The sequence below is a fragment of the Methanoregula sp. PtaB.Bin085 genome (assembly GCF_002067035.1).
Taxonomy (GTDB): Archaea; Halobacteriota; Methanomicrobia; order Methanomicrobiales; family Methanospirillaceae; genus Methanoregula.
Window position 1 is genome coordinate 1 of the sequence record NZ_MVQB01000014.1, and the last position, 57284, is coordinate 57284.

Here is a 57284-nt window from a genome sequence, read left to right on the forward strand (position 1 = left end):
GGGGGCACCTCCTCTGGAAAAATTGGTAGAATCAGATCAGGAACAACTGCCCAGTATCGCCATCAGGCGCGGGATACCCGGCACAATCCGGAGTCCCGTACGCACTCACGCCGATGATGCCGGGTTCAGGGCAATCCCTTTCCGGAGAACGCCGGCAATCGGCGATGCCGGGTCAGCGAGCTCTTCGGTTGTCAGGGTAATAATATCGAGCGGCACCCGGAATTTCCGGATCGTATTGAGCTCCGCGTCCCGGGTCAGGAGAGCCCGGTCAAAAATATCCCTGCCGGTAAAATCATCAGAAATGATCGCGATATCGATATCGCTGCCCGGCCGTGCGGTGCCGGTGCTCGAGGATCCGAACAGGATAAGGTTGTCGATACGGATCCCGCTCTCCCGTATCCTGCTGCTGAAATAATTTACCGTCTCGAGGACCTTTGCATCAACCATGTGAGGATCTCCCGCGTTTCCGCAAGCAGTTTCGTGGCCTTCTCCTTCGTATATTGTTCAAGAACCTTTTCAAGGTTGTGGGGGTAACGTCCCGTGACACCGATCCTGTTGATGATAAAAAGTGAATCCAGGAATGGTTGCGGCAGTTCAAGTTCCAGGAGTTCGACAAGATAGACAAGATTGTGTGTCTTATCCGGCTCGCTGTCAAATTTCTCTGCACAAAGTGCCTTGAGGGCTTTTTCCAATGCAAGGTGACAGAAAAAAACTGCCGGGGGATACCTGCCGGAGGCGACAAGCGATTCCGCAGTACCGAGATCGTACTGCGCCTGCCGGAACCATTCCCCGAAATCAACCGTCATGGGACAATCCACTTCTCCTTGTTTATCGTTTCCCATTGACACTGATGAAGATTGTTGTCGCTGGCGGAATCATTCTCACTCATTCCCGTCCCCCACCCCCCCTCCCGCACCCGGCCAGGGGGGTCACCCCCCTCCGGAAAAAATGCTGGTGGGGGGTCGGGGCGGTTTTGGAAAGACGAACGTGAAAGTTCGCAGGAGTTTCATGTGAGTCTGCTTAAAACCCTGAAAGGATTTTCTTGCCTTTTTCGGACGGGGGTTTGGTCGGAGACCCCCCATTCATCATCACCGATGCCGATCACCGCAAAAGGAAAACCGGTTGTATTACCCTTCATTCCGGAACGGGTTGAGAACTTTCAGCCCGGGAACCCGGTCGAAATCATTTTCATTCCGGGTCACGAGCGTGGCATCAAGCGAAAGAGCCGATGCTGCGATCACCGCATCGGGAAGGGAGATATTCATCGATGCCCGGAGTTCAATGGCTTTTCCGCAAGAGGGATGGTAAGCGGGAGACACCGGGCACAGTCAAGGAGCCGGCGAGCCTGGATCAGACCCTCCGGGGTGTGGCCTTTCCAGCCGAGGAGTTCGATCCTCGTGATGATGGAGATAGTAAACGAGCCTTCCAGAACCGGATCAATCACCTGTTTCTGCCGGGGATTGAACGCTCCTGCAAGATAATAGATCAGGATATTCGTATCTACAAGATACTCATTCATGCACGGTTCCACTCGTTCCGCAGGGACTCGGCAACACCTTTCGGATCCTTGATGAGATCCCGGTAAATCCCGAAATAGTCCTGCGGGTGGCAGGGGGCGGGATGCGTTTTTCCCGCCTGCAGCGTCTGCTCCCAGAGCTCGACCGGGATGATGACGCTCTTCTTGTTGCCGCTGGCGTCATACACATACTGGATCTCGTTCATTGGATATGCATTGATTTTAAGAATGAATATATTTTTTCGATGATTTGGATAAGGATCCGTACTGAAAAAAGTCCCGTATTCCGTTAGTAAAATTTTCATCTGTAGATAATCCCCCCACCGTCCCCCTCTCCACCGCCCGCCCCATCGCCCCCGCTCAGACAAAACTCCGCTGGCCCGCACTCACCGGCTCCTGCCCGGGCCGGCACCGGCGGATGCGAAGGGAAACGTGAGCGAGTCTGCCTCCATCGGCAATCTTTCCGCGTGCACCCGTCACGTTTCCGATCGCGGGTCCCTCACCATCGCAGTATGTATGATGGATGAGCCAGGAATCATCTGACGGTCGACAACGCGGAAACCGAAGTGCTCATACAAACCGACATTCTTTTCGTTCTGGGTGTTCAGGTAACAGGGAAACCCCCTTGCATCGAGCCGTTCCAGCATGGGCCGGATCAGCTTCCCTGCAAGCCCCTGTCCCTGGTTCACGGGGTCGACACCGATGAAGAAGAGATAGATGTGCGGTACAGACAGGTGTTGTGCATGGAGCGCGTCGACGCGGTCAGAGAACGACATCAGCCGGTTAAACCCCTCCGGCCCGAGCTGGTCCCGCAGTCGGAATCCGCCGGCCCGGAAGGCCCGCCACAACGTGATTGCGGACTTCTCTGATGGAAGCCAGACACAGACACCTTCGCACGCCGGGGACGTGGCATACACTTCCCCGTAAATGAGCCCGTACCGGATCTCGAACTCGAACAGGAACCGTGACCGGTCGGTTCGTGCGGCGATATCCGGTAACAGGTGTGTCATCTTCGGATCGGATTCGAATGCCCGGGCAAGCATCGCTGCCGCCAGCGGAATATCGTTCTTTTCCAGAAGAACGGGAGTTGCAGCAGGTATGGCCATGATCCTCACAGATTGAAATCGGACCCGGCTATGATAAAATAAACGGTTGTGAATATAATGTCCCTCATGGATTTTTTCCGGGTATGTGCTGCGCTGAAACAATAACCGGATTACCGCCGTGATTACTGGCCGGTGGTCGCTTGCCTTTCTTTCATGAAATCCGGCCTTGCTCCCTTCGCACCCGCCACCCCCGGCCACACCGGCCAGACACCGCCCGTTCAGAGATCCTTTCGCAGGTATATCATGTCCCTGCACAGGAAATCGCCGTCATAGATCGGTTCGGAATACGTTCTGGTGAAGAATCCCGGATCAGTCCTGAACCGGATAAAACCGGCCTGCTCGTAGAACGAGACCGCCGGTTCTGCCGTCCCCACGATGATCGACAAGTATTTTCCCCGGAAGTGTTCAGACAGGAAGCGTATCATGGCCGATGCAATGCCCCGGTGCCGGAACTCTTCGGCAGTTGCGAGGGCTTTCAGCTCGCACTGGTCAGCGGAAACGGGAATCACGACCGCCACACATGCAGGTACTTTACCGCAGTACGCCGCGACAAGCGTTCCCTGATCAAGATATTGTTCGACAACAGCCTCTTCCGGATCTGCGCAGAGGATCAGGGGGAGGAACGGCCGCTTGTCGCCGGTGATTATCCGGAATGAAAGGATGCAGGTCATGGGTGCCTCACCGGTGTACTGCTTCCGGCACCCGGGGGACATCCCCCCGGTCAAGAACCGGAGTCAGGGCATCAGTTCCTGCAAATGTGTGCATGCCGGTCACATAATATGCTGTGGTGAAAGGCTCCTGCCGGGCCAATACCGGCTGGCACCCGCGGGCTGCGGGAAAAAATATCAGGGATGGATGGCAACAACCCGGGCCGGCGCACCTGTCCCGCCCCGGATATCCATGGGGATGACGTTGAGCATTGCTCCCGACCGCGCGGGCTTGTCGGTGTCCGCGATGTTCTCCGGGACCGCCGGTCCGCACCGCAGATCACGCGGTGCATCGTCACGTCCTGCGGTGTCCCGGAATCCATGCCCGGCGTCTCGAGGACAATGCCGGTAACGTTCCGCTGCGTTGCCAGGAACCCGGCCGATTCGCGGGAAAAACCCGAAGAGCCGGATGGTCTTCTCGTGCTTCATTCCTGGCCGAAGACGTCTTCCATGACTCGACACCTGTCAGGGGCAATGTCCGTGACCAATGCAATCCCCCTCTTCCGGTCAATCAACCCCAGTACCCTGATGAGCGAACGGTTTGGTGCACACTGGCAGCCATTTTTCCGTCACCACTGTGCATTGGATCCTCCGGTTTTCCTGCCATATCTCTGTTCACGTTCCCTTGACGTTCGTCTTCGTATGACCATGAGATGACCGGGGCAGAAGATTATCTCCTTGAGAATCGCACGGCAGAATCGGCAAATTTTCCGGCAAACTTTGGTGTGAAATATGCATGGGTATAACAGCCAACAGTATTGTGACAGACCATACCGTCCCTGCCGGCAACGATTCCCTTTCCGCGGGAAAGGCAGACAGCATAGCGTGCATCGCGGTCCGGATCCAGCCTCGAATAATGGAATTCGTGGCCGGTTATTACCGATGACCGGGGAATGCAGGAGACATCTCCCGTCCCGGTTCCCCTGACATATCCCAGTGCCTGGATCGTCCGGGTCATTTCGGCAGTTGCGGGAAGAATGCCGCACATACGATATGTGGTATCAGCATTGATCTCATCGGTCAGATACATGAGTCCCCCGCATTCAGCGTAGATGGGCATGCCAGCATCTGCAGCTCGGCGCAGATCACCGGTGCATTCTGACGATTCAAGGGCAGCCAGATGAAGTTCCGGGTATCCTCCCCCGAGGTATACTGCATCAACGTCCGGTAACCGGTCGCGGAGCGGACTGAAAAAAACCAGTTCTGCACCGTACCGGCTGAGAAGGTCAAGGTTATCCTGATAATAGAAACAGAACGCAGGGTCAAACGCGATACCCACTGAATATCCGCATTTTCTCTCTACAGTATCATCAGGGGTCGGGTTATCGAGCGGGGGTGCCTGACATGCGGCGGCGACAAGCGCGTCCAGATGAACGTATTCTTCGATCATCTTTCCGGCATTACCGAGATTTCCGGATTCGTGAGCCATCTTGAGACCGAGATGCCGGCTTCCGATGACAATATCCTCATTCCGCGGGACATACCCAAACGCCGGGACGGTAAGCCCGGATTCAATCATCGTCCGATGCCGGGGGCTGCCGGTCCTGTTGATAATTACTCCGGGGATAATGAGTGTCGGATCGTATCCGCAATATCCCTGGATCAGGGCGTGGACACTGCGTGACATCCCCCTGGCATCGATCACGAGTACGACCGGAGCCCTGAGAATACGGGCGACATGGGCGGTACTTGCGATATCTGAGCCATCGATACCATCAAACAATCCCATAACGCCTTCAATAACCGCGATATCTGCATCTGCAGTTGCCCGGGAAAATGTGTCGATACACCCGTCCTCGCCCATCATGAACGGGTCGAGATTGCGCGAGATGCGACCGCATATTTTTGTGTGGTGCGAGGGATCGATAAAATCCGGCCCGACCTTGAACGGCTGAACGTTCATTCCCCGTGCGGTCAGGGCTGCCATGATGCCGCTCGCTATCGTTGTCTTTCCGCAACCGCTGTGCGTGCCGGCAATAACGATGCGGGGAGCTGGATTCATGAGGGGCCGTCCGTGTTTTCATCTGCATCGTTCTTTTCCGAAACAAAGGGAAGAACAGGGATGTGTACGCCGCTCTCGGTTCCATAATTATTGACCCGCTGGTATACCCGCGCAACCATGCTGCCGGTTGTCAGGATCATGGTGTCCTTGCCGAGAAGCGCTTTAAGGATACATTTATCGATCACACCATACGTGAAATCAAGGCGAACCCCGGATTTTTCTGCATATTGTTTTGCACGGGTTCCCATCGCGCCGATCGCTGTTGATCCGCGGGATGATCGCCAGCCAGGCAATGTATCGAGATCATCCCCATCAACATTAACAACGGTTATTCTTCCCGGTCCCTTTCGGCCGGATGGCTTTTGTACTAACTGTTCGATGCAGTGCATCACGTCCAGGATTGTCCGTGGTTTTTTCTCCTGGACCGGGAACCCCCGCTCCTGCAGTTCCCTGTGCAGTTCCAGAAGTATGGGAAGGGAGAGGTGAGCACTCCGGACGGATTCATAGTTGCCGAATGCAACTTCAGGAATATCTTCCTGAAGGATACGCCCGCTTTTCATCAGGATTGCACGGTCGGCCCATGGATATGCCAGTTCAACATCATGGGTTGAGATGATAATGGTTTTTCCCTCGTGGTTCAGTTCATCAAGAAGCTCAATAATATCCTCAGAACCGGAAGGATCCAGGCCGCTTGTTGGTTCATCAAGAACGAGAACATCGGGATCCATGGCAAGAACACCGGCGATTGCCACCCGTTTTTTCTCCCCGCCGGAGAGCTGGTGAGGAGGACGGCGTTCAAAACCTTCGAGTCCCACATGACGGAGCGCACGTGTTACAGCCTCCCGGACTTCTGTCTCGTTATTGCCGAGGTTTGTCGGGCCGAAAGCAACGTCCTGATACACGGTTGGGGCAATGATCTGCCGGTCAGGATTCTGGAGAACAAAACCAACCCGTTTCCGCAGGATACGTAACGACGCCGGATCGTACAGTACCGGCTGGTTGTCGAAGAGCATCATACCGGTGTCCGGACGAACCATGCCATTCAGCATCATCAGGAGCGTGGATTTTCCTGCACCATTCGGACCGACGAGCGCTATCTTCTCTTTTTTCCTGATATGGAAACTGATACCACGGATCGCTTCCATTCCCCGCGGATAACGGTATCGTATATCCCTGGCTTCGAGAATAATACTGCTCATATATCTCCTAGATAAGGGTAACGGAACCGGATATGATCACAACTGCAGACGAGAGGGCAAGGAAAGAAACCACAACGAATACCTGGACGGGTTCAGCCGGCCGACTCTCACCAAAGGCAGCGAATTTTCCCGAATAACACCGCGCATCCATGGCACGCACCAGATCATCTCCGGCATCCCAGCTGGCAATGAATGCCGCCCCGCAAAGCAGGGCAAAGGATCGTATGGATTCACGATATCTGGAATACCCAAGGCGCATGACCTGGGCATGGTAGATCTGGATTACCTGGTCCATCAGAATAAAAATCGTACGGTATATTATCATCATCAGGTCGATTACCTCATCAGGTATCCTGAATTGTCGGAATGCATTAAAAATGTCGGTCATCGGAGTGGTCAGGGATAGAAAACATAATGCAGAGATCCCCCCGAGAACCCGGCAGAAGACCAGAAAGCCCTCATTGATACTTTCCCTGGTGATTGATACTGCGAATCCTTCAATACCTTCCCATTGCCAGAAAATCTCGGTTCCTCCCCTGATCAGGATGATTCCGGCAATGCTCATGAACGCAAACATGAGTGGCAGAATAAAAAGTTCCGCATAGGTTTTCATATCCACCCGTGCCAGGTAAATGACAGCCCCTCCGAGCAGGATAGCAATAAAAAGCGGAGGAATAAAACTGCCGGAGATCAGGCAGAGAATAATGGCACCGATGCCCGCGATAAGTTTCAGGTTGGTATTCACTTCACGAAGTCCGTTCTTCTGGGCGATGTCTTCCAGAAGTTCCTCAAGCATAAGGGTTCACCATCCTTCATGTAGTAACCGGTTTTAATAAAATTTACTTTACTTAACTCAATTTTTTTGTACTTTAAAGGTTATTCGTTCCCCATTAATATAACGTGCATACGCATCATGTCATTTCCGGAAATCCTGATGCAGATGCAATTCTAATCCTGGCAAATCCGGTAAAACGATCAAACGTTGCGGAGGATTCAATGCGTTTTTCCGGCAAACGTGAGAGTCATATCGTGAAGAAAAACAGACCCCCGAATGAAATCCTTAATAATGATTACACGCTTTATCTTCTTTAATGAAAGAAAGATTCCTCTGCCGGGTATATTTCCTGATGGTCATTCTCTTGCTTGCAGGTTCAGGTTGTGTTGCACCTCCTACGGAAAATGCTTCAACTCCTATTGATCTGTACAATCCCAACCAGTTTGCAACAAATACAACCAATCCTTCATCCGCATCAGCATTCGTCACCGAAATCCCTCTCGAATTTACTGCACAAACAACAAAGCCTTCCGGATATTCGACATTTCTCCCGACAACGCAAATCCCCTCGGATATCACCTGCCGCATTTACAGCCTGAATATGACCGGAGTCAACGGGTCGGCATTTCTGTTCAACCTGAAGAACGCGCCCATGTATATCAGTTACACGGTTGTCCCGACGAATGTGACCGTGACAAAAGTATATACAGAGAACGTTCTCGATAAAAAAGAGACAAAGACCTATATATTTTCAGATTACAGCCCGCAATCGTGGTTTGAGATCACGGTCCGGAACAATGCTACCAAAGAGGTCATCCTTCAGGACGGATTCGGTGAATTAAAAGGATACCCGACATACCTGACAAGAACCATAAAAGTCATGAAAAATGAAGACCTGCAGGTTGAGTTCAGGAACAATAATATCAAATCTGAAATTTCTATCTGGGTAAAACCAATCGGGAATTTTGATGAATCACGGTTCTCTGAATTCACGGACTGCGCATACCTGGATCCCAACCGGGCATCTCTTACGACTTTGAAACAGACAACACTGCCAGGTGTAATTTATACGTGGACGCCAGAGAATATCGCCACACCGGAACAGGCAAAAGTTCAGAATCAGGGAACTGAGGTTCCGCGGAATATCTCCGACATTGCGTGGAATTAATAATTTTTTTCTTTTTTTAACCACAACAAATTAAAAAAAACGCCCCGGCCGGGACTTGAACCCGGGTCAAAAGCTCCGCAGGCTTCTAGGATGTCCACTACCCCACCGGGACGCGTTTTACTGCCTGCCTTACTAAAATCACTGTTATCGCATAAATACCTCACTCTTCGCACGAGACTTCGGGAAGAATCAGATTCAGACACCCGGGTATTTTCCGGGTGCACAATCGTAACACATGGTTTTCAACACAGTATCAGGTCCGGGAAATCGCCAGAGGGAAACCGAAAGGGCCGTGTCATGGTACTACAGCCGGATATTCGTACACGCTTTTCTCTATAATCCAAAAGGGAAAACGATTATTGTATTAAACCAGGTGAGCCAAGAGAAGGATGATAAAACCACATCCGGCAACAGAGAGTATGCCCATCACAACAAAATCCCGGCCTGCAAATTTCCGTTCACGGATGTGTGTCTTCCTGCCGATCCGGTATCCCCGCATATCGATGGTAAGCCCGAGAACATTGGCCCTCAGCAGCGCGTTGGAGACGAGAGGAACGACAATGGGGGCAACACTCCGTATCTTTCCGATAAATCCGCTTCCGGGGTTGAACCCGCGAGCAAGCTGGGCTTCGTGAATGCGCTGGCCTTCGATCTGGAGCGTGGGGATAAAACGGAGTGCGATGATGAACATCAGGATGTAATCGATCGGGAGCCCGACCTTTTCCATTGCGTGGACGAGATCCCTCGGCTGTGTTGAGATCAGGAAGAGCTGGAACGCAAAGATCAGGATCATAAACCGGAGTGTAAGGACAAGCCCGATAAGCAGCCCGCCATCGGTAACAGGGATAAGTCCCCCGGCAAACGGAATTCCCTGGGGAATCAGGTACCCGAGGGTATCACCATTCGGCATGGTAATGATGGTGATGAGGATAAAAATCAAGCTCATGACCAGGATCAGCTTGAGCTGCTGGAGCGACTCGGTAAGAAGCCTCCCGTATGCAGCGAACGCAAGCATTGCAAGAACCATGAACGTGAGAAATCCGATATCTGTTGCGATGATGCACATGATACTGACAACGATGATGAATGCGATTTTCGTATACGGGTGGAGCCGGTGGAGGAATCCGTCCTTATGCACATACTGGAGGATCTCAGCCATTGTCATGCACCCCCGGTATCTGATATAATCTTCCCGTTTTCCATCGTGATTATCCGGTCTGCACAATTTCCGGCAATATCGCGGTTGTGAGTGATGATAACAATGGTATGTCCCTTCTCCTGCAGTTTTTTCAGGATACTGATGACAAGGATCGCTTCGTAACCGTCCAGCCCTGTCGTTGGTTCGTCAAGGACGATTACCCCGGGCTGCATGGCAACAACACACGCAATCCCAAGGCGCTGCCGTTCTCCCCGCGAGAGCCAGCGGGGGTACAGGCTTGCGGATTCAGAAAGCCCGGCGTCAGTGAGTGCAGCATCGATCACCCTGTCAGCGTTTTCAATCCCGAGGTTCTTCACACCATACGCAATCTCCTCCCTCACCGTATCGGCAAAGAACATATGATCCGGGTTCTGGAAAACAAGCCCGACGTCACGCGCAAGCGAGGCGATACTGCAGTCTTTTGTGTTCCTGCCATTGACAATAACATCTCCGCTGGTTGGGGAGAGGAGCCGGTTGAAATGCTTGACCAGGGTGGTTTTTCCCGACCCGTTTTCACCGACAATCGCAACAAACTCTCCTTTGCCGAGCGTGAGGTTAATTCCTGACAGTGCCGGAACATTTCCATAGCAGTGGACAAGGTCACGAACCGTGATAACCGGTTCAGCGGGACCTGCAGTACAGGGATTTTTCCCGACTTTGGAGAAGTCAGGCAATACCATGCCCCGGATATGATCATCGTTCAGGACTTCGGCTGGACTGCCCCGGGAGGTAATCCTCCCGTCTTCCATAACAACAAGGGTATCCACAATCTCCCGGAAATGATCGAACTTATGCTCGATAAGGAGGATCGTTTTCCCCTGGTCTTTCAGGTCTTTCAGGATGCCGGCAATCCGTCGTGTCGCATGCTCATCGAGCTCGGACGTCGGTTCATCGAGTATCAGGATATCGTTGCCGAGTGCAAGTGTTGCTGCAAGCGCTACCCGCTGCTTCTGGCCACCGGAGAGATTATGCGGCGAACGGTTCTTGAGTTCCTCAAGGTAGGTGGTTTTCATAATCCCGGAGAGGCGTTCCTCGATCACTTCCGGCGGAAGTCCCCGGTGCTCAAGTGCAGACAGGATCTCTTCCTCGACGGTCGTGAAGATCATCTGGGCCTCGGGATCATCAAAAACGACACCGACATTCCGGGCAAGGTCCGAGAGAGTGCGGTAATCGGCAATATTCCTGCCGTCAACAATGATCGATCCCTCCTTTTTTCCGCCATAATCGTGGTGGAGGACACCGGAGGCGGCAAGGCAGAGCGAGGTCTTTCCGGCCCCCGAGGGCCCGGTAACCATGACGCACCGGCCCTTTTCAAGAGAGAGGGTGATCCGGTGCAGGGCCGGCTGCACCGTGTGGGGATATGTGTAACTGACGTCTTTGAGCTCAATCATTCCTGTCCTCTAAGAAGCACCCTGTTGGAAGGGATGTAGAGGAGCTGAACAATGATTGCATTAAAAACTGCCGTTATGACCACGATTGGCACAAAGACTGCAACAAATGCCATCATGTCGCCATTATACTTCGCAAGATACGTCGCACCGATTGCGATGATTGCAACTCCGGCAAAGGTAAATCCGCTTGCAAGGGTTGCAACAAATGTCGTAATCGTTGGTGCAAGTTTCGTCTTCTCGCGCAGCGCTGCAAAGAGCCCGAAGCAGACCAGCGCCCCAATCGGCTCGCTGATGAGGTTCGCAGGAGGAAACATCGAGCTGGAGATGAGCATCGAGAGGGCCCCGGCAACAAGCCCGATTCCGATTGCCTCGAAGATCTTCGGCCGGATCAGGATGATCGCAAGGCAGTAAAACGCGATGATCATGTTCGGCGTGAGCGGCGTGTGGAGCATGGCCAGGAAAAACCGCAGGATCGCACCGATCGCGAGCAGGATACCTACAATAGCAATATCTTTTGACTTCATGGTAACATCACATCATCGGGAAAGCAGTACAGAGCAGGTCCTGTGAAACCATTGCCGGCCCACGAACTAACTTATACGCTGATGTATAAATTTGTTCATCTGCGTATTAAAAGTTACTATTCTTACCCCACAACCCGGGATCTCTGTTCTCCGTTTCAGGATACCTGTGCAATAACATTCATTGCCTGACCCGGCACTCTGTCGTATGAGTGGGAGAATTATGCTGTTCACACCGGGAAGCGACGAGATCTATCGGGATGCACTGGCTCTTCATGAAAAATTCCGGGGAAAACTCGAGATCCGATCCAAAGTATCCCTGAAGAACAAGCACGACCTCTCGCTTGCGTATACTCCCGGCGTCGCGGAAGTCTGCCGGGAGATTGCAAAAGACCGGAACCTTGCCTACCGCTACACCCTGAAAGCCAATACCATTGCCATCGTGACTGACGGAACTGCCGTGCTTGGCCTTGGCAATATCGGTGGTCCTGCAGCAATCCCCGTTATGGAAGGAAAAGCAATTCTCTTCAAGGAATTTGCCGGCATCGATGCCTTCCCGATCTGTTTTGAGAACTGTCAGACAAATCTTACCGACCAGATACGGAACATCGCGCCGGTGTTCGGGGGGATCAACCTTGAGGATATCGCAGCACCCCGTTGTTTTGAAGTGGAAGATGCGCTTCAGGACATCGGTATCCCGGTCATGCACGATGACCAGCACGGGACGGCCGTTGTCGTACTTGCTGCTCTTATCAATGCCTGCAGGGTCACCGGCAGAAAATTCGAGGATTTAAACATCGTTATCTGCGGAGCGGGGGCAGCCGGCTACGCGATTGCACGCCTGCTGAAATGCATCGGGTACAACCCGGATGTCTGCACAAAGGTCCGCGAGATCATTGTCTGCGATACGAAAGGCACGATATTCCGCGGGCGCGAAGGCCTCTACCAGAACAAATACAAGTTCATCCTTGCCGAAGAGACAAACCGCCAGGCTCTTGAGGGATCCCTTGCCGATGCAATGCATGGCGCAGATGTGTTTATCGGAGTATCTGTCCCGGGCGTGGTAACAGAGGAGATGATCCGGTCGATGAACCCGGATCCCATTGTCTTTGCCATGGCAAACCCTGTCCCGGAGATCTGGCCGGATGCAGCAAAACGCGCAGGAGCAGCCGTTGTCGGCACCGGCCGGAGCGATTTCCCCAACCAGATCAACAACGTACTGGCGTTTCCGGGCATATTCCGCGGGGCTCTCGATGCCCGCGCAACACGAATTACCGACGAGATGAAGGTTGCCGCCGCACACGCGATTGCAGATTATCTGCCCCGGCCCCAGCGTGATCGCATCCTTCCCAACATCCTTGACAAGGATGTAACGAAAGCCGTGGCAAAGGCCGTTGCTGACGCAGCAGAGAAGTGCGGGTGCAGCCGGCACATCTGACAGGAACGGCTCCCGGCACATGGATCCGGAACCAGCGCATATGGAACACCGGTGTTTACCGGATTCCTGCTGCGGGCATGCCCTGCCTATCCATAACCGGTGATATCGTAATCGATGGTTGTGGAATTCCTGGCACAGTCCCTGCCATGGATCAGGACTTCGTCGATGATCTTTTTCAGGAGCAACGGGTACACGGCCCCTACGATCTCCTGTACCGGTTTCCCCTCGCAGAAAAACTTGAATGTAGGTGTGCTCCGGATACCGTATCTCTCAGGGATCCACGCGTTGGCCATGATATTGAACCGCCCGAACCGGACGGTATCCTTATAGTCCCTGGCATACCTGCGGAAATATGGTTCAATCTGGTGACAGAATGCACAGGTCGGGGAATAAAACATCACAGCAACCGGCATGTCGCTTTTGTCCACGGTCTTCTCCCAGTTCAGGTCCGTCAGTTCAACAGGTGTTTCCGGAACAGCCTGAGGATCAGGATCCTTCCGGGCAGGAGGTTGTGACGGGCTGGCGTCCTTGTCTGCCATTCTTTTGCACCCACTATGCAGTGATGTGGGGGTACGGATGATATACCTGACGGTAACAGCCATGCCAGATCCGTTCCTTCAGGAGAGCATACCGATACACAGCAAAAAGGATACACAATATAAATGCCCCGTAACTTACGCTTCGAACAATCACTGTCGCGCAGCTCACTTTCACCCCACGCAATCCGGGCCTTTTTCCCCCCGGTTGCAGCAGGGATCTGGTGCCATGCGGATCATGCTGCGCAAGGGGATCACGCTCCACCAGGGTACGTTTACGGCAGTCATTGCCCCTGAGCAGGTCATCCTCTCCGCACTCAATGACAATCCCGATATCGGGAGGTTCCTGACGCTCTTTGTCTGCGGCAATTACTCCCGCCTTCTCACCCGCTTCAGGCAGGCCTCCCCAAACATCGAGCTCCGCAGGCCGTTCACTGCCGACCAGCTGCTTACCGCCATAAAGGAAGCCGGTCACACTGTCATCATTATCGAGCACGATCCCACGCTTTTTGACGGCGCAGAGCGCCTGCTGGCCCCAATCGCCGCTGCACTCCGGGAGGCCGGACGCGAGGCGCTGGTGATCCTGTACGCGCCGGCCATGGACCGGCCGTTTGGCACCCTGGCCCGGCAGGCTGACCGGCTGATCGAGATCATGCCCTCTGACGAGCCGGGATATCGTCAGCCGTACCAGGGCACCCGGCCGTACCGGCATGACGCAGCAGCTCCCGCACAGAAAACCCTGGAGGTGTTCTGACGGAAAGAGGGCGGAATTGCCGGCAATCGTATGGGGCGGGGTGAAGGGGATGTGGATCCTTGACTCTGTCGGACGGGACGGGGTTGACCTCTGGTACCGCGAGGGCAGTGTGAAATGCCGGCATTATGATTATGACCCGCCATTCTACCTCTGGCTGCCCGACCCGTCGGCATACCACGAGATGATCGATGCACTCGGGGAACAGTACCGTGCCGGAACCTGCACATTCAGGACCCTGTCAGGGGACCTCAGCGGGTTCAGCGTCCATGCCGGCCGTTCCGTTGCTGAAGCGATCGAACAGCAGACCTGCGGGGATGCGCAGCTCTTCAATGTGGACGTACGGCGTGACCAGCGGTTCATGGCAGAGCAGAGGATTTTTCCCTGCGGAGAAACGGGCGGGTCCCGTTTCAGCCCGGATTTCCCGCATGATCTCCGGCAGGTGGAGATCCGGATCCATGACAATCCCGTGCGCTCCGCGATATGCACCGATGTCAGGCTTATCCACGAACGCACGGAAGTCCTGCAGGGAACCGGCCAGAGCGTCATTACGGATCTCTTCTCGCTCCTGGAAGCCATCGATCCCGACGTGATCCTGATGTCGCAGGCCGACCTGTGGATGCCCAGGTTCCAGCGGTATGCCGGGAGCAGGGGACTTGCCATGCCGTTTTCGCGCACCGGGAAGTACCGCCGGATGGACTCCCGCTCGTACTGGAGTTACGGCAGGATGGAACACAAGGACGCGGCGCTCATACCGGATGGCAGGGTGCTCATCGACACCGACCAGTCGTTCATGTACCGCGAGGGGGGGCTTGACGGGGTGCTCATGGCAGCGCGGCTCTCCGGTCTTTCACCCAACCTTGCATCCCGGTTCACCCCGGGCACTCTCATCAGCAGCTATGAGGTCTATGAAGCCGTACGCCGCGGGATTGTCGTGCCATTCCGGAAAGCCGATGCGGAAAAGGTCAGGAGGTTTGCCGATCTTAAGGAAGCGGACCGCGGCGGGATGATGTTCCAGCCGGTTGCCGGTGTGTACGGGGATGTCGACGAGATAGATTTCACCTCCATGTACCCGTCCATCATCGTGAATTCCAATCTCTCTCCGGAATCGCTCGGCCAGACCGGCCGGGAAGGCTTCCTGGCATCCGTGCTCCGGCCTGTCGTGCTCCTGCGCAGGGAGACCAAAAAGAAACGAAAGGAAGATGCCCGGTATGCAGGTATCGACTCCCTGCTGAAATGGATGCTCGTCACCTGTTTTGGATATACGGGATACAAGAACGCAAAGTTCGGGAGGATCGAAGTCCATGAGGCGATTACCCGGAAGTCACGCGAGATCCTGATGCAGACAAAAGATCTTGCGGAGTCACGGGGTTTTTGCGTGCTGCACGGGATCGTCGACTGCCTGTGGGTCCGGGGTACCGGCATTGACGACCTGTGTGCAGAGGTGAACCGGATGACCGGCCTCTTTGTTGAGAGCGAGCATTTTGACTGGATTGTCTTCCTCCCCCTCAACGACGGCGGAGGAGCATACAACCGTTACTACGGCAGGCTGTCCGATGGCAGCATAAAAGTGCGCGGGATTGCCGCACGGAGGCATGATACACCGGAGTATATCCGCGCAATGCAGCAGGAGATGCTCGCACTCATGGCAACCGCCAGGGCACCTGCGGAACTGGGGGAGGTGCGTGACGGGGTGTACCGGGTCTACTGCAACGCGGTCCGCAACCTTCCCTTTGCACCGTTACCGTCACTTGCAATCAGCCGCAGGATCAGCCGCAAAACCTATGCCCACCGGTGTATCGAGGGTGCTGCTGTGCGGGCATACCGGGATGCAGGTGTTGACATCTCCCCGGGCATGAAGATACGGTACGTTGTCCGCGATGCACGCACGTACCGGGTCGATCCTGAATGGACTGCCGAACGGTTTGATCCCTCTTACTACCGGGGGCTTCTTGACAAGGCATGGAAAGAGATATCCTATGCCTTCCGGTGGGATGGAAATGATGTCTGCGGGGAGTGGAAAGCGCAGAAGGTACTGGAATCGCTCCACTCCGCCGGGCGACAGGAAGGATATATGCCGGAACGATGATTGCTCAAAGGGATGAACCGTCACTGCCATTGTCGCTGTGTCAGTGCCACCGCTATGACTATCTGGTATTTACCGGAATATCATGTACCGGAAAATTCCGGAAACGGGGGGACCGTGCAATGAAGATGCGAATAGGCGGAAAGGAAGTTGCACCTGCAGATGATGTGTGGATCGACGTGATAAACCCGGCAACCGGCGAACTCATTGACCGGGTTCCTGCAGGATCGGCCGGTGATGTGGCAGATGCGGTCAGCAGCGCTGCAGAGGCGTTTGACGGGTGGAAGAAGAAAGGAATGCGCGAACGGGGGATGATCCTCTTTCATGCGGCAGAAATAGTGCGGGAACGGCATAAGGACCTGGCACGGCTCCTGACTATGGAACAGGGAAAACCGCTCCGCGAGGCGATCGACGAGGTCCGGGGGTATGCGAATATCCTGGAATTTTATGCCGGGATCTCTGCACAACCGTCCGGGGATGCTGTACGGCTGGGCGCTTCCGGCGATGCCCTTGTTGTACGTGAACCTGTCGGTGTCTGCGGTGCTATCATACCGTGGAATATGCCGGTCCTGATCATGGGTTGGAAGACCGGGCCCGCCCTCCTTGCCGGCAACACCCTTGTCATCAAACCGGCGTCTTCAACTCCCCTCACCAGTCTCACCCTTGCAGCGATCCTTGACGAAGCCGGCCTCCCGCCGGGCGTCCTGAACATGGTCACCGGCAGGGGAGGGGATGTCGGTGAGGCGCTTGTCAGAAATCCCGGGATAAAAAAGATCTCGTTTACCGGAAACTGCACTACGGGTGAGAGGATACGCGAACTCGCCTCATCACACCTCAGGGACCTCACGCTTGAACTGGGAGGTTCCGACCCGATGATCGTCATGGACGATGCCGATATCGACAAGGCGGTCGAAGGTGCGCTGCGGGGACGGTTTTACAATGCCGGGCAGACCTGCACGGCCGTAAAGCGCCTGTATGTCCATGACCGGATTGCAAAGGAGTTCATTGCAAAACTCAAAACCCGGACTGATGCGCTGAATGTCGGGAACGGTCTTGGACCAAAAACAGATATCGGCCCCCTCAACAGCGCAGAGCAGCAGGAGCGAATTGCCCGGGCGGTTGAAAGGACACGAGAGCGCGGGGAGGGGACCGTCCTGACAGGAGGGGGTATTGTGCGGGGGAAGGCCTACGAGACCGGTCATTTCTATCACCCGACCCTGGTCACGGACGTTGCCCCTGACAGTTGTCTTGTCACGGAAGAAATCTTCGGCCCGGTCCTTCCGGTGATGAGCGTCCCGGACCTGAATACCGCAATCGCCTGTGCAAATGCATCCCGATACGGTCTCGGGGCATCGGTCTGGACAAAAAATATCAGCACCGTAAAAAAGGTGTTCGATGAGGTACAGGCCGGTATCATCTGGGTTAACCGTCACCTGACGGTCCCTCCGGAGGTCCCGTTTGGAGGAACCCGGGAGAGCGGGATCGGCCGGGAGAACGGCTATCATGCACTCGACCAGTATTCCCGGACAAAGACTCTTTTCCTCGGCTGGTAACCATACTCTGGAGAGATGGGCAGGGATGTGCATTCACTCCCTGAACATGAAAATTGTGCTCTTGAGAAATTCTGCCAGCAATGCGCTCGGTGGAATTATGCAGGTCATCCCCACACTCACTCGAAGAATGCTGATGCATTCTTCCCGATTTCACCGTCTGATGACTGCTCAATCAGCCCAAAGGGGCAGGCCCCCCTGACCCCGGATTCGATTTTTCAGAGATCCGTATTCGGCCATGCTCTTCGGGGCGAAGGTCGACAGATCCCGAGCACCCGCAGCCCCATCATTATCGAATACTACACGCTTGGGTTTTCTACTGAGCAGAAAATTGCATACACTCTTGATAATTAAAGGGATCCACACCACATACTAAGAACCAGATAGTTCGGTTCGTGATTCATTCCTGCCGGATGAAACACCTAACAGGGCACGACGGACCAATCTCTCAGTTCGGTTTTCCCTGACGTTGTCTCAAGAAAAAAATTAAAACCGTTTTATTACAATCGCACATATCAGCAGGGCCAGAATCGCAATCGTGCCCGGTAGCGGGGATTTCTGAGTGGTTGCAGGCGTTGTTGGGGGCGGGGTGGTGGTTGTCGGTACTGTTGTCGTGGCTGACGGTTCCGGCAATGTGGTGACGACCGGTGTTGCAGCCGGTTTCTCAATGATGTTGAAGTAGGTCGAGCCGGTCACATCAACGGTGATGCCGGTGACCCTGACGATATATTCATCCGGTATGAATGCCGTTGCATCCACATTGAATGACCAGTGGTTGTATCCCCCGTCTCCCTTCACAACCTTAACAATACCGGATGACCCGGAGAATTCACGGCTTTGTGATTTCTCCGTGGGCTTGAAGGAGGATGACGTGATGTCAATCATGAGTTCATCATCGGGTGCGAGATTGGTGGAACCCGAGATCGTGAATTTGTCCCCTACGTAATGATCTCCGATGGGATTGATGAACGCATTGGGCGGGGAGATGTAAAACGAATACTTCGCAAAGATATCATCGATATTCTGGTTGTTGATGGCATTGACCAGCGCCAGCGCGCTGTCGGGGCCCTGCAGGCTTCCCGCGCCGGAGATCGTGAAGATCGCCATACCTTTTCCCCCGCCCAGCTGTTTGTTGATGATCCTGCCGGTCGACGGGTCATAGATGATATCGAACTGGCCGTTCATCATCGGGTGCTGGACAAGGAAGAAGTATTCACCGGACGCCAGGTTCTGCGTATCTGCGGGTCTGAGTTCATATTCATAGGTATCGTCATCGTTCACTGCAACAGTGGTGACCTTGAGATAATTATGGCTGATGATCCAGAGCTGGAGGCCGTTGCGCGGGTGACCGGTTGCGATGCCATGGATAAAGACGGAATCCCCATTGGCAATCGTAACAGGACCTGACGACGCATCATACCTGGCAGCGGTGACAGGCACCGCGGCCAGGGCAAGGGTAAGGAGTATCAGGAAGGCACTACAGATTGTCCGTGATCCCGGTTTTCTCGTCATGGTTCAACCCCATTGGTATATATTGCCGGGTTTTGCGAGAAATACTTGTTGCGTTGATCTCCCTCAGAACACAATCGGGAAGCATTCGTTCATGGAATAATACCCGGAAATCCGGAAACGGGTTGCGGGTATCGGGGGTACCAATATCTTCCAGGACCCGTACAAGGAGAGAATCTATGGAATCTCCATCGCATGGTATGTCAGCGGAGCTTCCATGGATATCCCCGATACCTGGATTTGACAGTTCATTGCGGGCCGGAAAATGAATGCACCGGAAAAACAGGATACGGCCAAGCGTATCGGTAACGGTTTTTAGGAAAATGGTGAGTGGGAGGAGTAAGCCTCCTTCTGTTCTTGCGGCATTCAGCTCTGCGCCAAACCCGGACGGAGACCGGGCGTCCTGTTGTCCTGTTCTGGCTTGCACCCGCAGGGATTCGCCGTTTCATCGTATCCTGTTTGTTGACGCTCAGCGGGTTACTCGCACGAATACCCGTGCTTCTCGCCTTCCGGCTCGACCGCATCATGACTGAAAACAGGCCGTGTCGTTTCTGTTCCATTGCCGTGACTCTCGCCACCCGTACTTGCGTACGGCTGCGTGCCCGGTGGGTGGGGGGACTTTCCTCAGCGACTGTTACATCACCGTCGGCCGCTCTCTCCCTCTCGTACAGTAAATGGATATATGAACAGATAAGTGCAACGCCCGTTTACCGGTCGCAGGTACAGAACCTGAGGGTTCGATAGATTGTTAAGGCCGGGCACGCTAAGACAGTCACAAGCAAGGGGAATTATGCCATGCAGCTCACAGACGACGAGGGTGCCATGGCGGTTCGCTCTGCACGCGCCGCCATCGAACATGCAATAGCACGACGACCGGAATCACCTGCCAGCCTGACGCCGGTCTTCAATGAAAAACGCGGGGTCTTTGTGACGCTCACCAGGAACGGGAACCTTCGCGGGTGTATTGGTTTTCCCTATCCGGTTATGCCGCTTGGCGACGCAATTATTCACGCGGCAAAGGCTGCTGCGCTGGAAGATCCCCGGTTCCCGCCGGTTGTAAAAGACGAGCTTTCCGAGATATCACTCGAGGTGACGATCTTAACGGTTCCGGAACCGATTCCCGGCGACCCTGCCAGGCGTCCGGAAAAGGTCATCATCGGAAAACACGGGCTCATCGTGCGGGGTATGGGGACCAGCGGACTCCTGCTCCCGCAGGTAGCCACCGAGTATGGCTGGGATGCAAAGACGTTCCTCGATCATACCTGCGTGAAGGCGGGACTGTCCGGGAAATGCTGGACCAGCAGGAATATCGAAGTACTCATCTTCGAAGGCCAGATCTTCGCCGAGCACAAAAAATCCGAAAAGGCATAATGGTTTAACCTTATCGCAGCATATAGAAAGCGAACCGGGGATTGCGGTATGGGAATAGCATTCGAAAGTCTTGCCAGCGATATCGCAGGACGGAGCGGGAAACTGACCGTTGGAAAAAAGTCTATAAAAACTCCGGCTCTTCTCCCGGTCATCAACCCCCACCTCCCTCTGGTGACCCCCAATGAGATGCGGGCGATGGGGGTCGGGGCGCTCATCACCAATGCGTATATCTTTTCCCAGAGCAGGCAGTTCCGCGAACGCGCGCTGGATGAAGGCCTGCACAGGGTCCTTGATTATGACGGCATCATCATGACCGATTCCGGTTCGTTCCAGCTTTCGGTGTACGGGGAGGTTTCCATCACCAATACCGAGACCCTTGCATTCCAGAGAGACATCGGCAGCGATATCTGGGTGCCGCTCGATATCCCGACATCACCGGGATCCGACCGGACGACAACGGAACGGGAGCTTGCCATAACCATGCAGCGCCTCAGGGAGGCAAAAGAGGTATTCGGCAGCGATGCCCCTCTTGCCGGCCCGATCCAGGGCGGAATCTTCGACGACCTCCGCGAACGGGCCGGCCGCGATGTGACCGCCCTGGGTTTCTCATTCTGCCCGATCGGTGCAGTCGTACCGCTCATGGAGGCGTACCGGTACCGCGATCTCGTCAGCGTGGTGATGGCTGCGAAGAAGACACTCTCTCCTTCGGCATGCGTCCACCTCTTCGGCGCCGGCCACCCGTCCATGTTCGCCCTTGCCACCGCCATGGGCTGCGATCTGTTTGATTCAGCAGCATACGCGTTGTACGCAAAGGATGGCCGGTACCTTACGGCACACGGCAGCTACCGGATCAACGAGCTCACCGATCTCCCATGTGCCTGTGCGGTCTGCCGTTCACACACGGCAGAAGAACTCCGGTCGGACCCGGACCGCGAGCGTCTCCTCGCGCTCCATAACCTCCATGTCACTCTTGCCGAGATTTCCCGGATCCGGCAGGCCATTGCAGACGGGACGCTGTGGGAGCTCGTCGACGAACGGTGCCGGAGCCACCCGCAGCTCCTGTCTGGGTACCGGTCCCTGCTCGATCGTGCCCCGGAACTTGCACCATACGATGCAGTCTCCAAACGACGGTTCTTTTACCGGGGCGATGAGAGTTGCCGGCGGACGGAAGTCCTCCGGTATCAGGAGAACCTGTCCCGCATCCCCGTTGGGAAGAACGTCCTCGTGGCATTCGATGGCGGCGAGCGGGACGCGTTTGATACCACCCTGTTCTTCAAACCGCCTTTCGGGCCGTATCCCAGGGAACTGAAAGAGACATTCCCGATCGGGCCGTCGGAGATCCCCGAATGGGACGATGCCATGGTCCGCCAGGGATGCCGGGGAGTCCGGGTCCTCATGGGGAGTCATCCCGGGAGCAGGTTCACCGTTGTCTGCGGCCAGCGCTGGGTGCCGGTTGTCCGCGAAATACTGGGAGATATCCGGGTGATCCATGATGCGGATTAATTTCCGGAAACGTGACGGCCTTGCCCGGACGGGGATTCTCGAACCCGGTTCTGCCGGCCCGGTTGCCCTTCCCGCTGTCGTCGATCCTCAGGGATTATTTCCTGATCTTTCCATACGTTCCAATTCCAGCCTCCCGCTCTGTGCCCCGGCGGCACTCGTAGAAAAATTTCCACCACAGGAAGAAGACCAGCCGCTCACCATCCACCCGCAGATCGCAAGCCATGCGAAGAGCGGGGACTGCGTGATGGTTGCCAACTGGCATACCGCGTTCCTGAACCCGCGTAATTATACTGACTGGCTCATCGGCATGAAAGAGAAGAACCCGGGTGACACCCTGTGGTATGCCCCCGCATCCGCGTTACCGGCAAATGCCGCAATTCTCTGTTATTCCGGTTTTGATCTCTTCGATTATACCGCCGTTGACCTGAAGTCTGTGCAGGGCAGGTTCTGCACGCCGGAGGGGGACCTTCCATACGAGGCTCTGTCTCAGGGGATGTGCTCCTGCCCGGGCTGTAAAGCCGGGGATCTCCGGGAGCATAACCGCCATGCACTTCGGCAGGAGATTGCTCTTGTCAGCCATTTTATTGCAACGGGACAGCTCCGCGATCTCGTGGAAGCCCGCTGCCGCTTCGATGCCGCACATGTTGCCATCATGCGTCACCTTGACCGGAACTATGTGTGTATGGAACGGGCACAACCCATTGCACGGGCCGGTGTCATGCGGGCGAACTCCGCAGAGTCGATGCAGCGTGCGGAGGTCCGGCGGTTCGCGGAGCGGGTTGTTGAACGGTACATCCCGCCGAAGACCGATGTTGCTGTGCTCCTCCCCTGCTCTGCAAAAAAGCCCTACTCGCTCTCGCAGAGCCACCGGAAGTTCCAGCAGGCTGTCGGCGGCCGCGCCCATGAGCTTATCGTGACCTCCCCGCTGGGACTGGTTCCCCGTGAACTTGAAACGGTGTATCCGGCCGGGCATTACGACGTTCCGGTCACCGGGTACTGGGATGCCGAAGAATGCACCGTCATAGCCGGCATCCTCTCCCGGTATTTCCGGAAGCACCGGTACCGGCGCATCATTGCCCATCTCGAAGGCGGCGCGTTGCATGTGGCGCAGATGGCGGCTGACGACTGCGGGATCTCCCTTGAATATTCCTGTACCGGACATCCCACCGGCAGCACAGCGCTGAATGCACTCGATTCCGCACTGGCCGGTGAACGCCGGATAAAGGACGACAGGCTTCACGGCATGATCTCGTACCAGTTCAACTGCAGTGTCGATACAAAGGGAATAACCCTCCGGGGACATTTCCCCGAGGTCTTCTACAGCCGGAACAATGTCCAGCTCTTCTCCATTGATACCGGAACGGGGATGCTCCGGCCCACGCTGGACGGGTGGAACCTCATACCGGATGGCTACCGTGTCCATATTGACGACTTCATCCCGGAAGGCGATATCCTCGCACCCGGGGTAGTGTCTGCCGATCCTGCAATCCGTGACGGCGACGAGGTGCAGATCGTGGGTGCGCGTGTCCTCGGGACCGGACGGGCCGCCCTGCCGGCGGACGAGATGAAGCGCTGCCATCGCGGTGTTGCGGTCCGGGTGCGTAAGATAAAGAAGATCTAGGTCCAACCGATAGGGTACATTGCAAATTACCCATGGAGTGAAAAGGTTGTTCCGCGGCAGAGAAGCAGAACCGGCGGGGTGGACATAGTGAGTTCCCCCGGCACAGTACAGGAAACACAGAAGACTGCGCAGCCCGTGGTTATTGCTGTCCCGAGAGAATCCGCACCCGGAGAACAGCGCGTGGCTATCGTCCCTGACATCGTCCAGAAGATAGTGAAGGCCGGCCACGAGGTCAGGATCGAACACGATGCAGGAGCGGCTGCATACTATCCCGATGATCTCTATGCTGCTGCCGGTGCGAAGATCGTTGCCGGCAGGGCAGAACTGCTGAACGGAGCCCGGATCGTCCTGCGCGTCCAGCCCCCCACGGTTGCCGATATCGATCAGCTTGCCGAACAGACTGTCGTGATCGGTTTCATGAACCCGACCGGAAACCTTGCGGCGATTGCACGGATGCGCGACCGGAAAATTACGGCGTTCTCCCTTGAACTTGTCCCCCGGATCACCCGTGCCCAGAGCATGGACGCGCTCAGTTCCCAGGCAACCGCTGGCGGATATGTTGCTGCCATCCTCGGTGCCGAAAACTGCCCGAAGTTCCTGCCAATGCTGACAACCGCCGCAGGAACGATACGCCCGGCAACAGCCCTTATCCTTGGTGCCGGAGTAGCCGGGCTGATGGCAATCGCAACGGCCAGGCGGCTCGGGGCCATTGTCGAGGCCTACGATGTCCGGCGCGCTGCGGGCGAGCAGGTCCGGAGCCTCGGGGCAAAATTTCTCGAGCTCGAGATCAATGCCGAAGGCCAGGGCGGATATGCCCGCGAACTCACTGCCGAAGAGAAGGTAAAGGAACAGGAGATGGTCTCGGCTGCGGTTGCGCGGGCGGACATCATCATCACGACTGCGGCAATCCCCGGCCGGAAAGCACCCGTCCTCATTACGAAGGAGACCGTTGCACGGATGCGGCCGGGTGCCGTCATCATCGACATGGCTGCAGAAACGGGCGGAAACTGCGAACTGACGCAGGCAGGAAAGACCATCCGCGAGCACGGCGTCATGATCATCGGGCCGCAGAACCTGCCGGCCAGGATTCCGTTTCATTCCAGCCAGATGTACGCCAGGAACCTCCACGCGTTCCTTTCACTCCTCATCAGCAAGGACGGATCGCTTATCGGTGAATTCGGTGATGAGATCCTTGCAGCAAGCCTGCTGGTCCACAACGGAGAGGTCCGGTACGGGCCGGCACGCGATCTCCTGAAAGGAGGAAACCCATGACAGAACTTCCCATGATCTGGATCTCGATCTATATTGTCATGCTTGCGGCATTCACCGGCTACGTCCTTATCAGCAGGGTACCTTCCATCCTCCACACGCCCCTGATGAGCGGTTCGAACTTCATCCACGGTATCGTGCTGGTCGGCGCAATGGTGGCCCTCGGTCTTGCAGCAACCCCGCTCGAACAGGCAATCGGGTTTGTTGCAGTTGTCCTCGGTGCAGCGAACGTAACCGGCGGTTACGTTGTCACGGAGCGAATCCTCCAGATGTTTGACAAGAGCGGGAAGAAACCCAAAAAGGAGGCATAAGATGGCCGAATTCTCATGGCTTATCGACCCGGTCTATATTGTGACGATCTTCTTCTTCATTGTCGGGATGCAGCGGATGAGCCATCCCCTCACGGCCCGGAGCGGGATTGTCTGGGCAGGCGCGGCAATGCTGATCGCGACCCTTGTGACGTTCATCACTCCTGACCTCACGAATCTTGCCCTGATCGCCATCGCTATTGTCATCGGAGGAGGTTTCGGCTATATTGCAGCAAAACGCGTTGCAATGACCGATATGCCCCAGATGATCGCCCTCTATAACGGCATGGGCGGCGGCGCTGCCGCAGGGATCTCGGCAGCGGCGCTTCTGGGTACGCCGTCACCGGCTACGGCTGCTGTTGCCGTTGTAGGGGGACTCATCGGTGCGGTCTCGTTCTCGGGCAGCATCATCGCGTTCATGAAACTCCAGGGCTGGATGCGGCCCCGGCCCATCACGTTCCCAGGCCAGCAGGTCGTGAACATGGCGGTTCTCGCTCTTGCGCTTGTCTCCGGAATACTTATCATCCTGCAGCCGGCCTGGGTCCCGCTCTCCGTCTCGCTGTATCTCCCGTTGTTCTTCGTACTCTCGCTGGGATTCGGTATCCTCATGACCCTCCCCATCGGTGGTGCCGATATGCCGGTCGTCATATCGATGTACAACGCGTTCACCGGGCTTGCGGTTGCCCTTGATGGTTTCTCCTTTGCTACACCGAACTATGCTATGGTCATAGCGGGTATCATTGTCGGCGCAGCAGGTTCGCTCCTGACCCTCCAGATGGCAAAGGCAATGAACCGTTCGATCCCGAATGTCCTGTTTGGCGCGTTCGGCGCAACCGAAGAGGACAATGCCCGGATCAAGGGCAGCATGAAACCTGTCGAGCCCGACGACGTTGCTGTCATGCTGGCATATGCGGACTCGGTTATCATCGCCCCGGGGTACGGGATGGCGGTTGCCCAGGCCCAGCAGAAGGTCAAGGAACTCACCGATCTTCTCGAAAGCAAAAATATCCAGGTAAAATTCGCTATCCATCCTGTTGCAGGACGGATGCCCGGGCACATGAACGTCCTCCTTGCCGAGGCCGGCGTCTCGTACGACAAACTTTTCGACCGCGACGAGATAAACCCGGAATTTTCGGGAACGGATGTCGTTCTTGTCATCGGGGCCAACGATACGGTCAACCCGGCTGCCCACCGGCAGGGAAGCCCGCTCTTCGGAATGCCAATCCTTGATGTGGAACAGGCAAAGAACGTTATCGTCCTCAAGCGGGGCCAGGGCAGGGGATTTGCCGGAATCGAGAACGACCTGTTCTACCGTGACAATACGCGGATGCTCTATGGCGATGCGCAGGAAACCGTCGCAAAGCTTGTCCAGGCTGTCAAGAAGTTCTGAAAAGACCTCTGCCAGACAACAAATCAAAAATCTTTTTTACAGATATACCGATTTGTTCTCATGAGAAAAATAATTCCTGTGTGCATATTAGGACTCATGGTACTATCGGCTGGATGTACCTCCTATTTCTCCAACCTTACCGCAGCCAAAAAAAATCTCCAGCTGAACGAGTATGCTGTTTTTGAAAAAGAGGGGAATAAATTCACGGCCGAAATAACTGATATCAAAGGTGTTTCTTCAGGAACCCGCCTGAATCAGGTTGATATCACGATTCGGGTCAGGGGTGCCGGAAATAAACCGGTCTCTCTTGTAGCCTACCCGAGCCTTTCAGATCCTTCCGGAGAAGTATACTGGGGAAAGAACATCTTCATCGGCATGGTAAGTCCCGGCGGAGAATTTTCGGGAAAAAGTACCATCCCCATACCGACTGATGAGGCATTCAGTTCACTGAAGAAGGGCGCGAGACTGAATCTCCGGTTCCAGGATACGAAACTCATTCCCTATGAAGGGACGTGGGAAATCGATATCACGAAGATCTGATTTTTTTTTTCCATCAGATCCTGAAAAAAACCCGGATTTCCTTTTCCTGCAGTATCCACCAGGTCCCTCCGGATTTGGAGGACGTTAAAGAACCTGCGGATTCATCTTGTGTTTCGGGCTGATGACTCTCAAATATCGAAGAGCCTGCGGCTCATTCCTGTTTCGGGTGTCTGAAGACACCCTTACCATACCAAAACGATAAAGAACCTCATTATCGTAATCAATGGTGATCGTATGCCGTTCTGCACATCCTGTGGAAAAGAGGTTGAACCCGGGAAAAAGTTCTGTGAATACTGCGGAGCACCTGTTGAACAAACCCCTGCTGTTCCCCCGACGTATGCCGGACCGGTCCCTCCTGCTGCATCCCCCCCGTTCCAGGCGGCACCACCGCCACCCGCAGGAAAATCCGGGCATGGTATGCTCATTGCGGGCATCATCGTTCTCCTTGTTATTATCGCGGTGGTCTATTTTGTCGGACTTCCGCTGATAAGCGGGACACAGGGTACCGGCCAAGTGCAAAAACAACAATCCTTGGTCCAGACACCGTTTCAGACACAACCGCCGGCACAATACAATCCGGTGTATACTTCTCTTCCTGTTCCTGCAGACACTCCTTCCGCCAGTCACACGTACGAAGAAAAATACACGGAAACCTATAAGCAGGTCTATGCAATCAACCAGGAGTTCAATGGCCAGAAAGCTATCTTTTCCCAGGACCTGACATCCCCACCCCTGTATATCAAATTCAATATCACTCCACAGACCGAGATACGGGAGAAGGTCAACGATGTGGGGAACATGATCACAACGTCGTACATCAGCCCGAATTCATGGTTCAAAGTCAGCGTGTACGATGCCGGTAATGGAGGACTTGTCGAGCAGCAGGGATTCCAGAAAGGATTTGGTTCGGAAACCCGCCAGGAATTCATGGTGAGGGCCCCGGGTTCGTATCGTGTTGAGATGTCGGGCAATGCGGTTGTTGCAGATGTCCGGATTCTTACCGGAAAATAACCTGCCTGCTTCATTCCCCCGGATATACTGCTTTTTTTCAGACCGTGAATGGGACACCGGAGACAGGCAGTTCCGTCGTTCACTCTGCCCGGACCCGCTCGATCACGAGCTGCCGGCCGAAGGTCTTTAAAAACTCCTTCTTCTCTGCTTCGACACCCCAGATCTCGAGCTGGCAGTCCCCCCGTGCAATCACGTCGAGATGGACTGTCTCTTTGTCCGCATGACTGAATCTGACATGCTGGATCAGCGCGGTATGGCTCCTGTCAAGGCTTTCGCCAAGCCGGACAAACGTGCTCAGGATCCTCAGGACCTCCCGCTCGCGGGGTTCGAGATCCATGATCTCCGGGTCCTTCTTCCTTGGAGCACGTTTGCGGTGGAAACGGGCAATGTTGGCCATGAAGGTTATCTCCCGCTCATCAAAGCCCAGGAGTTCGGAATTTTTTATGATATAATAGGAATGGGCATGATGGTTCGTGTACGAGATGAATGACCCGATATCATGGAGGAATGTCGCGTACTCGACCAGTTCACGTTCATTGTCGCCGATATCGTGAAGACCCAGATCTTTTGCCGAATCGAAGAGCTCAAGCACAAGGGTGGTGACGGTCCGGGCATGGGCTTCGTTGATACCGCAGGATCTCCCCAGCTGAAGGACACTGCGCTCGCGTGGCGAGAGCTCCCCCAGCAGGGGAAAATCATCGATTCTCGAGAGATAATCGATCAAAAGCCCGTCCTGGAGGCTGCGGCCGGTGACCGTGATCGTATCGAGCCCGGTCTCTTTCATGAACGCTTCCAGTATCGCCGCACCGGCTATAATAATATCCGCCCTCTCCGGATTCATGCCGGGGACTTTCTTCCGCTGGTCAAGGGGAAGACTGCACAGCATCGCGATGACTTTCTGCAGGTCCTTCAGTGAAAGAATTTCCTCATCGCTCCCGCCATCGGCATTCCGGGTCTTTGCTGCTATCTCCGCAAGGTTCGTAATCGTGCCGGAACTGCCGATTCCCATAGCCGGTTGAAGCATTCGGACTTTTTTTACGCCATGGATAATTGCATCCCTGATATGGTGCTGGAGCCGCCGGTACTGGTCGGGACTGACCGGCCCTGTGTCATCCCGGGGGAGGTACAGGTTCGAGAGCCTGATAGCGCCGAGCCTGAAGCTGTTGAGGTACTGGTACGTCCGATCATTCCCGACCGCGATCTCGGTACTGCCGCCCCCGATATCGATAAAGAATGCCTGCCGTTCCTCCAGATGGAACCCGCTCGCGACACCAAGATAGATGAGCCGGGCCTCCTCCTGGCCGGAGATGACGCGGACATCGATCTGCGCCTCCTGCCGCAGCAGGTGAAGGATCGTTGTCTGGTTTGAGGCCTCCCTCATGGCAGAAGTCGCGACTGCGACAAACTCCTCGGTCGAGAATGTGCGCGAGAGCCCGGCAAATGTCCTGCACACCGTGACGAGCCGCTGGATGGCTTCCTCCCTGATCTCGTCGTCCTCAAACTCCCCTTCGCCAAGCCGCACCTGCTGTTTCTGCCGGGTCAGGATCGAGTACGAATGATTCGGGTTGAGCCGCACGACAAGGAGGCGGACGGAGTTTGTACCGATATCGATGAACGAGACGACCCTCCCGCTCTGGCCGATCTTCCGCCGTTTCATCGCACCACCGGCCGACTGTGGAACACCCGTGCAAAGAGATCTCCCTTGAGGCGGGCACGCTCCTTTTCTGCGGCAAGGTCACCAGCCCCTTCAACATCGATGAATACCTTGTCAGACACCAGCGTACAACGGATCGAACGGACTGCTCCGGAATGCATAAAATCGAGGCCGTCGGCAACCCGGAGCAATGCCGCAAGCGCGAGAGCCCGTTCCCGGTTCTCCGTTGTCAGCAGAGAGAAGAACGGAAGCGAGTCAGGGTCTGCCTGGCCGCGGTGGCAGGCGATAGCCAGACTGATGATAGCCCGTTCCTGGAGATCATACGGCAGGGTTTCATCGGTGAATACAATGAGCGCCCCGCGCCCGCTGTGGCCGTCTTTTCCGCCGGACCAGCCGGTATCATGGAGAAGCCCGGCAACCTCCAGCAGTGAACGGTCCCGGGATCCAAGACCATGCAATGACACGAGAGAATCAAAGAGTACGTGGGCAAGACGGGTCACGTGCCGGCTGTGTTCGGCAACATCGGGTACCTGGCCGGCAAGGGCTTTGACAGCATCCGGTATCCCGTCACTCTCCGGACGCGGAGGCGGGAGGAAAAGAGTACGGCGCCCGGTGTCAAGCGTCCGCAGGAGATCTGCCCAGAGGCCTGCACGGGAAAGCGATTCCCAGAACCGGACAAACCTCCGGTACATCTGCATCCGCGCTCCCTCGCGCTGCCGCAGGAATGTCCGGAGGCTGGCAAGCGTGGCCGGATCGGGTCGTTCGGAGCTGCGCGAACTTCGCAGGAGGGTGCGTTCGCGGAGAAGGATCTGGGAAACGTGGTCGATCCAGACATCGCAGTCATGGATATCTCCGAGCATTTCCTGGATCTTCTTGACCCGCACAAGCGGTTTTCTCAGACCGTTCCTGTACAGGGTACCATAGATCTCCATGGTATACCGGAGTTTTTTTGCCGCGATCCGGGTGGCATGGTGCTCGGCAACCGCTTCGGGGTGATGTATCCAGGGTTCATAATGCAGGAGGCGGGACAGCCTCCTGCTGATGCGGTATGCGGCAATGGCAGGAAGACCGTGCAGGGGAGGACGTCTCCGTGCAGCGCGGAGATCCAGGACCTGCCGGGAGAACTCCGTCTGCATTGCACCGGTTATACCGCTCTTCTCAAGCCCCCCGAGAGATACCAGCACCCGGTCCTGGATGCGCGAGCGTTTTTTCTGCAATTCTGCCAGGAGGTACCGGATCGCAGGAGATTCCGGCGGTTCAACTGCAGCATTCCGCAACCCCTGCCGCAGTTTTCCGGATCTGTCCTTCTTCTGGTGTTTCTGGAGGAACGCAATCTGGACATCGGTATCGCGTGCTTCCCCCAGCGCACGGGTGATTTTTGAGAGTTGCCGCATCCAGGCACGGTACTCTTTCTCCGGAAAACAGGGCTCGAAGAGCGGCAGCGCGGCCCGGAGCCTGCGGGAGGCCACACGCATGCGGTGGATATATTCAATGTCCTTTCCATCCTTCACGCCCGGGATCTCTCTGGTGAATGCTTCGAGAAGGGATGGAAGTTTCTGCATCCCGTACCAGCACCTGCCGGAACGGGAGACGGAATAATTACCGGGTGGGATCATACAGGGTGCCCCGGTGTTCGACAAACCATGTCTGGGCATTGAGGGGTTTTTCGTCAGATCCCGGCTGCCGGCGGGTATAAGTCCCGTCCGGCTGCATGGTCCGGACCTTGACGTTATCCCCGAGCTGGACGGGGAGAATCCGGGATTTGATGGCATCCCGGATAACCGGGGTCTCGACCGGGTACAGAACCTCGACCCTCCGGTCGAGGTTCCGGGGCATCAGGTCCGCGCTGCCGAGGAAGACTTCCTCGTTTCCGCCGTTCCGGAAATAATAGATCCGTGCATGCTCGAGAAACCTGCCGACAATGGCAGTAACCCTGATGGTATCGCTGATGCCGGGAATCCCCGGCCGCAGGCAGCAGATCCCCCTGACCTGCAGGTCGATCCTGACGCCGGCCTGTGAAGCGCGGTACAGCGCCTCGATGCAGATCGGGTCGACAAGGGCGTTCATCTTGAAGACGAGGTGCCCGTCGCCATGTTCCCGATGATGGCTGATCTCCCGGTCGATCCGGTCGATGATGCCCTTCCGGAGCGTGACAGGTGCAACGAGCAGTTTCCGGTACTGCTCGATCCGGGCATACCCGGTCAGGAAGTTGAACAGGTTTGCGACATCGTCGCCGATCGCCCGATCCGCGGTGAGCATCCCGAAGTCGGTATAGATGCGGCTTGTTGTTGCATTGTAATTTCCGGTGCCGAGGTGGACGTACCGCCGGATCCCGTCCTTTTCCCTCCGGACCACCATGCAGAGCTTGGCATGGACCTTAAGCCCGACCACGCCGTAGACAACATGGACACCGAGATGTTCGAGTGCCCGTGCCCAGCCGATATTGTTCTCCTCATCGAACCGGGCTTTCAGTTCGATCAGTGCGGCAACCGCTTTCCCGTTCTCGCGGGCTTCCATAAGGGCATTAACAACCGGAGAATTGGAGCCGACACGGTAGAGCGTGATCTTGATCCCCAGCACATCCGGATCGCGGGCAGCCTGCTGGAGGAAATTCACAACAGGTGTGAAACTGTCGTACGGGTGGTAAAGGAGAATGTCGTGGTCGCGGATTGCGGCAAAGATATCCTTTCCTTCCCCGAGCTCGGCTGCAACCGACGGGGCAAAGGGTATGTCCTTGAGATCCGGGCGGTCCAGCGACATGAGCTGCATGAGATCCGCCATGCCTACCGGGTGACCGATCCGGTAGATCATATCGGACGGCACTCCCAGTTTCTTCTCGAGCATGTGGCAGATGTTGTCGTGCATGCCGCATTCCATCTCGATACGGACCGGTTTTCCCCGGGCGCGCTGCTCCATGATCTCCTCGACCGTTGTCAGCAGATCAGAAGCTTCATCCACTTCGATCTCAAGGTCGGCATCGCGGGTAATCCGGAACGGGAACGATGCGATCACTTCCATGCCCGGGAAGAGCATGTCGAGATGGGCGGCGATGATCTCCTCAAGATAGATCAGGTGGACGTCCGCGTCCTTTCCTGTCCCGGCCGTGCCAGGGCCGGGTATGCGTACCAGCCGGGAGAAGAGGTTTGTCGGCACTTTTACGCGGGCGAAGTATTCCTTTTTTGCCGGATCGCGGATGACGATTGCGAGGTTGAGGGAGAGGTTTGAGATGAACGGAAACGGGTGCGAACTGTCGAAGGCGAGCGGGGTCAGGACAGGAAACACTTCGTTGACAAAGAAGGTGTGCATTGCGTCCTTCTGGGCATTCGTGAGGCCGCTGTACATGTGGATATGGATCCCCGCTTCATCAAGCCGGGGCAGGATTTCGTCGTGCCAGACCCTGTACTGCGTCTCAAGCTCGGGGATGAGCATTTTCCGGATGCCATCCAGCTGCTGCGACGGGGTCATGCCGTCAGGCGGCGATTTCAGGACGCCTTTTGCGAGCTGTCGCTGGAGGCCCGAGACCCGGATCATGAAGAACTCGTCGAGATTGTTGGCAAAGATCGCAAGGAACTTCACGCGTTCCAGCAGCGGGTGGGTCTCGTCGCGAGCCTCATCGAGGACGTGGCGGTTGAACCGGATCCAGCTCAGTTCGCGGTTTATGAAAAGGGAGGACTTGTCCATGATCGCCTGCTGTGAATCCATGCCGTTTCTCCATGCCTGTCATGCCATGACGCCCATCCGCGTCGGGGACACTTACAGAGATTGCCGTATGGTAAAATATATTCTTCTTTCTGTACAAGGGAGAGATACGGCGATCCGGTGGCTGCCGTGTCCGGACTATTGAGACTCTAGAGTCATCACCCATTGAAATTATGGTACCGGTAGCAGTTGTCGATGAGTTCCTGTTTGTTCCGCTCGGTCGGCCGGGTTGCCGGGCGGAGATATCCGATCTGCGGAGTCTGCCGGGCCGGGCACCAGGGGCAGAGGGCCGCGTCGACATCGCCCTCCCTGTCCCGCACCGGGCAGTAATATATGCCGTTCGTGAACTCGACCTCGTCCCCGCCGGGAAAGGGTGTGCCCGGCGGGTGCCCGGGCTCGTCCAGCACCAGCATGCAGTACCCGGCAAGGAGGTACTTCAGGAACCTGAGTGCGGGGGCATCCGCTTCGCCTTCACCGGAACACTGCCGCCCGACCATATCCCAGTAATTCTTCTGGTCCTCCGACAGGGGCTGGTGAAGCGTTTTCAATATTCCCTGCTGATCATCGAGCCGTATCCTTTGGAAAGTACCAAGAAGGTGCTCGGTGATCCTTGCTGACAACCTGTCCCGGTATTCCGCCGGAAGGTCCAGGACTTTTGTATCGAAGTTGCGCTTCATCTGCTGGATCTCTTTGGGGGAATGTGCAAGAACAATCCGTGCAATACCCATGCCGAGTTCGCCCCGTGTTTTCGCTGCTTTCAGCTCGCTGCACTGCCGGCTGATGGGGTCTGCAGTGTCAAGAGAACGGGCGGGTTCGGATTTTCTGAAGAGTGGCATGGGGTTCACAGGTACGTTGCCGGTTAGTGGGAATTGCCGGGATATAGGGTCTGTGGTGGGGGCAGGGGGATTGCCAGCTGGATACTGTGGAGATACCCCCCCCTACCCGCCGCACACGTGATAGGGGGGGTCACCCCCTTCCGGAAAAAAAGTTGGCAGGGGGGTCTGGCGGAGAGCCCCCTACCCATAACCGCGTAGATAGGGCCGGAGGACAGGTGTCGGTACGGGTTTTCGTGTGGGATTACTGGCGTGAGTCGTGAAAAAGGCATGCTACCCAGGATTGAGTAGGGGCGTCGGAATGGGCTGAAGATGTGGGGGGGTCTCCCAAAGTTTAACAAAATCGTCAGGGGGGCCGGATCGATTTTCGTTTTTGGCTCTATAGAATTCCATTTCTACAACGCTCTCATTGGAATTGCGATAGTGACCCCCTTTCTCCTCCGGATGGGGAAGCAGCCCGAGGGGGCAAGCCCCTTTGACACCATTTTCGACAATTTTTTGTGGGCCTGGATAAAACTATACTTCACGGCGCGAATGTCGACAGCCCCCGAGCGCCCGTGGCTCTATCGTAATCAGATGCTATCAGGGAAGTTTTCTACAGAGCCTTGTTTGTAAGTGAGGGGATTGAGGCATCCAGTCAGGGATATACGGGCCGGCACGAAATTGCGTTTTTTCACCTAGTATCGGGAAAAACCTGATCGCATCCGTTGGTGCTGCGTTCGTGTCAAAATTCTTGTATCGATCTTGGAACTGACAGTTAATTACTCTTCTTTTTCAGCGTGGTGCACGATTCTTTTTTATATTCTCCTCTCCCACGGTTATCCATGGTGAATACCATGAGTGAGTGTTTTATTCGCCGATAACCTGCGCTTTTTGGACACGACATTACGGGACGGGGAACAGACTCCCGGCGTCTCGCTGAAACCTGAACAGAAATTTGAAATCGCTTCGCGCCTCTCGGACATTGGTGTCGATGTTATCGAGGCCGGTTCTGCAGCTGCATCGGACGGCGAGCGTGAAGCAATCCGCCGGATTGCCGATGCCGGACTCTCCGCAGAGATCTGCACGTTCGTCCGGGCGCTCCGCACAGACATCGATTATGCAGCGGACTGCAACGCGGACTCGATCCACCTCGTCATTCCTGTCAGTGATCTTCACATAGCAAAGAAGATGCGCAAGACCCGCGACGAGGTCGTCGCGATGGCCATGGATGCCGTGGAGTATGCAAAGGAGAGGGGGCTCATCGTCGAGTTGTCCGGCGAGGATGCATCGCGGGCCGACCAGAAGTTCCTTCACACGATCTTCTCGCAGGGCGTTGAGCACGGTGCAGACCGGCTCTGCTTCTGCGATACGGTCGGGCTCCTGACCCCGGAGAAAGCTGCGGAGTATATCCCCCCGCTTGCGAAGATTGCACCGCTCTCCATCCACTGCCACGACGACCTCGGTTTTGCGGTGACCAACACCATGGCTGCCTTAAAAGCCGGCGCCTCCTGTGCCCATGTGACCGTCAACGGTCTTGGGGAACGGGCCGGTAACACGCCATTCGAGGAAGTGGTGATGGGGCTCGAAGTCCTGTACGGGTACCATACGCGGATTCGCAAGGAACTTCTCTACCCCCTCTCGAGTCTTGTCTCCCGGCACACGGGCGTCCCGCTTGCCGTGAACAAAGCGATCGTTGGCGAGATGGCGTTCACGCACGAGAGCGGCATCCATGCACACGGCGTGATCCGCGAGCCGTCAACGTACGAGTCGGTCAAGCCGGAGATGGTTGGACGCAAGCGGCGTATCGTCCTCGGGAAGCACTCCGGCTCAGCATCGGTCGAAGCGGCCCTCCATGAAATGAATTACAAGGCCGACGACCGGCAGCTGAAGGAGATCGTCAAGAGAGTCAAGCAGCTTGGCGACGAGGGTAAGCGGGTAACCGACGCCGACCTGATGGCCGTTGCCGACGCCGTACTCGCCATCGAGTGCAAGCCGATCATCAGGATGCGGCAGTTCACCGCAGTCTCCGGCAGCAACATGATTCCGACCGCATCGGTCACCCTGCTCGTAAACGACGTCGAAATGACCGGTGCAGCAACCGGTGACGGGCCGGTGGATGCTGCCATGGAGGTGCTCCGCAAGTGCGTTGGGGACGTTGCAGATATCCGGCTCGAAGAGTACCATGTCGATGCAATCTCCGGCGGTACCGACGCGCTTGTCGAGGTTACAGTAAGATTAAGTAAAGACGGGAAGATAATTACTTCACGCGGCGCGCGCACCGACATCATCATGGCAAGTGTCGAGGCGATGATCGCCGGCATGAACAGACTACTGAGGGACAGAACATGAAAACCGGGGCAAAAATCCTCGTCGAATCGCTCCAGCGCGAAGGTACCGACATTATCTTCGGATACCCGGGCGGAGTGGTGCTGCCGATCTACGATGAACTCTACGACTCGTCACTTCGGCACATCCTTGTACGGCACGAACAGGCTGCAGCGCATGCCGCGGACGGGTATGCGAGGGCAAGCGGTCGTGTAGGCGTATGCCTCGCCACGTCGGGCCCCGGTGCATGTAACCTTGTTACCGGCATCGCAACGGCCTACATGGACTCGATTCCCATCGTCGCCCTTACCGGGCAGGTGCCGACAAACCTGCTGGGGAACGATGCCTTCCAGGAATCGGACATCACCGGCATCACGATGCCGGTCACCAAGCACAACTACCTGGTAAAGAATACCGCGGATCTCAGCCGTGTTGTCCAGGAGGCGTTCTACATCGCAGGTACCGGCAGGCCGGGCCCGGTGCTGATCGACATTCCCAAGGACGTCAGTACCACGAGCGTGAAGGATGCGCCCCTTCCCGAGAAAGTCGTGCTCCGGGGGTACAACCCGACCTACCACGGCCACAAGAAACAGATCGAGAAGGCACTCCATCTTATAGCGGCAGCGGAACGGCCGGTCATCTATGCCGGCGGGGGCGTTATCGCCTCGAATGCTTCTGCGGAACTGATGAGTGTTGCGACCCAGCTTGGGATTCCCATCACCACGACCCTGATGGGGATCGGGGCAGTCCCGGGCGACCACCCGCTCAATCTCGGCATGCTCGGCATGCACGGTACGGAATACGCCAACTTCGCCATCACCGAATGCGATCTGCTCTTTGCAATCGGTGTCCGGTTCGATGACCGGGTCACCGGTAAAACGGAGACGTTCGCTGCCAACGCGAAGATCATCCACATCGATGTCGACCCGGCCGAGATCGGCAAGAACAAGCGGGTCGATGTCCCGATTGTCGGGGACGTGAAAGCAGTGCTCACTGACATGCTCGGGCTTCTCAAGAAGAGCAGCGGCCACGATGCATGGATAAAGAAGATAAAGCACTGGAAACAGCACCACCCGCTCAAGTGCCCGTCAAACGGTGCCCTGCACCCCCAGTATATCATCCGCCAGCTGAGCGAGCTTGTGCAGGGCAACGCTGTCATCGTCTCTGAGGTTGGCCAGAACCAGATGTGGACGGCCCAGCATTTCTGCTTCCGGCATCCCCGCACCTGGATAACGAGCGGGGGTCTTGGTACGATGGGCTACGGCCTGCCGGCCGCGATGGGGGCGCATTTCGCCCGCCCGGACGTACCGGTCTTCGATATCGCAGGCGACGGGAGTATCCAGATGAACATCCAGGAGTTCGGCACCATCGCAGCGAACAACATCCCGGTCAAGGTCGCGATCCTCAACAACCGCTACCTTGGCATGGTGCGCCAGTGGCAGGAGCTCTTCTACGACCGCCGGTACTCGTTCACCGAGCTTCCGCCGGTTGATTTCGTGAAGATCGCAAACGCCTACGGCATCGAAGGGGTGCGGGTTGAATCGCCGGACGAGGTTGTTCCCGCACTGAAAACATCGCTGGAATGCAACGGGCCGTTCGTCATGGACTTCCGGATCGAGCGGGAAGAGAACGTTTTCCCGATGGTCCCGGCCGGTGCTGCAATCAACGAGATGATAGGGGGGCATCCGCGCACATGAAGCCACACACGCTCTCCATCCTCGTTGAGAACAAGGCCGGCGTACTCTCGCGGGTCACCGGCCTCTTCTCCCGCCGCGGGTTCAATATCGAGAGCCTCGCGGTCGGCCCATGTGAAGAGCCGGGAATGAGCCGGATAACGATTGTCGCCATCGGCGATGACAACAAGGTCGAGCAGATCATGAAACAGCTGAACAAGCTGATCGACGTCATCAAGGTCTCCGACCTGACCGATAACCCGCGGGTCGAGCGCGAGCTTGCGCTGATCAAGGTAACAGCAGAACTCGGGACATCCCGGGCCGAGATCATGCAGATCGCCGAGATCTTCCGGGCGCAGATCGTTGATGTCAGCCCCAAGTCGCTCATCCTGCAGGTCATCGGCGACACCGACAAGATCGAGGCCATGGTGACGCTCCTCCGGCAGTACGGCGTCAAGGAGTTCGTCCGCACTGGCACGATCGGCATCCTGCGCGGCATGAAGCCGGGTACTGGCGGGAAATAATTCCATTTTTTCCTTTTTCAAATTATTCCGGCTGATTGCTGCCATTGATATGAGGGGCTTTTCCAGTTTTTTAAACGGATGCCCTGGAGAAGCGGATATGAACGATTGTTTACACCAGACTGTAATTGAATACTGATGGGAGCTGATGCCCCCATACCCCCGTTGCGATATCTGCCGCCGCCCCCGCGGGGGCGCTCCAGCGGCGGCCTTCAGTTCCTGTTTCCCGGACCTGCTCTCGCTCCGCCGTGCCGCGGAGCGGCCCTGATGAGGGGAGCCCTCTCGAATATTCTTCATGAATCCTTATAAGGAAGCTATCGCCACCAGCTAATGCACGGGAAGAAGTTGATTCTTCTTGATCAAAAAAAGTAAATAAAAACCGAGAATTATCCGGAAAAAATCTCCGGAAAATTTATCAGATGCGATAGTATTTCCCGTCTTACATCTTCGACTGGTCCCGGGGCTTTGCCGTGCCGTGTGCTGAAAGCCCTTTCATGCCAAGGCCGAGCATCGGGTCGCGTTTTTTCTGCTTTGGCGAATCGGCGGGGGCCGTTTCCGGGGCTTTTGCAAGGAAACAATCGACCGGGTCCCGGCTGCCGGGGCAGGTCCGCTCCCTGAACTCGCTGCACTCTTCGCAGGTGGGTACATGGGATGGCAGGATGGAGGGGAAATGGTTCTTCCAGAGCCTTGCATCAATCTTTCCCGTTTCAAGAAAACGCCGGATATGCCGCGCCGTATATTTCATGCCGGCAGATATGGGGAGTAACGGAATAAAGGGTTTATGCCGTATGTGGATCGTTCGTTTCCTGCCGATTCCCTGATAATTATACCTGCACCAGTATTATTCAGCAGGGCACCACCGGGGCAACAGAATCGATATTTTTTATAAGCCCAGCCCCGTATCATAATATGTCATGCTATATCATAGCATAGAGGAGATCCCATGAACTATCGTGTTCTCATAATCGCGGCCCTCATTATCGCGGCCGCTCTCATTGCCGGATGTTCCCAGTCGCAACCGGCACAACAGCAGCCTTCAGGCACCGCAGCACCGGGTGCGGCATCTTCCGGTGTTATCAAGATCGGTGTGATTGCATCACTGACCGGCCCCGCGAGCAATGTCGGCACCAACATGTGGAATTCTGCACAGGTTGCAGCTGAAAAGATCAATGGAGACGGTGGCGTGACCATGAAAGACGGGTCGAAGGCCCGGATTCAGCTCATTGTCGGTGACGATGAATCGACTGCAACGGGCGGCAACAAGGCCGCAACCAAGCTGATCACCGATGATAAGGTCGACATCCTTGTCGGGGGCTACTCGAGCGCTGTCACATCTGCATACGAGCAGGTTATTGCCGACAACAAAATCCCGTTTGTCGTGACCGGCGCATCGAGCCCGATCATCACCCACCGGACGGACGGTATCGACACGAGTTATGTCTTCCACCACTGTCCGACGACCGATACCTATGGTGAGTATACAACAAAATTCATCGACCAGGTCATCCGTCCCGCGGTGAACAAGAAACTCGGCGCTGCCGAGAGCCGGCCGTTCCGGCTTGCCCTGCTCTACCAGGATACGGCGTTCGGCAAGGGTGTGCAGACCGCGGTCAATAACACGATCACGAAGAACAAACTGAATATCCAGCTTGTCTCCCAGCAGAGTTACAAGATGGGCGACACCGACTTCCGCACCCAGCTGACGGCCATCAAGGCAGCAAACCCCGACGCGGTTTACCTCGGGGCCTTCCCGAACGAGGGCGCCCCGGCCATCACACAGGCACGCAGGGATATCGGTCTCAACACAATCTTCCTCAATGTCGAGAACAATGACAATGCCCAGTTCTACAAGGACCTCGGGCAATATGGCGAGGGTGCTGTCATCGAGAGCCGGTACTCCCCGTATATTGCCCCTGCCGGAGCAGTCTCCGATGCACAGAACGGGTTCAAACAGGCATACTTTGCAAAATTCAAAACCTACCCGGACATGATGGGAGCCTCGACCTACGATGGCATCTTTATCGCTTCACGGGCAATCAGCAATGCCGGGACAACCGATAAGGCAGCAGTCCGTCAGGCGCTCGTTGACCTGAAGATGCCCCAGGTGGTCCACGCGATGAAGGATCAGACCATCTCGTTCTCCCCGGATTTCCGCGAATCGACGTTCGATCTCTGGATGGAGCAGCTTTCGATGGATGCTACTGCAGGGGAGACACGGCCGAAAATCGTCTGGCCTGACAACCTGAAGACAACAGAATTTGTCCTGCCATCCTGGTATGTACCGGGCCCTGCCTCCTGAGAACAGACCTCCCTTTTTTATTTACCACGCACAGATAGACTATCAGAACATATCAGGATACAGAGCAGGATCATGGACGACATCAGCACGTTTCTGCAGATCATTTTCTGGGGGCTTTATGCCGGCTGTATCTATATCCTGCTCGCCACCGGCCTGAACCTTATCTTCGGCGTTATGAAAGTCGTGAACTTCGCGCACGGCGAATTCCTGATGATCGGCGCCTATATCACGGCGACAATCTTTCTCTTAACCGGCATTAACCCGTACGTGATCATGCTGGTTTCCATGCTTGCCCTTATCGTCATGGGCGCTGCTGTTGAGCGGCTCTGCTTCCGCCCTATCCTTGGTACCGGCAAGCTCAACGAGATCTTCCTCTCCATCGGCCTCATTTACATCATCCAGAACGGGGCTGCAATCATCTGGACCGATGAATGGCAGAGCATCCGGAGCCCGTACAACGGTATCACTGTGCCAATCGGGACTCTCGACGTACCACTGGACTATATTCTCATCATGATCATCACCGCAGCTATCCTCTGCGGGCTGTACCTGTTCATACGGAAGACGACGATCGGTATGCAGATGCAGGCGGCAAGCCAGAACCGGAAGGGGGCGATGCTTGTCGGGATCGATGTCGAACGGATCGATGTCGTCAGTTTCGGCCTCGGGTGCGCCCTTGCCGCAGCAGCGGGAACGCTCTGGGTCGTGAGCGGGCAGGTCTTCAACCCGTACATCGGATCGATACCAGCGGTCAAGGCATTTGCGATCATCATCCTCGGGGGCCTTGGCAGCATTCCCGGGGCAGTCATCGGCGGCCTGCTGATGGGGCTTGCCGAGAACGGTGCGGCATATCTCCTTGGCGGAATCTGGAAGGACGCGATCTCGTTTGTCATCCTCATTGTCGTTCTGATCGTGCGGCCGACCGGCTTGTTCGGCGAGAAGGAGGACTGAGGACCGATGCTGACAGACCGCGATCGCCTGGTGAAGTACGGGAGTATCATCACGGTTGTCGTTGCTGCGGTTCTCCCGTTCCTGACCGACAATATGTTCATCATCAACCTCCTCGTTCTCATGCTTATTGCCGTCATCTTCGCATCGGCCTGGAACCTCCTTGCCTACTCGGGACAGGGATCGCTTGGCCATGCCGCGTTCCTCGGGATTGGGGCGTATGCCTCCACCCTCATTGCCGCAAAGGCCGGCATTCCCCCGCTGGTAACTGTTTTCCTTGGCGGAGCTGTTGCGGCATTCATCGGCATCCTTATCGGGCTCACATGCGTGCGGCTCAAGGAATGGTTCCTTGCCATGGTCACCTTCGGGTTCGCCATCATAGTCCAGACCCTGACCGTCAGCGTGCTCGCACCGGTCAGCGGGGGCTGGGACGGTATCGCGTCTCCCCGCATCATCAGCGCGTCCGTGGCGGGATACCAGACCATCGAATACTACATCGTCCTTGCCATCACCCTGCTCTCTCTTTTCGCCATCTGGTACATTATGAAGTCGAAGGTGGGCCTTGCCTTCCTCGCGATTCGCGAGAACGAGCTCGAGGCGCGGGCGGCTGGTATCGATCCGGTCCGGTACCGCCTCCTCGCATTCGCGATGTCTGCTTATCTTGCGGGAGTCGCCGGAGCGCTCCAGATCCATCATATCGGCTACCTCACACCGGAACTGTACGGCGCCGAGAACTCGTTCTGGCCGATTACATATGTCATTCTCGGAGGTCTCGGCACCCTCATCGGGCCGGTCATCGGCACGGTCGTGCTCACCATCATCTGGGAAGGGCTCAAAGAGACCGGGATGACCTTCGGCCGGTACGTTATCATCGGTGTCATCCTTATCCTCACGATCATCTTCCTGCCCCGCGGGCTTGTCAGCCTGCCGGAAGAGATCAAAGCGTGGAGAGAGAAGCGGGGGAGAAGAGCGGGGACAGAGACGCAGATACCAGCGAAGTAAATTTTTTTATCGCTCAGTATTACTTTGAAAAAATATTGAGATGTAACAATTCCAGTAATTCTTCGAAAATTATGAGTGTTCCCACCCCCATCGGGGGTCGCTCTGGCGCCTCGTCGGGCCCTCGCTGGGCAGATTACCGGGTCCGGGAAAACAGTGAGCAACCTCCCCGTATGTACCTGAGTGAAAATTCCCTTTTTGCAGAAACGGTAATTGAAAGCCGCCACGGGGCGCCCTTCGGGGCGGTGGCACCCATCATAATAGGGGTATGAGGGCATCAGCCTCTATCAAACATCAAAGAACAGATACCAGATTATCGAAGGAAAAAAATCCGTAATCGTTTAAAAGACCATTTCAGAACCCCAGGTACGCCTTCTGGATCCGCGGGTCGTGCAGGAGCTCCTTCGACTTACCTTCCTGCACGATCCGGCCGTTCTCCAGAACGTAGCCCCGGTTGCACATGGCAAGGGCGTTCCTCACATTCTGTTCCAGCAGCAGGATTGTCATGCCTTCCCGGCCCAGCTGCTCGAGCGCACGGAAGACCTGCCCCGTGAGGAGGGGGGAGAGGCCGGTGGATGGCTCGTCGAGGATGAGCAGCCGGGGTTCGGACATGAGGGCCCGCCCGATGGCAAGCATCTGCTGCTCGCCACCGGAGAGCGTGCCGGCGTGCTGCTGTTCGCGTTCCTTCAGCACCGGGAACAGCCGGAAGATACGGTCCAGGGATTTCTTCTGGTCCGGGTTTGCGGTCCCGCCAAGAAGGAGATTCTCGATAACGGGCATTGCCGGGAATATCTCCCGCTTCTCGGGAACGAGCGCGAGCCCTTTCCGGAAGAGGGTGAACGGAGAATTGCCAAGGATACTCTCGCCATCGAAGAGGATAGATCCCGTTGCATTGCGGTTGAGCCCCACGATCGTTTCGACCGTCGTGGTCTTGCCGGCGCCGTTCGGCCCGATCATGGTGACCAGCTCGCCCTTGTTGACGTGGAACGAGAGATCCCACACAACCTGCAGGTTCGCATGGAAAACATTAAGCCCGTCGATTTTCAGCATGGCACTCCTCTCCCCCGTTCTAGAATGCGTCAATGTCACCGAGATAGGTATCGATGACCCGCTGGTTGTTCACGACCTCGTAGGGCCGGCCGTCCGCGATCTTCTCGCCATGGTCAAGGACAATGATCCGATCCGAGACACCCATGATGACACTCATCACGTGCTCGATGATGAGGATCGATGTGCCCCGGTCTCGGATCTGCTTAATGAGCCCGACTGCCTCCTTGCTCTCTTTCGGGTTCAGCCCGGTCGTGAGCTCATCGAGAAGAAGGAGCTTCGGATGGCAGGCAAGCGCCCGTGCCAGCTGCAGGCGCTTGAGTTCCACGACATTGAGGTTGCGGATCAGGGTCCCCGCCTTTTCCATCGGAAAATTGACTTCGTCAAGGATTATCGCAGATTCCTTTTTTGCTTCGTGCATTCCCGGGGCATGCTTGTTGCCAAAGAGCAGCCCGATCATGACGCACTGTTCTGCGCTCAGGTCCGGGAAGGATTTTGCAATCTGGAATGTCTTGGCAATCCCCCGGTGGCAGATCCTGTCTGCTTTCAGTCCGGTGATGTCTTCCCCCAGGAACGTGACGCGGCCGGCCGTGGGGGGGAGGATCCCGGAAATGATGTTGAGGAGCGTTGTCTTGCCGGCACCGTTCGGCCCAACGAGGCCCACAATCTCGTCCGTCTTGATCGCCAGGTCAACGTTGCTGACAGCAGTCAGGCCGCCAATCTGTTTGGTAACACCCTGAAGGACGAGCATCTCTCTTTCACACAGGAAGATTCCCGTGACCTGTGCTATAGGTTGACACGGGATGCTATTAAACATATTTTTACCTTTTTTAGGACATGCCGAAAGAGAGGTGGTGTTGAACGATGGCGATATTTCTGGATTTTTATACCGGTGCACGTATGCCGGTGCATTTCGATTGTGTTATATGTTAGCATGGTGCAAATCTAGACGATAGAATGTTCGGATTGCCGTTTATCACCATTGCTCTCGTCGGGGGAGCGTTTCTTGCCATTGTTGTCGCATTGCTGTACTGGGCTCTGACCTTTACGGAGGATATCCATGGCTGAAATTATCGAGATCATCCTTGTCGGCCTGTATTTCCTTGCCATGATTGGAATCGGAGTCTATGCATCGAAGAAGATCCAGAACATGGAGGATTATGTCGTTGCAGGCCGATCCCTTGGATTCTGGGTCTTCACACTCCTCATGATCGGCTCAGTCTGCTCAGGCATGTCCCTCCTTGGCGTGTCCGGCCTCGGGTTCAAGTTTGCCTGGCCGACCATCTGGGAGCAGCTTGCCGTCCCGCTCTCCATCGCGTTCTGTATCATCTTCTTTGGCTACAAGATGCACATGATCGCAAAAAAGGCCGGGTATATTACCGTGCAGGATTACCTTGCCCACCGGTACGAGAGCAACACGACCCTGAGGGGCCTGAGTGCGCTCTCGGGGATTGTCGTCTCCATGATCTATCTTGCCGGCCAGTACACCGCAGTCAGCATCATCCTGATGTGGCTCTTTGACCTGCCGCATCTCTGGGCGCTCCTGCTCGGAGCTGCTATTGTCACCATCTATACGGTTATCGGAGGGCTCTACGCGGTCTCGTGGACAACGCTCGTCCAGGGCATCATGCTGATCGCGGGTGTTGTCATCATGGCCCCCATCGTCATCATGGCAGCCGGGGGATTCACCCATGTCAACGAAGTAATGGCTGCGGCCAATCCTGTCAACGTTGACCCATGGATGACTGCCCCGGGAAGCGTCTTTATCCCGGAGTATATCGTCTCGTTCATCCTTCTCCTCACCATCGGCCTCGCCTGCGCACCGCACGTTATCAACAACGTTCTGGCCGCAAAAGACGTCAGGTACTTTAAATGGGCACCCCTTATCGCCTTTGTTATCTACGGGGTTGTGATGTTCCTGCTGAAATTTGCAGGATTTGCAGGCATGTCGATGGTCAAGGAGGGTCTCATTGTCATGCCTGACGTGAAGAACGCTTCGGATTACATATTTGTCGTTGCGATTGAATACGCGATGCCGAATATCTTCATATGGGGTATCCTTGGCGTGATTGTCCTTGCGGCTGTCATGTCAACAACCGACCGGCTGATGCTCACCATCGGGACCTATTTTTCATGGGATATTTACAAGAAAATCCTCAGGCCTGATGCACCGGAAGACAGGGTCCTGATGGTCAGCCGGATCTCTGTCTTCGCTGCAGCTGCAATAACACTCCTCATGGCAATCAATCCCCCCGACATGCTCGTCTGGCTTATCTGGGCGGGCATCGGGATCATGTTCTCGACCTTTGCCGTTCCGCTCCTCGCCGGGCTCTACTGGAGGGGTGCTACCCGCGAGGGAGCTATCGCATCCATGGCACTTGGTCTTGTATCGGCGCTGTTCTTCGGCGGCCTCAGTTACTTCAAGATCAAAATCTTTGCCATGCCCATGCACTTCTCGTTCTATGCGTTTGTCCTCTCGGTGCTTGCCATGATTATCGTGAGCATGATGACAAAGAAGACACCGGATAAAATTCTTGATGAGACAATGACCGGCTGGTATATCCGGAAATAACTTTTTTCCTGTCTCCATCACCAGCCGTGCATCTTCGCGTATTACCCGACCGGGTTTTTTATATAAGATCGAGGAAAAATGGAGATTAACGGAAAATGACCATGGCGCAGCAATGTCCCCGTTGTTCCAGTATCAATGATGATTCGGTTAAATTCTGCACGGCCTGCGGTGCGCCCCTTGTGCCGGCAACCGGGCAAACCCCGATCGCACCGCTGCCGGCACCATCAGCAATGTCTCCAAAAAAACCCGGGGGAATAAAAATCCTTGCGGCAGCGATCCTTGTCATCATCACAATCATTGCCGCCCTTGCCCTTCTCCACGCAACTGGTACCGTGAAGATCCTGCCTTCGCCTGCTCCGGAAGCCACTCCTTCAGCAACGCCGGTACCGGCACTGACGATGCACCTTCCTCCTGAAACGACAATAACGGTTCCACCTCCTGATGATACCCCGGTTCCTGTTTCATTCGAACCCTCTTTACCGGCCACAAGCCCGCCCCCGACAAAAACTATCACCTGCCCGTCCGACCGCCGGGTATGCGGTGCCAACTGCACGGACATCATGAACGATCGCGAGAACTGCGGCGATTGCGGCGTCACCTGCTTCCCGGGGCAGATGTGCCTGACGGGACACTGCCGCAATGAATGCAATTCCGGAGAGATAAGCTGTTTTGACGGGTGCCATAACCTGTCAACCGATACTGAGAACTGCGGCACCTGCGGGAACATCTGTTCCTTCGGGCTTGAATGCAACCGGAGCGTATGCAGCGCACCGGTAACAACGGTTATCCCGACGTATGCCGGGTAACAGGGAGCGTGAAGATTTTGCCAGTATGTCCTGAATGCGGAAATGGGTATGCCAGCGGAGATGAATTCTGCAGATCCTGCGGCACAGCGCTGCCGTCTTTTCAGCTCGGTCCGCCAGGACCGGTGGATTCCTCCCCGGCACGTGGCGCACCCCACCATTCATTGCGGGAACACGAGGCCCGGAAGGCACCGGCTCATGCCCCGCATAAACCCCCGCTGAAGCTGCCGACGATACCCCTGCCGCTTCTTGCCGGGGGGATTGTACTTATCCTGCTCGTGATCGGGGCCATATGGTTCTTCGGTTCTTCGGGTTTCACCATCCCGGGCGGCGCAAAGAACACCTCGACAGACTCTTCCGATACCGGTTCACAGCAGAAGAGCACCGGGATCCCGCCGGTCGATGGCAGATGCTCCGAAGGCCTGTCCCATTGCAGTGGCTCGTGCGTTGATCTCAGGACAGACCTGAACAACTGCGGGGGCTGCGGTTTTTCCGTCCCCTTCGGCGAAACCTGCATCAACGGGAAGTTCAGCGGGACCGTGCTCCCGAAGACAACGGTGACATCGCTGAAATCCGGCAACGCATCCACGACCGCTGCCGGCACACAGGGGTCCTGTCCGTCCGGCCAGACTTCCTGCAGCGGCAGCTGCAGGAACCTCCTGATCGATGCGGCAAACTGCGGATCCTGCGAACATTCCTGCATCTACGGCCAGACCTGCCAGAACGGGCAGTGCGTTCCTGTCCCGACCGCGACAGCCGCTGCGACAACCAGTCCCCCGGCAACGCTGGTGGTGGACCTGGTCTGCTCGGGCCGGGAAACCGCCTGCGGCAATGCCTGCGTTGATGTCTTTACGGATAAGAAGAACTGCGGGGTCTGTGGCAGGGTATGCAAGGCCGGGGAAATCTGCATGGATGGCCGCTGCGGGCCGGCATGTGCCGGTAACGGGACAACGCTGTGCAATGATCTCTGCGTTGACCTTGACACCGATATCGACAACTGCGGGGCCTGTGGTGCTGAATGCAAGACCCTGCTTCCCAATGCGAAAGGATCCCTATGCTCCGGCGGGGAGTGTACGCTCTCGGGCTGCAAGACGGATTATGCCGATTGCGACAAGTCCTTTTCCAACGGCTGCGAGATTTATCTCAAGAACGACGCGAACAACTGCGGATCATGCGGAAAGAAATGTCCGTCCGGCCAGGTCTGCTACAACAAGAAATGTACAAAACCGGCAACATAAACCCGTATCTTTTTTATTCACGTTACCGGGAAACATTTGGAAACGCATATATCTTAAAATAGATTTTAGTTTATCGTGGAAGGATCGGCGGACTGGTTCTCACAGGGCCTCGTCCATGTTGAAAACAAGGAATATGACAACGCCCTTGCTGCATTCGACCGGGCAATCATGTACAACCAGTCTTGTGGTGAGGCATGGTACAATCGCGGCCTGGTCTGTATGCAGACCGGGAATTATGATCAGGCTCTCCATTCGTTCGACCAGGCCTTGCTGTACCACACTGATGACGACATGATAAAAAAGGCAAGGGAAGCTGTCCTTGAACTGATGAAAAACAGGAAAAACCCCGCGGTGTATCCAACGCGCTCTCATCGTACCAGCCAATCCGGATCACGGAGGTCCCTCCTCATGAACCCCCGGCCTTCCCGGGTATCCGGGATACATTCTCCAATCCGCATCTTATCGTTCTCCTGTTCATTATTTTCGTCCTGCTCGGGAGCATGGGAGCCCTGGCATTCGGTGCAGGATTCGGGGTATCAAAGGGCAGCCATCATACCAGACTTGTATCGGCAACTGCGATGCAGCCGGCCTCTGGAATAATCCGTGTGACATACCAGGGGGGCGATGATGCGGCAAAGGTAAACCAGCTGATTGTCGTGGTTACGGATTCCGAGGGGACTTCCTACATACATTCCCTGGGAAAACGCGGCAATACCACACCACTCCAGACCGGAAGCACTGTTTCCATTACCGGTCGGTTTATTGGGAAGGACCATGTCGTTGCCACCGCCCTGTACATGGACGGGTCCGGAAAGGAAATACTCAATGTATATATCTGATCCCCGTCTGGGAACCGATACTGTGACAGCACGGGATTCCTGCAGGTTATATCACTATTCGTACAAGGCCTCCGGAACAAAGGAGAACGCCTTTCCAGGTCGTGCCCTGTTCTCCGGTATAACCTCCCGGCCGCGGATAATCAGGCATTTATCCACAAAGTTCCCATAGTTCCTGCGTGACAACAGCGATCCTTGGCGGAGGTCTCACAGGAGTGACCCTTGCCCGCCTCCTTCACGAGCGTGGCGAGAAGGTCGTCGTTCTCGAAGCGGAACCGGTGATAGGCGGGCTCTGCCGTTCCCGGCAGGAGAACGGGTTCACCTTTGATACCGGCGGCTCCCACATCATTTTTTCGAAGGATACCGAGGTTCTCGGGTTCATGCGCCGGATGATTGCGGGGAACGAACAGCGCAATGACCGCAACACCAAGATCTTCTACATGGGAAAGCACGTGAAGTACCCGTTCGAGAATGGGCTGTACGAACTCCCTCCCGACGACCGGTTCGCCTGCATCAACGGGTTCATCAACACTCTCATCGCTGTTGAGACGGGTAAGATCCGGCCGCCAAAGAATTTCCGCGAATGGATCTATTACACGTTCGGCCCCGGGATCGCCGAGTGCTACATGGTGCCGTACAACGAGAAGATCTGGAAATACCCCACGGAGAAAATGTCCCTGCACTGGGTCAACGGCCGCATTCCCCGGCCGCCGGTGGAGGATATCATAAAGTCGGCCATCGGCATCGAGACCGAAGGGTACACGCACCAGGCTGTCTTTTCGTACCCGCTGGACGGCGGGATCGAGGCGCTCGTTGCCGCGATCGCCCGGCCGGTCCTCCCGTTCATCCGGACCGGCTTCCGGGTAACCTCGCTGAAAAAAATCGGGTCCCTGTGGGAGATCAGCAACGGGACGGAGACAGTGACCACTGACCGGGTCATCTGTACGATACCGATCCAGCACCTGCTTCCCTGCCTTGAAAAGGTTCCGGCAAAGGTGACAAAGGCCTGCAATTCTTTAGTCTACAACTCTCTCATCTGCGTCAACATCGGCATCCGGGGCACGATCCCACCGGTTTCGTGGATGTACATTCCCGACCGGAACCTCGGGAAGACCAATCGCCTCTCGTTCCCGTCCAGCTTCAGCCGGCACACGGCGCCGGACGGCTGCAGCGCGATCCTCGCGGAGATCACCCACCAGCCAGGCGACGAGATCAGCACGATGACGGATGCCGAGGCAACGGAAGAGGTCATCGGGATGCTGGAGAAGATGCAGATCTGCACCCGGAACCAGGTCGTCTTCACGTCCGTGCAGCGCCAGCCGTTCGCGTACGTTGTCTACGACCTCGCGTACCAGAAGAACATTGCAACGGTCCGGGAGTTCTGCGCATCGAAGGAGATCCCGCTCGTGGGCCGGTTCGCGCAGTTCGAGTACCTGAACATGGACGCCTGCATCCGCAGCGTCATTGACTTCGTCGCACGATACCCGCGTGAATAATCCCCGGCATCATGTTTATGGGCAATCCTGCCCAACGTTTCTGTACGGAGACCCTTCTGAATGATTTCGGTTGTCATCCCCACCTTCAATGAAGAAGAGAACATCGCCCAGTGCCTGGTCTCGCTTACGCATCAGACCGTGCCGCGCAGCGAGTACGAGATCATCGTTGTGGACGGCGGCTCGAAGGACGCCACGTGCGAGATCGCGAAGAAATATGCCGACCAGGTCTTCACCCAGACCAGCCGGAAGGTCGGCGGGGCACGCAACGACGGCGTGATGGCGGCAAAGGGGGATATCATTGCAACAACCGATGCCGACTGCATCCTCCCGCCGCACTGGATCAAGCGGATCGCGGAGGATTTCAAAGACCCCGGCATTGCGCAGGTGTACGGCCCGGTGTATCCCATCGAGGAAGGCATCGGCAACCAGATCTCGCTTGTCATGGCAAACACCTTCTCCCGGCTCGGGTATTACAGCCGGACGTTCTACTACACGCTCGGGTGCAACACCGCGTTCCGGAAGGACGCGTTTGTCAAAGCCGGCATGTACCGCTGCATCGATGCGGGCGACGACCTCGAAGTCTCCATGCGGCTCAAGGATTACGGCCGCATCTACTTCGATAACCGTCTCAAGGTCGGGTTCTCGATGCGGCGCTACCAGAAGTTCGGCACTGTCCAGTCGATCTACGAGTGGATGCACATCGTGTCCGAAGGCGGCGAGAGCGCGAAATACTCCTACACGCAGAAGAAATACAAGTAGCCGGGCATGAATCCATCGTCAGTTACCGTATGACCAGCAGCCACACAAAACCAGATTCGGACGCAGTCAGGGAACAGGTGCGGCTCTTCAACGAGAGCGAGTTCGCCCGGCTCCTGAAGATGGAGATCCTCGAAGCATCGGACGGCTACTCGAAGGTCGTCATGGACTGCGCCGGCAAGATGAACCCCGGCGGCGTTGCCCATGGCGGCGCCATCTTCTCGCTTGCCGACCAGGCGTTCGGCATTGCCGCAAACTGCTGCGGCACGCACCGCGTCGCGGTCTCGGTGACCATCCATTACATCGCGCCGGCAAAAGGAAAACTCGTTGCGGAAGCCCGGCGCGTTTCAGACAACGGCTCCTGCGACACGTACCGCGTGATGGTGCACGAAGGCGACCGGCCGGTTGCCGAGTTCACGGGCGTGGCGTTCCGGGTGTGACCGCGGATCTTCCGGGCCGGGTTTTTTTTAAATTTTTTAATAAACTGACTTTGTTCACCCCAAACGATGAAAATTTCAGGATGGGGGATTTTTTTATGATGGCTCCCCGCCTCAGGGCCTCTTCGAAGCACGGCGGGGCTAGAGCAGGTCAGGGAAAACCGGTAATTGAAGGCTGCCGCGGGAGCGCCCCCGCGGGGGCGGCGGCATGTATCACAATGGGGGTATGGGGGCAATTGTCATAAAAAAACTATCCGGATGTTACATCCAGTGCACTCCCGGCCAAATCTGCCCCTGCCCGACCCCCCTTTCGTATCATCCGGAAAAAATGTGCGTGACACCGCCGTAATTTTCCGGAAAAACCCGACAATCTCCATGCGCAATCGTGGGGGGTCGGGCAGGGGCAGAATGGTTTTGGGCCGGGCCTGATGCATGCGATGAGCGTGCGAAATGGACAGTTGATACAGGCTAATCAGGCATTGGATTGACGATCTGCGGCTGTTTTTTTTTCTAAGAAAAACGCTTGCAGGTGGGATCTTGCCAGGGCAGGATGTACCGGCCCGACCCCCTCTTTATATGATCAGAAGGTATTCCGGGCAATCATTACACATTCAGTCCCAGGATGCTCTTGCGTGAACAAACCGCCCTCATCACCTTTATCCTCCCCCTCCCCCAACACTCCCTCATGACACCGGAAGAGAAAGGAGTTGCAGCGGTTGCGGACCTCATGGCGCTCGCGGCCCGGACCGCGCCTAAGGGTAAGGGCGTGGACACACTCGAGATTGTTGTGCTTGCGAAGAAAGACGTGAAGAAACTTGCAGCGCGGCTCGACAAACTGGGCGACGAGCTGGACCTCGGATTTTTCCACAGGGACGCAAAGAACATCGCGGCCTCGGACGGCTGCGTGATCATCGGCTGCCGTGGCCGCGAGGTCGCGGGCATAAGCTGCGGCGGCTGCGGGTATGCGACCTGCGCAGACTACACGAAAGCAGCAAAGAAAAAGCCGGGCGCGAAGACGCCGTTCGCCGGCCCCAACTGCGTATTGCGCATGGCCGACCTCGGGATCGCGGTCGGTTCGGCAGTCAAGACCGCACAGATCCACAACGTGGACAACCGGATCATGTACTCCGGCGGCGTTGCCGCGCTCAGCCTCGGGCTTTTTGGCAAATCGTGCACGGTAGCCTACGCCATCCCGCTCTCAGCAACAGGGAAGAACATCTTCTTCGACCGGCCGAGTTCGCATTAACCTTTTTTCTCTTAAGAAAAACAGAAAAAATGTCTGATTACGGTATGATAAGGTCACAGACGCTTGCCATCTCATCGGGCTTGTGCCATGAAGCAAAATAGTTCACAGGAAGCAATAGGTTTTTTTGGATTTATTCAAAATAGTGGTTTCTGTTCTAATGTCAATCGGTTTTCCAGTTGTTAATGCTCGAATTATGAGCCCTCCCCGCTTCAGGGCCGCTCCGCGGCACGGCGGGGCAAAAGCAGGTCCGGGAAAACAATATTTGGAGGCCGCCGCGGGAGCGCCCCCGCGGGGGCGGCGGCACGTATCAAAATGGGGGTATGGGGGCATCAGCCCCCATCATCATTTTGTTTTATTGAAAGATTTACTAATGACGTTCCCTGCCGCATCACGCGTGAATAATAAACCTTAACATATGGACGCTCCCAACAGGACTGTTACCTATGGCGAAGATGATGATACGCGGGGGCGATCTCGACCTCGTTGAGTACGAGTTCCTGACCTTCCCCCCGGGAAAGAACCTCAAGACGCTGGGTCTTGAGAAGAAGAAGTATGCCCTGAAACCGGTAAAAGGCACTATCCGGGTCAGGGCGCCTGCACGGATCCACCTTACCGTGCTCGACATGAACCGCTTTGCCCCGGACCATGCCGGTGGCGGTGGTGTCGGATTTGCTATTCAGATCTACTGCACGGCCGAAGTCAGCTGCACGAAAAAAGAGACCACGATCGATTACGAACGGGCAAAGATCGTTGAGAACTTCGTTGCGGTCTTCAAAAAAGCGGTCGGGTACACGGGCGGGTTTACAATAAAGGTAACCGACCACAAGCACCGTCATGTAGGTCTTGGCTCCACGAGCACGGTCATGATCGCGGTGGCAACCGCGCTGAACCAGGCGGTCGGCTCACCGCTTACCAACACCCAGCTCCGGCATCTCATCGGCCGCAACTATGTTGAGGAGTCCGCGGACGGCAACATCGCGTTCGGGTTCGAGACGGGTGTCGGCCCGGCAGTCAGCACCTACGGCGGCATGGCGGTCATGGGCGACGAGCTTTCACTCGCGTACCACCATGCCTTTGCCGAGGGAAAGAAGGTCTATATCGTCATCCCCTCGTCCGATATCTCTTCCGCGGGGACGCAGGAGTTCGACCTGCTGATGAACAAGGCCAGGAACCTGGATTACATGGACCGTGAACTGAAGGCATACATGTTCCTCATGGACCTTATCCCGGCACTCGAGCGCGGCGACCTGAAGAAAATCGGCGACATCATCTGGGAGATCGAGTTCCGGGGATCGAAGCGTGCGGAAGTCGAGCACCACAGCTTCAGGATCTACCACTATATGAGCAGCCTCCGCGAGGCAAAACTCGAGTTTGTCGGCATGAGCTCGGTCGGCCCGTCAATTGCCGTCATCACCGACAAGGATCAGAAAACCATCGAAAAAATCCTGAAACCGGTTGGCCTGAAGATAGCCATTGTCACGAAAGTGGACAACAAGGGCCTGCAGGTCACCCGGACCGGGTAATTTTTTTTCTTTGCAGAAACGGGTATGAATGATTGTTTCCGCCCAAACGATGGTAATTTCCAGAATGTCGGGTAATTATGATGGCACCCCGCATCAGGGCCGCTCCGCGGCACGGCGGGGCCAGAGCGGGTTCCGGAAAAATGGTAATTGAAAGCCGCCGCGAGAGCGCCCCCGCGGGGGCGGCGGCCGTTCATCTTAATTGGGGGTATGGCGGTCTCAACCCTCATGATCATGTCAGAAGTGTCCGGTTTTTTCAGAAATCCTGTTTTTAAAAAAAAACAGAGCCCCAAGAGCGTTAATCCAAAAATTTCTCCAGTTTTTTCCCCAAGCCGTCACTCGGCCGGTTTATGCGTGCGACGGCCCCACCACGCCTTCACAATGTTGTAGAATATCCACAGAAGCGTGCCGCCCGTGAGCAGGATGACTCCCACGATCAGCCAGCTCATATTCTCCTGTACGACCGTAAGTGTGCCGAAATAGTACCCTCCGATCACGAGCGCGAGCGTCCAGCAGATGCCACCGAGGGCATTGTAAAAGAGGAAACGCCGGTAATGCATGGTGCCGACGCCCGCGAGGAAGGGGGCAAAGGTGCGGACGAGCGGGACAAACCGCGCAACAAAGATCGTTGCACCGCCATACTTCTCGTAGAACGCGTAGGTGCGGTCGATATACTCCTTCTTCACGATGGTCGGGAACCGTTCCATGAAGAGGTGGAGCCCCACGTAATTGCCGATCCAGTAGTTGACCGTGTCGCCAATGACAGCCCCGAGGATGATCGCGATAAGGAGCCACCGGATGTCGAGCAGGCCGCCCGCTGCTGCAGCACCCCCGACAAAGAGCAGTGAATCGCCCGGCAGGAACGGGAAGATGACAAAACCCGTCTCGAAGAAGATGATGAAGAACAGGATGAAGTACGTCCAGACGCCGTACTCCTGGACGACTGCCGCCATGTTCTGGTCAAGATGCAGGAAAATGGGTACAAGCGAATCGATCATGACTGCCAGAAAATATTTCGCTTGGTATGTATATCAACCTAGATACCCGTACGGGATATGTGAGGGACTGCCAAGTGGTCATGGGAAGGGATACCGTACCCTGAAAGATTATCCTTGATGAGTGCTGAGTACTAGGATACCAGATAACTGATCCGGGAATGATATTTCTTATGTCGTACACGAAATCAGTCATCCTCTGCTGCCTGTTTCTTGCATGCCTGAGTTTTTTCATGGTTATGCCTGTACCGGCGTTCACCGCTGATTCACTCGAAATCACGGTCCAGGAAAATGGCGACGGGCTTGCCACGTTCCGCTTTACGCTCGAGGGCCTCATCGAGAATGCCATACCCCAGTCCATCCTTGAAGAGGAACTGACCAGGGGACTCTCTACAGGCCCGGAACCCCCGGAACTGAAATCCATGGACCGGTCGACTGCGGTTCTGCTGCTGAAGCATTTTGCCGATACCTCCGATGTCCCGACAGGAAAGGAATACCGGACCGCAACAATGGATTTCAAGAAGGCCCAGGCTGCTCTGAAGAACTCCGCCCTCAGCGGTGCGGTGACCGCGGACTTTTCCCCGTCAACAATCTCCCTTACCTTTCCCGATAATTTCCGGAAGCAGTATACCAATGTTGATGTCCTGCCGGCTGTCTTCCACACGGTTGAAGACCCGGTAAAGGTCGCAAGGCTCCAGGCAGAAGCCGAGGCCCGGGCAGAGGCAGAAGCACAGGTACTGGCACAGGCACTCCAGTCACAGGGTGTCACCGGGAACCCGGCCGCCACCGTGACAACCGGGGAAACAGGTGCAATCAACGTCAGTTCATCGCCGCAGAACGTGAAGGTCTCGCTTGACCGTCACTATATCGGGGAATCGCCGGCGCTCTTCCGCGGTATTACTGCCGGTACCCACCTTATGGAATTTTCCAAAGACGGGT

Annotated in this window: 55 protein-coding genes, 1 tRNA gene, 1 other RNA gene and 1 pseudogene (1 of these 58 running past the window's edge); 31 read left to right on the forward strand and 27 right to left on the reverse strand. The window is 56.1% G+C overall.

Annotated features, from left to right (window positions below; all coding sequences use genetic code 11):
• Nucleotides 1–105: 105 nt before the first annotated feature.
• The 12 genes from A4E33_RS02220 to A4E33_RS02275 all read right to left on the reverse strand — a co-directional run bounded on the left by A4E33_RS02220 (nt 106) and on the right by A4E33_RS02275 (nt 7794).
• The gene (locus tag A4E33_RS02220) at nt 106–447 is read right to left on the reverse strand and encodes a nucleotidyltransferase domain-containing protein (protein WP_292345998.1); all 342 of its coding nucleotides are present in this window, start codon (nt 445–447) and stop codon (nt 106–108) included.
• On the reverse strand, nt 417–806 hold the full coding sequence (locus tag A4E33_RS02225; protein WP_292346000.1) for a HEPN domain-containing protein: 390 nt from the start codon (nt 804–806) through the stop codon (nt 417–419). The genes A4E33_RS02220 and A4E33_RS02225 overlap by 31 nt, the downstream gene beginning before the upstream one ends.
• Before the next feature lie 321 nt (nt 807–1127).
• The gene (locus A4E33_RS02230) at nt 1128–1265 is read right to left on the reverse strand and encodes a PIN domain-containing protein (RefSeq protein WP_292346001.1); all 138 of its coding nucleotides are present in this window, start codon (nt 1263–1265) and stop codon (nt 1128–1130) included.
• Nucleotides 1262–1519 carry a hypothetical protein gene (locus A4E33_RS02235; RefSeq protein WP_292346003.1) on the reverse strand — a complete coding sequence of 86 codons (258 nt, stop codon included), beginning with the start codon at nt 1517–1519 and terminating at the stop codon, nt 1262–1264. The genes A4E33_RS02230 and A4E33_RS02235 overlap by 4 nt, the downstream gene beginning before the upstream one ends.
• Nucleotides 1516–1722, reverse strand: a complete 207-nt coding sequence (locus tag A4E33_RS02240) for a hypothetical protein (protein WP_292346005.1) — start codon at nt 1720–1722, stop codon at nt 1516–1518. Before A4E33_RS02240 ends, A4E33_RS02235 begins: the two co-directional genes overlap by 4 nt.
• 270 nt (nt 1723–1992) lie before the next feature.
• On the reverse strand, nt 1993–2622 hold the full coding sequence (locus tag A4E33_RS02245; protein WP_292346007.1) for an N-acetyltransferase: 630 nt from the start codon (nt 2620–2622) through the stop codon (nt 1993–1995).
• Nucleotides 2623–2840: 218 nt separating this feature from the next.
• The gene (locus A4E33_RS02250; RefSeq protein WP_292346009.1) at nt 2841–3293 is read right to left on the reverse strand and encodes a GNAT family N-acetyltransferase; all 453 of its coding nucleotides are present in this window, start codon (nt 3291–3293) and stop codon (nt 2841–2843) included.
• A 174-nt stretch (nt 3294–3467) separates the two neighbouring features.
• Complete coding sequence (locus tag A4E33_RS02255; RefSeq protein ID WP_292346011.1) at nt 3468–3758, reverse strand: hypothetical protein; 291 nt, start codon at nt 3756–3758, stop codon at nt 3468–3470.
• A 241-nt stretch (nt 3759–3999) separates the two neighbouring features.
• Nucleotides 4000–5331, reverse strand: coding sequence for a cobyrinate a,c-diamide synthase (locus A4E33_RS02260; protein WP_292346012.1), 1332 nt, complete (start codon nt 5329–5331; stop codon nt 4000–4002).
• Entirely contained in the window at nt 5328–6530 is a 1203-nt protein-coding gene (locus A4E33_RS02265) for an energy-coupling factor ABC transporter ATP-binding protein (protein ID WP_292346013.1), read from the reverse strand. The genes A4E33_RS02260 and A4E33_RS02265 overlap by 4 nt, the downstream gene beginning before the upstream one ends.
• A gap of 7 nt (nt 6531–6537) precedes the next feature.
• Nucleotides 6538–7326, reverse strand: a complete 789-nt coding sequence (gene cbiQ, locus A4E33_RS02270) for a cobalt ECF transporter T component CbiQ (protein WP_292346015.1) — start codon at nt 7324–7326, stop codon at nt 6538–6540.
• A 264-nt stretch (nt 7327–7590) separates the two neighbouring features.
• Nucleotides 7591–7794, reverse strand: coding sequence for a hypothetical protein (locus A4E33_RS02275; RefSeq protein ID WP_292346017.1), 204 nt, complete (start codon nt 7792–7794; stop codon nt 7591–7593).
• Between the two features lie 112 nt (nt 7795–7906).
• Here A4E33_RS02275 and A4E33_RS02280 point away from each other — a divergent pair, with 112 nt between their 5' ends.
• Nucleotides 7907–8473: a hypothetical protein gene (locus A4E33_RS02280; RefSeq protein WP_292346019.1), complete on the forward strand. Its 567-nt coding sequence runs from the start codon at nt 7907–7909 to the stop codon at nt 8471–8473.
• A gap of 40 nt (nt 8474–8513) precedes the next feature.
• Here A4E33_RS02280 and A4E33_RS02285 read toward each other — a convergent pair.
• The 4 genes from A4E33_RS02285 to A4E33_RS02300 all read right to left on the reverse strand — a co-directional run bounded on the left by A4E33_RS02285 (nt 8514) and on the right by A4E33_RS02300 (nt 11586).
• Nucleotides 8514–8585 (reverse strand) — tRNA-Arg (locus tag A4E33_RS02285).
• A 252-nt stretch (nt 8586–8837) separates the two neighbouring features.
• Complete coding sequence (locus tag A4E33_RS02290; protein WP_292346020.1) at nt 8838–9632, reverse strand: energy-coupling factor transporter transmembrane protein EcfT; 795 nt, start codon at nt 9630–9632, stop codon at nt 8838–8840.
• Between the two features lie 2 nt (nt 9633–9634).
• Nucleotides 9635–11062: an ABC transporter ATP-binding protein gene (locus tag A4E33_RS02295; protein ID WP_292346021.1), complete on the reverse strand. Its 1428-nt coding sequence runs from the start codon at nt 11060–11062 to the stop codon at nt 9635–9637.
• Nucleotides 11059–11586, reverse strand: a complete 528-nt coding sequence (locus A4E33_RS02300; RefSeq protein WP_292346022.1) for a tryptophan transporter — start codon at nt 11584–11586, stop codon at nt 11059–11061. The genes A4E33_RS02295 and A4E33_RS02300 overlap by 4 nt, the downstream gene beginning before the upstream one ends.
• Before the next feature lie 220 nt (nt 11587–11806).
• On the opposite strand from A4E33_RS02300, the gene A4E33_RS02305 reads away from it, so the two are divergent.
• Entirely contained in the window at nt 11807–13021 is a 1215-nt protein-coding gene (locus A4E33_RS02305; protein WP_292346024.1) for an NADP-dependent malic enzyme, read from the forward strand.
• A gap of 86 nt (nt 13022–13107) precedes the next feature.
• Here the strand turns inward: A4E33_RS02305 and A4E33_RS02310 are convergent, their stop codons facing one another.
• The gene (locus A4E33_RS02310; RefSeq protein ID WP_292346025.1) at nt 13108–13560 is read right to left on the reverse strand and encodes a co-chaperone YbbN; all 453 of its coding nucleotides are present in this window, start codon (nt 13558–13560) and stop codon (nt 13108–13110) included.
• 226 nt (nt 13561–13786) lie between these two features.
• On the opposite strand from A4E33_RS02310, the gene A4E33_RS02315 reads away from it, so the two are divergent.
• From A4E33_RS02315 to A4E33_RS02325, 3 genes are all read left to right on the forward strand, one after another.
• Nucleotides 13787–14311, forward strand: coding sequence for a hypothetical protein (locus A4E33_RS02315; protein WP_292346026.1), 525 nt, complete (start codon nt 13787–13789; stop codon nt 14309–14311).
• A 49-nt stretch (nt 14312–14360) separates the two neighbouring features.
• On the forward strand, nt 14361–16397 hold the full coding sequence (locus A4E33_RS02320) for a type B DNA-directed DNA polymerase (protein ID WP_292346027.1): 2037 nt from the start codon (nt 14361–14363) through the stop codon (nt 16395–16397).
• A gap of 119 nt (nt 16398–16516) precedes the next feature.
• On the forward strand, nt 16517–17947 hold the full coding sequence (locus A4E33_RS02325; protein ID WP_292346028.1) for an aldehyde dehydrogenase: 1431 nt from the start codon (nt 16517–16519) through the stop codon (nt 17945–17947).
• A gap of 483 nt (nt 17948–18430) precedes the next feature.
• On the opposite strand, the gene A4E33_RS02330 is transcribed toward A4E33_RS02325, so the two are convergent.
• Complete coding sequence (locus A4E33_RS02330; protein WP_292346030.1) at nt 18431–19456, reverse strand: hypothetical protein; 1026 nt, start codon at nt 19454–19456, stop codon at nt 18431–18433.
• Nucleotides 19457–19781: 325 nt separating this feature from the next.
• An RNA gene (rnpB, locus tag A4E33_RS02335) (RNase P RNA component) lies at nt 19782–20118 on the reverse strand.
• A gap of 130 nt (nt 20119–20248) precedes the next feature.
• Here rnpB and A4E33_RS02340 point away from each other — a divergent pair.
• The 9 genes and pseudogenes from A4E33_RS02340 to A4E33_RS02375 all read left to right on the forward strand — a co-directional run bounded on the left by A4E33_RS02340 (nt 20249) and on the right by A4E33_RS02375 (nt 28466).
• The gene (locus A4E33_RS02340; protein WP_292346031.1) at nt 20249–20824 is read left to right on the forward strand and encodes a TIGR00296 family protein; all 576 of its coding nucleotides are present in this window, start codon (nt 20249–20251) and stop codon (nt 20822–20824) included.
• A 48-nt stretch (nt 20825–20872) separates the two neighbouring features.
• A complete protein-coding gene (tgtA, locus tag A4E33_RS02345; protein WP_292346033.1) occupies nt 20873–22327 on the forward strand; it encodes a tRNA guanosine(15) transglycosylase TgtA in 1455 nt (484 codons plus the stop codon).
• Complete coding sequence (gene arcS, locus A4E33_RS02350; protein WP_292346035.1) at nt 22314–23948, forward strand: archaeosine synthase subunit alpha; 1635 nt, start codon at nt 22314–22316, stop codon at nt 23946–23948. Before tgtA ends, arcS begins: the two co-directional genes overlap by 14 nt.
• An 87-nt stretch (nt 23949–24035) precedes the next feature.
• Nucleotides 24036–25220: a Re/Si-specific NAD(P)(+) transhydrogenase subunit alpha gene (locus tag A4E33_RS02355; RefSeq protein WP_292346036.1), complete on the forward strand. Its 1185-nt coding sequence runs from the start codon at nt 24036–24038 to the stop codon at nt 25218–25220.
• Entirely contained in the window at nt 25217–25528 is a 312-nt protein-coding gene (locus tag A4E33_RS02360) for an NAD(P) transhydrogenase subunit alpha (RefSeq protein WP_292346037.1), read from the forward strand. Before A4E33_RS02355 ends, A4E33_RS02360 begins: the two co-directional genes overlap by 4 nt.
• A gap of 1 nt (nt 25529) precedes the next feature.
• Nucleotides 25530–26915, forward strand: a complete 1386-nt coding sequence (locus tag A4E33_RS02365) for an NAD(P)(+) transhydrogenase (Re/Si-specific) subunit beta (RefSeq protein WP_292346038.1) — start codon at nt 25530–25532, stop codon at nt 26913–26915.
• Nucleotides 26916–27011: 96 nt separating this feature from the next.
• Complete coding sequence (locus A4E33_RS02370) at nt 27012–27455, forward strand: hypothetical protein (protein ID WP_292346040.1); 444 nt, start codon at nt 27012–27014, stop codon at nt 27453–27455.
• A gap of 234 nt (nt 27456–27689) precedes the next feature.
• Nucleotides 27690–27758: pseudogene (locus A4E33_RS14685) on the forward strand (zinc-ribbon domain-containing protein); the annotation flags it as partial.
• A gap of 114 nt (nt 27759–27872) precedes the next feature.
• Nucleotides 27873–28466 carry a hypothetical protein gene (locus A4E33_RS02375; RefSeq protein ID WP_292346041.1) on the forward strand — a complete coding sequence of 198 codons (594 nt, stop codon included), beginning with the start codon at nt 27873–27875 and terminating at the stop codon, nt 28464–28466.
• A gap of 79 nt (nt 28467–28545) precedes the next feature.
• On the opposite strand, the gene A4E33_RS02380 is transcribed toward A4E33_RS02375, so the two are convergent.
• The 4 genes from A4E33_RS02380 to A4E33_RS02395 form a co-directional block, all read right to left on the reverse strand.
• Entirely contained in the window at nt 28546–30123 is a 1578-nt protein-coding gene (locus tag A4E33_RS02380) for a Ppx/GppA phosphatase family protein (RefSeq protein ID WP_292346043.1), read from the reverse strand.
• On the reverse strand, nt 30120–31682 hold the full coding sequence (locus A4E33_RS02385; protein WP_292346045.1) for a CHAD domain-containing protein: 1563 nt from the start codon (nt 31680–31682) through the stop codon (nt 30120–30122). The genes A4E33_RS02380 and A4E33_RS02385 overlap by 4 nt, the downstream gene beginning before the upstream one ends.
• A 37-nt stretch (nt 31683–31719) precedes the next feature.
• A complete protein-coding gene (ppk1, locus tag A4E33_RS02390) occupies nt 31720–33822 on the reverse strand; it encodes a polyphosphate kinase 1 (protein WP_292346046.1) in 2103 nt (700 codons plus the stop codon).
• A 155-nt stretch (nt 33823–33977) separates the two neighbouring features.
• A complete protein-coding gene (locus tag A4E33_RS02395; protein WP_292346048.1) occupies nt 33978–34655 on the reverse strand; it encodes a DUF2115 domain-containing protein in 678 nt (225 codons plus the stop codon).
• 837 nt (nt 34656–35492) lie between these two features.
• Between A4E33_RS02395 and A4E33_RS02400 the strand changes: the two genes are divergently transcribed.
• Genes A4E33_RS02400 through ilvN form a run of 3 tightly spaced genes read left to right on the forward strand, consistent with a single transcriptional unit; the run spans nt 35493 to nt 39156 of the window.
• Nucleotides 35493–36983 carry a 2-isopropylmalate synthase gene (locus tag A4E33_RS02400; protein ID WP_292346050.1) on the forward strand — a complete coding sequence of 497 codons (1491 nt, stop codon included), beginning with the start codon at nt 35493–35495 and terminating at the stop codon, nt 36981–36983.
• Nucleotides 36980–38656 (forward strand): biosynthetic-type acetolactate synthase large subunit, encoded by a 1677-nt coding sequence (gene ilvB, locus A4E33_RS02405; RefSeq protein ID WP_292346052.1) that lies wholly within the window; start codon nt 36980–36982, stop codon nt 38654–38656. The genes A4E33_RS02400 and ilvB overlap by 4 nt, the downstream gene beginning before the upstream one ends.
• The gene (gene ilvN, locus A4E33_RS02410) at nt 38653–39156 is read left to right on the forward strand and encodes an acetolactate synthase small subunit (RefSeq protein ID WP_292346054.1); all 504 of its coding nucleotides are present in this window, start codon (nt 38653–38655) and stop codon (nt 39154–39156) included. The genes ilvB and ilvN overlap by 4 nt, the downstream gene beginning before the upstream one ends.
• 436 nt (nt 39157–39592) lie before the next feature.
• Here ilvN and A4E33_RS02415 read toward each other — a convergent pair whose 3' ends face one another.
• Nucleotides 39593–39898 carry a hypothetical protein gene (locus tag A4E33_RS02415; RefSeq protein ID WP_292346056.1) on the reverse strand — a complete coding sequence of 102 codons (306 nt, stop codon included), beginning with the start codon at nt 39896–39898 and terminating at the stop codon, nt 39593–39595.
• Between the two features lie 198 nt (nt 39899–40096).
• On the opposite strand from A4E33_RS02415, the gene A4E33_RS02420 reads away from it, so the two are divergent.
• The 3 genes from A4E33_RS02420 to A4E33_RS02430 all read left to right on the forward strand — a co-directional run bounded on the left by A4E33_RS02420 (nt 40097) and on the right by A4E33_RS02430 (nt 43402).
• The gene (locus A4E33_RS02420; protein ID WP_292346057.1) at nt 40097–41452 is read left to right on the forward strand and encodes an ABC transporter substrate-binding protein; all 1356 of its coding nucleotides are present in this window, start codon (nt 40097–40099) and stop codon (nt 41450–41452) included.
• A gap of 72 nt (nt 41453–41524) precedes the next feature.
• Entirely contained in the window at nt 41525–42403 is an 879-nt protein-coding gene (locus A4E33_RS02425) for a branched-chain amino acid ABC transporter permease (protein ID WP_292346059.1), read from the forward strand.
• A 6-nt stretch (nt 42404–42409) separates the two neighbouring features.
• Nucleotides 42410–43402, forward strand: a complete 993-nt coding sequence (locus A4E33_RS02430) for a branched-chain amino acid ABC transporter permease (protein ID WP_292346061.1) — start codon at nt 42410–42412, stop codon at nt 43400–43402.
• Between the two features lie 351 nt (nt 43403–43753).
• Here the strand turns inward: A4E33_RS02430 and A4E33_RS02435 are convergent, their stop codons facing one another.
• Together A4E33_RS02435 and A4E33_RS02440 are read right to left on the reverse strand one after the other, a co-directional pair.
• Complete coding sequence (locus tag A4E33_RS02435) at nt 43754–44449, reverse strand: ABC transporter ATP-binding protein (RefSeq protein WP_292346063.1); 696 nt, start codon at nt 44447–44449, stop codon at nt 43754–43756.
• Between the two features lie 19 nt (nt 44450–44468).
• Entirely contained in the window at nt 44469–45263 is a 795-nt protein-coding gene (locus A4E33_RS02440; protein ID WP_292346065.1) for an ABC transporter ATP-binding protein, read from the reverse strand.
• A gap of 243 nt (nt 45264–45506) precedes the next feature.
• On the opposite strand from A4E33_RS02440, the gene A4E33_RS02445 reads away from it, so the two are divergent.
• The 10 genes from A4E33_RS02445 to A4E33_RS02490 all read left to right on the forward strand — a co-directional run bounded on the left by A4E33_RS02445 (nt 45507) and on the right by A4E33_RS02490 (nt 55353).
• A complete protein-coding gene (locus A4E33_RS02445; protein WP_292346066.1) occupies nt 45507–47018 on the forward strand; it encodes a sodium:solute symporter in 1512 nt (503 codons plus the stop codon).
• Between the two features lie 101 nt (nt 47019–47119).
• On the forward strand, nt 47120–47824 hold the full coding sequence (locus A4E33_RS02450; RefSeq protein ID WP_292346067.1) for a zinc-ribbon domain-containing protein: 705 nt from the start codon (nt 47120–47122) through the stop codon (nt 47822–47824).
• Nucleotides 47825–47946: 122 nt separating this feature from the next.
• Complete coding sequence (locus tag A4E33_RS02455; RefSeq protein ID WP_292346069.1) at nt 47947–49059, forward strand: hypothetical protein; 1113 nt, start codon at nt 47947–47949, stop codon at nt 49057–49059.
• A gap of 75 nt (nt 49060–49134) precedes the next feature.
• On the forward strand, nt 49135–49659 hold the full coding sequence (locus A4E33_RS14690; protein ID WP_363053645.1) for a tetratricopeptide repeat protein: 525 nt from the start codon (nt 49135–49137) through the stop codon (nt 49657–49659).
• Nucleotides 49560–49898 carry a hypothetical protein gene (locus A4E33_RS02465; RefSeq protein ID WP_292346073.1) on the forward strand — a complete coding sequence of 113 codons (339 nt, stop codon included), beginning with the start codon at nt 49560–49562 and terminating at the stop codon, nt 49896–49898. Before A4E33_RS14690 ends, A4E33_RS02465 begins: the two co-directional genes overlap by 100 nt.
• Before the next feature lie 176 nt (nt 49899–50074).
• Nucleotides 50075–51391: an NAD(P)/FAD-dependent oxidoreductase gene (locus A4E33_RS02470; protein WP_292346074.1), complete on the forward strand. Its 1317-nt coding sequence runs from the start codon at nt 50075–50077 to the stop codon at nt 51389–51391.
• A 60-nt stretch (nt 51392–51451) separates the two neighbouring features.
• The gene (locus tag A4E33_RS02475; protein WP_292346076.1) at nt 51452–52150 is read left to right on the forward strand and encodes a glycosyltransferase family 2 protein; all 699 of its coding nucleotides are present in this window, start codon (nt 51452–51454) and stop codon (nt 52148–52150) included.
• Between the two features lie 29 nt (nt 52151–52179).
• Nucleotides 52180–52587, forward strand: a complete 408-nt coding sequence (locus tag A4E33_RS02480) for a PaaI family thioesterase (RefSeq protein ID WP_292346077.1) — start codon at nt 52180–52182, stop codon at nt 52585–52587.
• Between the two features lie 682 nt (nt 52588–53269).
• On the forward strand, nt 53270–53830 hold the full coding sequence (locus tag A4E33_RS02485) for a ferredoxin domain-containing protein (protein WP_292346078.1): 561 nt from the start codon (nt 53270–53272) through the stop codon (nt 53828–53830).
• Nucleotides 53831–54273: 443 nt separating this feature from the next.
• Complete coding sequence (locus A4E33_RS02490) at nt 54274–55353, forward strand: GHMP kinase (RefSeq protein WP_292346080.1); 1080 nt, start codon at nt 54274–54276, stop codon at nt 55351–55353.
• Nucleotides 55354–55685: 332 nt separating this feature from the next.
• Here A4E33_RS02490 and A4E33_RS02495 read toward each other — a convergent pair whose 3' ends face one another.
• Nucleotides 55686–56348, reverse strand: coding sequence for a VTT domain-containing protein (locus A4E33_RS02495; protein ID WP_292346082.1), 663 nt, complete (start codon nt 56346–56348; stop codon nt 55686–55688).
• A gap of 170 nt (nt 56349–56518) precedes the next feature.
• Here A4E33_RS02495 and A4E33_RS02500 point away from each other — a divergent pair, with 170 nt between their 5' ends.
• A protein-coding gene (locus tag A4E33_RS02500) for a PEGA domain-containing protein (RefSeq protein ID WP_292346084.1) crosses the window boundary here: on the forward strand, nt 56519–57284 show its 5' portion. It continues 599 nt past the right edge of the window; 766 of the gene's 1365 nt are visible here — the first part of the coding sequence; its start codon is at nt 56519–56521; its stop codon lies off the right edge, out of view.

What these genes read in the sequence shown, in the direction of transcription:
- A4E33_RS02220 (WP_292345998.1), bottom strand. Translation starts at nt 447, where the DNA reads ATGGTTGATGCAAAGGTCCTCGAGACGGTAAATTATTTCAGCAGCAGG.
- A4E33_RS02225 (WP_292346000.1), bottom strand. Translation starts at nt 806, where the DNA reads ATGACGGTTGATTTCGGGGAATGGTTCCGGCAGGCGCAGTACGATCTC.
- A4E33_RS02230 (WP_292346001.1), bottom strand. Translation starts at nt 1,265, where the DNA reads ATGAATATCTCCCTTCCCGATGCGGTGATCGCAGCATCGGCTCTTTCG.
- A4E33_RS02235 (WP_292346003.1), bottom strand. Translation starts at nt 1,519, where the DNA reads ATGAATGAGTATCTTGTAGATACGAATATCCTGATCTATTATCTTGCA.
- A4E33_RS02240 (WP_292346005.1), bottom strand. Translation starts at nt 1,722, where the DNA reads ATGAACGAGATCCAGTATGTGTATGACGCCAGCGGCAACAAGAAGAGC.
- A4E33_RS02245 (WP_292346007.1), bottom strand. Translation starts at nt 2,622, where the DNA reads ATGGCCATACCTGCTGCAACTCCCGTTCTTCTGGAAAAGAACGATATT.
- A4E33_RS02250 (WP_292346009.1), bottom strand. Translation starts at nt 3,293, where the DNA reads ATGACCTGCATCCTTTCATTCCGGATAATCACCGGCGACAAGCGGCCG.
- A4E33_RS02255 (WP_292346011.1), bottom strand. Translation starts at nt 3,758, where the DNA reads ATGAAGCACGAGAAGACCATCCGGCTCTTCGGGTTTTTCCCGCGAATC.
- A4E33_RS02260 (WP_292346012.1), bottom strand. Translation starts at nt 5,331, where the DNA reads ATGAATCCAGCTCCCCGCATCGTTATTGCCGGCACGCACAGCGGTTGC.
- A4E33_RS02265 (WP_292346013.1), bottom strand. Translation starts at nt 6,530, where the DNA reads ATGAGCAGTATTATTCTCGAAGCCAGGGATATACGATACCGTTATCCG.
- cbiQ (WP_292346015.1), bottom strand. Translation starts at nt 7,326, where the DNA reads ATGCTTGAGGAACTTCTGGAAGACATCGCCCAGAAGAACGGACTTCGT.
- A4E33_RS02280 (WP_292346019.1), top strand. Translation starts at nt 7,907, where the DNA reads ATGACCGGAGTCAACGGGTCGGCATTTCTGTTCAACCTGAAGAACGCG.
- A4E33_RS02290 (WP_292346020.1), bottom strand. Translation starts at nt 9,632, where the DNA reads ATGGCTGAGATCCTCCAGTATGTGCATAAGGACGGATTCCTCCACCGG.
- A4E33_RS02295 (WP_292346021.1), bottom strand. Translation starts at nt 11,062, where the DNA reads ATGATTGAGCTCAAAGACGTCAGTTACACATATCCCCACACGGTGCAG.
- A4E33_RS02300 (WP_292346022.1), bottom strand. Translation starts at nt 11,586, where the DNA reads ATGAAGTCAAAAGATATTGCTATTGTAGGTATCCTGCTCGCGATCGGT.
- A4E33_RS02305 (WP_292346024.1), top strand. Translation starts at nt 11,807, where the DNA reads ATGCTGTTCACACCGGGAAGCGACGAGATCTATCGGGATGCACTGGCT.
- A4E33_RS02310 (WP_292346025.1), bottom strand. Translation starts at nt 13,560, where the DNA reads ATGGCAGACAAGGACGCCAGCCCGTCACAACCTCCTGCCCGGAAGGAT.
- A4E33_RS02315 (WP_292346026.1), top strand. Translation starts at nt 13,787, where the DNA reads ATGCGGATCATGCTGCGCAAGGGGATCACGCTCCACCAGGGTACGTTT.
- A4E33_RS02320 (WP_292346027.1), top strand. Translation starts at nt 14,361, where the DNA reads ATGTGGATCCTTGACTCTGTCGGACGGGACGGGGTTGACCTCTGGTAC.
- A4E33_RS02325 (WP_292346028.1), top strand. Translation starts at nt 16,517, where the DNA reads ATGAAGATGCGAATAGGCGGAAAGGAAGTTGCACCTGCAGATGATGTG.
- A4E33_RS02330 (WP_292346030.1), bottom strand. Translation starts at nt 19,456, where the DNA reads ATGACGAGAAAACCGGGATCACGGACAATCTGTAGTGCCTTCCTGATA.
- A4E33_RS02340 (WP_292346031.1), top strand. Translation starts at nt 20,249, where the DNA reads ATGCAGCTCACAGACGACGAGGGTGCCATGGCGGTTCGCTCTGCACGC.
- tgtA (WP_292346033.1), top strand. Translation starts at nt 20,873, where the DNA reads ATGGGAATAGCATTCGAAAGTCTTGCCAGCGATATCGCAGGACGGAGC.
- arcS (WP_292346035.1), top strand. Translation starts at nt 22,314, where the DNA reads ATGATGCGGATTAATTTCCGGAAACGTGACGGCCTTGCCCGGACGGGG.
- A4E33_RS02360 (WP_292346037.1), top strand. Translation starts at nt 25,217, where the DNA reads ATGACAGAACTTCCCATGATCTGGATCTCGATCTATATTGTCATGCTT.
- A4E33_RS02365 (WP_292346038.1), top strand. Translation starts at nt 25,530, where the DNA reads ATGGCCGAATTCTCATGGCTTATCGACCCGGTCTATATTGTGACGATC.
- A4E33_RS02370 (WP_292346040.1), top strand. Translation starts at nt 27,012, where the DNA reads ATGGTACTATCGGCTGGATGTACCTCCTATTTCTCCAACCTTACCGCA.
- A4E33_RS02375 (WP_292346041.1), top strand. Translation starts at nt 27,873, where the DNA reads ATGCTCATTGCGGGCATCATCGTTCTCCTTGTTATTATCGCGGTGGTC.
- A4E33_RS02380 (WP_292346043.1), bottom strand. Translation starts at nt 30,123, where the DNA reads ATGAAACGGCGGAAGATCGGCCAGAGCGGGAGGGTCGTCTCGTTCATC.
- A4E33_RS02385 (WP_292346045.1), bottom strand. Translation starts at nt 31,682, where the DNA reads ATGCAGAAACTTCCATCCCTTCTCGAAGCATTCACCAGAGAGATCCCG.
- ppk1 (WP_292346046.1), bottom strand. Translation starts at nt 33,822, where the DNA reads ATGGATTCACAGCAGGCGATCATGGACAAGTCCTCCCTTTTCATAAAC.
- A4E33_RS02395 (WP_292346048.1), bottom strand. Translation starts at nt 34,655, where the DNA reads ATGCCACTCTTCAGAAAATCCGAACCCGCCCGTTCTCTTGACACTGCA.
- ilvB (WP_292346052.1), top strand. Translation starts at nt 36,980, where the DNA reads ATGAAAACCGGGGCAAAAATCCTCGTCGAATCGCTCCAGCGCGAAGGT.
- ilvN (WP_292346054.1), top strand. Translation starts at nt 38,653, where the DNA reads ATGAAGCCACACACGCTCTCCATCCTCGTTGAGAACAAGGCCGGCGTA.
- A4E33_RS02415 (WP_292346056.1), bottom strand. Translation starts at nt 39,898, where the DNA reads ATGAAATATACGGCGCGGCATATCCGGCGTTTTCTTGAAACGGGAAAG.
- A4E33_RS02420 (WP_292346057.1), top strand. Translation starts at nt 40,097, where the DNA reads ATGAACTATCGTGTTCTCATAATCGCGGCCCTCATTATCGCGGCCGCT.
- A4E33_RS02425 (WP_292346059.1), top strand. Translation starts at nt 41,525, where the DNA reads ATGGACGACATCAGCACGTTTCTGCAGATCATTTTCTGGGGGCTTTAT.
- A4E33_RS02430 (WP_292346061.1), top strand. Translation starts at nt 42,410, where the DNA reads ATGCTGACAGACCGCGATCGCCTGGTGAAGTACGGGAGTATCATCACG.
- A4E33_RS02435 (WP_292346063.1), bottom strand. Translation starts at nt 44,449, where the DNA reads ATGCTGAAAATCGACGGGCTTAATGTTTTCCATGCGAACCTGCAGGTT.
- A4E33_RS02440 (WP_292346065.1), bottom strand. Translation starts at nt 45,263, where the DNA reads ATGTTTAATAGCATCCCGTGTCAACCTATAGCACAGGTCACGGGAATC.
- A4E33_RS02445 (WP_292346066.1), top strand. Translation starts at nt 45,507, where the DNA reads ATGGCTGAAATTATCGAGATCATCCTTGTCGGCCTGTATTTCCTTGCC.
- A4E33_RS02450 (WP_292346067.1), top strand. Translation starts at nt 47,120, where the DNA reads ATGGCGCAGCAATGTCCCCGTTGTTCCAGTATCAATGATGATTCGGTT.
- A4E33_RS02465 (WP_292346073.1), top strand. Translation starts at nt 49,560, where the DNA reads ATGGGAGCCCTGGCATTCGGTGCAGGATTCGGGGTATCAAAGGGCAGC.
- A4E33_RS02475 (WP_292346076.1), top strand. Translation starts at nt 51,452, where the DNA reads ATGATTTCGGTTGTCATCCCCACCTTCAATGAAGAAGAGAACATCGCC.
- A4E33_RS02480 (WP_292346077.1), top strand. Translation starts at nt 52,180, where the DNA reads ATGACCAGCAGCCACACAAAACCAGATTCGGACGCAGTCAGGGAACAG.
- A4E33_RS02485 (WP_292346078.1), top strand. Translation starts at nt 53,270, where the DNA reads ATGACACCGGAAGAGAAAGGAGTTGCAGCGGTTGCGGACCTCATGGCG.
- A4E33_RS02490 (WP_292346080.1), top strand. Translation starts at nt 54,274, where the DNA reads ATGGCGAAGATGATGATACGCGGGGGCGATCTCGACCTCGTTGAGTAC.
- A4E33_RS02495 (WP_292346082.1), bottom strand. Translation starts at nt 56,348, where the DNA reads ATGATCGATTCGCTTGTACCCATTTTCCTGCATCTTGACCAGAACATG.